This is a genomic window from Affinundibacterium nitidum (assembly GCF_014284155.1).
Taxonomy (GTDB): Bacteria; Pseudomonadota; Gammaproteobacteria; order Burkholderiales; family Burkholderiaceae_D; genus Undibacterium; species Undibacterium nitidum.
In genome coordinates this window covers 57672-114688 of record NZ_JACOFZ010000010.1, presented here as the reverse complement: position 1 = coordinate 114688, position 57017 = coordinate 57672, and the positions used below count along the sequence as shown (strand labels likewise).

The 57017-nt window shown below is 47.4% G+C and carries 54 protein-coding genes (1 of these 54 only partly in view); 24 read left to right on the top strand and 30 right to left on the bottom strand.

What is annotated here, in order from left to right; translation table 11 throughout:
• Nucleotides 1–182 precede the first annotated feature (182 nt).
• The gene (locus H8K36_RS17460; RefSeq protein WP_186917807.1) at nucleotides 183–428 is read right to left on the bottom strand and encodes a DUF3297 family protein; all 246 of its coding nucleotides are present in this window, start codon (nucleotides 426–428) and stop codon (nucleotides 183–185) included.
• A gap of 170 nt (nucleotides 429–598) precedes the next feature.
• Here H8K36_RS17460 and H8K36_RS17455 point away from each other — a divergent pair, with 170 nt between their 5' ends.
• Nucleotides 599–1582, top strand: coding sequence for an AEC family transporter (locus tag H8K36_RS17455; RefSeq protein WP_186917806.1), 984 nt, complete (start codon nucleotides 599–601; stop codon nucleotides 1580–1582).
• A 21-nt stretch (nucleotides 1583–1603) separates the two neighbouring features.
• Here H8K36_RS17455 and H8K36_RS17450 read toward each other — a convergent pair whose 3' ends face one another.
• Entirely contained in the window at nucleotides 1604–2848 is a 1245-nt protein-coding gene (locus tag H8K36_RS17450) for a tetratricopeptide repeat protein (protein WP_186917805.1), read from the bottom strand.
• A gap of 203 nt (nucleotides 2849–3051) precedes the next feature.
• On the opposite strand from H8K36_RS17450, the gene H8K36_RS17445 reads away from it, so the two are divergent.
• Nucleotides 3052–4491, top strand: coding sequence for an aminopeptidase P N-terminal domain-containing protein (locus H8K36_RS17445; RefSeq protein WP_186917804.1), 1440 nt, complete (start codon nucleotides 3052–3054; stop codon nucleotides 4489–4491).
• Between the two features lie 88 nt (nucleotides 4492–4579).
• Here the strand turns inward: H8K36_RS17445 and H8K36_RS17440 are convergent, their stop codons facing one another.
• The 4 genes from H8K36_RS17440 to H8K36_RS17425 all read right to left on the bottom strand — a co-directional run bounded on the left by H8K36_RS17440 (nucleotide 4580) and on the right by H8K36_RS17425 (nucleotide 7159).
• A complete protein-coding gene (locus H8K36_RS17440; RefSeq protein ID WP_186917803.1) occupies nucleotides 4580–5338 on the bottom strand; it encodes a tRNA-uridine aminocarboxypropyltransferase in 759 nt (252 codons plus the stop codon).
• Between the two features lie 98 nt (nucleotides 5339–5436).
• The gene (locus tag H8K36_RS17435) at nucleotides 5437–5712 is read right to left on the bottom strand and encodes a hypothetical protein (protein ID WP_186920462.1); all 276 of its coding nucleotides are present in this window, start codon (nucleotides 5710–5712) and stop codon (nucleotides 5437–5439) included.
• Between the two features lie 59 nt (nucleotides 5713–5771).
• A complete protein-coding gene (locus H8K36_RS17430) occupies nucleotides 5772–6491 on the bottom strand; it encodes a VanW family protein (protein WP_186917801.1) in 720 nt (239 codons plus the stop codon).
• Nucleotides 6488–7159, bottom strand: coding sequence for a class I SAM-dependent DNA methyltransferase (locus tag H8K36_RS17425; RefSeq protein ID WP_186917800.1), 672 nt, complete (start codon nucleotides 7157–7159; stop codon nucleotides 6488–6490). The genes H8K36_RS17430 and H8K36_RS17425 overlap by 4 nt, the downstream gene beginning before the upstream one ends.
• Nucleotides 7160–7380: 221 nt before the next feature.
• Here H8K36_RS17425 and H8K36_RS17420 point away from each other — a divergent pair, with 221 nt between their 5' ends.
• From H8K36_RS17420 to H8K36_RS17400, 5 genes are all read left to right on the top strand, one after another.
• Nucleotides 7381–8403 (top strand): glucokinase, encoded by a 1023-nt coding sequence (locus H8K36_RS17420; protein ID WP_186917799.1) that lies wholly within the window; start codon nucleotides 7381–7383, stop codon nucleotides 8401–8403.
• A 13-nt stretch (nucleotides 8404–8416) separates the two neighbouring features.
• Complete coding sequence (locus tag H8K36_RS17415) at nucleotides 8417–9415, top strand: N(4)-(beta-N-acetylglucosaminyl)-L-asparaginase (protein ID WP_186917798.1); 999 nt, start codon at nucleotides 8417–8419, stop codon at nucleotides 9413–9415.
• Between the two features lie 2 nt (nucleotides 9416–9417).
• Nucleotides 9418–10185, top strand: a complete 768-nt coding sequence (locus H8K36_RS17410) for a copper homeostasis protein CutC (protein ID WP_186917797.1) — start codon at nucleotides 9418–9420, stop codon at nucleotides 10183–10185.
• A 121-nt stretch (nucleotides 10186–10306) separates the two neighbouring features.
• Entirely contained in the window at nucleotides 10307–10897 is a 591-nt protein-coding gene (locus tag H8K36_RS17405; RefSeq protein ID WP_186917796.1) for a TetR/AcrR family transcriptional regulator, read from the top strand.
• A gap of 75 nt (nucleotides 10898–10972) precedes the next feature.
• Nucleotides 10973–12028: an alkene reductase gene (locus H8K36_RS17400; protein ID WP_186917795.1), complete on the top strand. Its 1056-nt coding sequence runs from the start codon at nucleotides 10973–10975 to the stop codon at nucleotides 12026–12028.
• Nucleotides 12029–12174: 146 nt separating this feature from the next.
• Here the strand turns inward: H8K36_RS17400 and H8K36_RS17395 are convergent, their stop codons facing one another.
• From H8K36_RS17395 to H8K36_RS17380, 4 genes are all read right to left on the bottom strand, one after another.
• The gene (locus H8K36_RS17395; RefSeq protein WP_186917794.1) at nucleotides 12175–12795 is read right to left on the bottom strand and encodes a glutathione S-transferase; all 621 of its coding nucleotides are present in this window, start codon (nucleotides 12793–12795) and stop codon (nucleotides 12175–12177) included.
• 213 nt (nucleotides 12796–13008) lie between these two features.
• Nucleotides 13009–13443, bottom strand: coding sequence for an ExbD/TolR family protein (locus H8K36_RS17390; protein ID WP_186917793.1), 435 nt, complete (start codon nucleotides 13441–13443; stop codon nucleotides 13009–13011).
• 356 nt (nucleotides 13444–13799) lie between these two features.
• Nucleotides 13800–14840, bottom strand: a complete 1041-nt coding sequence (locus tag H8K36_RS17385) for an IS481 family transposase (protein WP_186917792.1) — start codon at nucleotides 14838–14840, stop codon at nucleotides 13800–13802.
• Nucleotides 14841–14991: 151 nt separating this feature from the next.
• Nucleotides 14992–15279: a KTSC domain-containing protein gene (locus tag H8K36_RS17380; RefSeq protein ID WP_186917791.1), complete on the bottom strand. Its 288-nt coding sequence runs from the start codon at nucleotides 15277–15279 to the stop codon at nucleotides 14992–14994.
• A 233-nt stretch (nucleotides 15280–15512) separates the two neighbouring features.
• On the opposite strand from H8K36_RS17380, the gene H8K36_RS17375 reads away from it, so the two are divergent.
• Nucleotides 15513–16715 carry a serine hydrolase domain-containing protein gene (locus tag H8K36_RS17375; RefSeq protein ID WP_186917790.1) on the top strand — a complete coding sequence of 401 codons (1203 nt, stop codon included), beginning with the start codon at nucleotides 15513–15515 and terminating at the stop codon, nucleotides 16713–16715.
• Between the two features lie 20 nt (nucleotides 16716–16735).
• On the opposite strand, the gene H8K36_RS17370 is transcribed toward H8K36_RS17375, so the two are convergent.
• The gene (locus H8K36_RS17370; RefSeq protein ID WP_186917789.1) at nucleotides 16736–17431 is read right to left on the bottom strand and encodes a DUF3334 family protein; all 696 of its coding nucleotides are present in this window, start codon (nucleotides 17429–17431) and stop codon (nucleotides 16736–16738) included.
• 461 nt (nucleotides 17432–17892) lie between these two features.
• Between H8K36_RS17370 and H8K36_RS17365 the strand changes: the two genes are divergently transcribed.
• A complete protein-coding gene (locus tag H8K36_RS17365; RefSeq protein ID WP_186917788.1) occupies nucleotides 17893–18747 on the top strand; it encodes an alpha/beta hydrolase in 855 nt (284 codons plus the stop codon).
• Nucleotides 18748–18783: 36 nt separating this feature from the next.
• Here the strand turns inward: H8K36_RS17365 and H8K36_RS17360 are convergent, their stop codons facing one another.
• On the bottom strand, nucleotides 18784–19182 hold the full coding sequence (locus H8K36_RS17360; RefSeq protein ID WP_186917787.1) for a VOC family protein: 399 nt from the start codon (nucleotides 19180–19182) through the stop codon (nucleotides 18784–18786).
• Nucleotides 19183–19394: 212 nt separating this feature from the next.
• Here H8K36_RS17360 and H8K36_RS17355 point away from each other — a divergent pair, with 212 nt between their 5' ends.
• A complete protein-coding gene (locus H8K36_RS17355; RefSeq protein ID WP_186917786.1) occupies nucleotides 19395–19610 on the top strand; it encodes a helix-turn-helix domain-containing protein in 216 nt (71 codons plus the stop codon).
• 5 nt (nucleotides 19611–19615) lie between these two features.
• Nucleotides 19616–21586 carry a DUF2075 domain-containing protein gene (locus tag H8K36_RS17350; RefSeq protein WP_186917785.1) on the top strand — a complete coding sequence of 657 codons (1971 nt, stop codon included), beginning with the start codon at nucleotides 19616–19618 and terminating at the stop codon, nucleotides 21584–21586.
• Nucleotides 21587–21668: 82 nt separating this feature from the next.
• Here H8K36_RS17350 and H8K36_RS17345 read toward each other — a convergent pair whose 3' ends face one another.
• The 6 genes from H8K36_RS17345 to dnaA form a co-directional block, all read right to left on the bottom strand.
• The gene (locus H8K36_RS17345) at nucleotides 21669–22652 is read right to left on the bottom strand and encodes a hypothetical protein (protein WP_186920461.1); all 984 of its coding nucleotides are present in this window, start codon (nucleotides 22650–22652) and stop codon (nucleotides 21669–21671) included.
• 74 nt (nucleotides 22653–22726) lie between these two features.
• Entirely contained in the window at nucleotides 22727–25231 is a 2505-nt protein-coding gene (locus tag H8K36_RS17340; RefSeq protein WP_186917783.1) for an ORC-CDC6 family AAA ATPase, read from the bottom strand.
• Nucleotides 25232–25233: 2 nt separating this feature from the next.
• Nucleotides 25234–26331 carry a hypothetical protein gene (locus H8K36_RS17335; protein WP_186917782.1) on the bottom strand — a complete coding sequence of 366 codons (1098 nt, stop codon included), beginning with the start codon at nucleotides 26329–26331 and terminating at the stop codon, nucleotides 25234–25236.
• Between the two features lie 272 nt (nucleotides 26332–26603).
• Nucleotides 26604–29123 (bottom strand): DNA topoisomerase (ATP-hydrolyzing) subunit B, encoded by a 2520-nt coding sequence (gyrB, locus tag H8K36_RS17330; protein WP_186917781.1) that lies wholly within the window; start codon nucleotides 29121–29123, stop codon nucleotides 26604–26606.
• A gap of 88 nt (nucleotides 29124–29211) precedes the next feature.
• Nucleotides 29212–30318, bottom strand: a complete 1107-nt coding sequence (gene dnaN, locus H8K36_RS17325) for a DNA polymerase III subunit beta (RefSeq protein ID WP_186917780.1) — start codon at nucleotides 30316–30318, stop codon at nucleotides 29212–29214.
• Nucleotides 30319–30671: 353 nt separating this feature from the next.
• On the bottom strand, nucleotides 30672–32078 hold the full coding sequence (dnaA, locus tag H8K36_RS17320; protein ID WP_186917779.1) for a chromosomal replication initiator protein DnaA: 1407 nt from the start codon (nucleotides 32076–32078) through the stop codon (nucleotides 30672–30674).
• Nucleotides 32079–32769: 691 nt separating this feature from the next.
• Here dnaA and rpmH point away from each other — a divergent pair.
• The 5 genes from rpmH (at nucleotide 32770) to mnmE (ending at nucleotide 37211) form a co-directional block, all read left to right on the top strand.
• Nucleotides 32770–32904: a 50S ribosomal protein L34 gene (gene rpmH, locus H8K36_RS17315; RefSeq protein ID WP_061535510.1), complete on the top strand. Its 135-nt coding sequence runs from the start codon at nucleotides 32770–32772 to the stop codon at nucleotides 32902–32904.
• Nucleotides 32905–33109: 205 nt separating this feature from the next.
• Complete coding sequence (rnpA, locus tag H8K36_RS17310; protein ID WP_329604239.1) at nucleotides 33110–33568, top strand: ribonuclease P protein component; 459 nt, start codon at nucleotides 33110–33112, stop codon at nucleotides 33566–33568.
• The gene (gene yidD / locus H8K36_RS17305; protein WP_186917778.1) at nucleotides 33565–33846 is read left to right on the top strand and encodes a membrane protein insertion efficiency factor YidD; all 282 of its coding nucleotides are present in this window, start codon (nucleotides 33565–33567) and stop codon (nucleotides 33844–33846) included. The genes rnpA and yidD overlap by 4 nt, the downstream gene beginning before the upstream one ends.
• A gap of 96 nt (nucleotides 33847–33942) precedes the next feature.
• Nucleotides 33943–35619 (top strand): membrane protein insertase YidC, encoded by a 1677-nt coding sequence (gene yidC, locus H8K36_RS17300; RefSeq protein WP_186917777.1) that lies wholly within the window; start codon nucleotides 33943–33945, stop codon nucleotides 35617–35619.
• Between the two features lie 176 nt (nucleotides 35620–35795).
• The gene (mnmE, locus tag H8K36_RS17295) at nucleotides 35796–37211 is read left to right on the top strand and encodes a tRNA uridine-5-carboxymethylaminomethyl(34) synthesis GTPase MnmE (protein ID WP_186917776.1); all 1416 of its coding nucleotides are present in this window, start codon (nucleotides 35796–35798) and stop codon (nucleotides 37209–37211) included.
• A gap of 92 nt (nucleotides 37212–37303) precedes the next feature.
• On the opposite strand, the gene H8K36_RS17290 is transcribed toward mnmE, so the two are convergent.
• From H8K36_RS17290 to H8K36_RS17275, 4 genes are all read right to left on the bottom strand, one after another.
• Nucleotides 37304–37630, bottom strand: coding sequence for a DUF4286 family protein (locus H8K36_RS17290; RefSeq protein WP_186917775.1), 327 nt, complete (start codon nucleotides 37628–37630; stop codon nucleotides 37304–37306).
• A gap of 95 nt (nucleotides 37631–37725) precedes the next feature.
• Nucleotides 37726–38703 carry an FHA domain-containing protein gene (locus tag H8K36_RS17285; RefSeq protein ID WP_186917774.1) on the bottom strand — a complete coding sequence of 326 codons (978 nt, stop codon included), beginning with the start codon at nucleotides 38701–38703 and terminating at the stop codon, nucleotides 37726–37728.
• On the bottom strand, nucleotides 38700–40124 hold the full coding sequence (locus tag H8K36_RS17280) for a S1 family peptidase (RefSeq protein WP_186917773.1): 1425 nt from the start codon (nucleotides 40122–40124) through the stop codon (nucleotides 38700–38702). Before H8K36_RS17280 ends, H8K36_RS17285 begins: the two co-directional genes overlap by 4 nt.
• A gap of 154 nt (nucleotides 40125–40278) precedes the next feature.
• Entirely contained in the window at nucleotides 40279–41151 is an 873-nt protein-coding gene (locus H8K36_RS17275; protein ID WP_186917772.1) for a LysR family transcriptional regulator, read from the bottom strand.
• A gap of 161 nt (nucleotides 41152–41312) precedes the next feature.
• Here H8K36_RS17275 and hppD point away from each other — a divergent pair, with 161 nt between their 5' ends.
• Nucleotides 41313–42347, top strand: a complete 1035-nt coding sequence (gene hppD, locus H8K36_RS17270; protein WP_186917771.1) for a 4-hydroxyphenylpyruvate dioxygenase — start codon at nucleotides 41313–41315, stop codon at nucleotides 42345–42347.
• 30 nt (nucleotides 42348–42377) lie between these two features.
• Nucleotides 42378–42917 (top strand): VOC family protein, encoded by a 540-nt coding sequence (locus H8K36_RS17265; protein ID WP_186917770.1) that lies wholly within the window; start codon nucleotides 42378–42380, stop codon nucleotides 42915–42917.
• A 125-nt stretch (nucleotides 42918–43042) separates the two neighbouring features.
• On the opposite strand, the gene H8K36_RS17260 is transcribed toward H8K36_RS17265, so the two are convergent.
• The 5 genes from H8K36_RS17260 to H8K36_RS17240 form a co-directional block, all read right to left on the bottom strand.
• The gene (locus H8K36_RS17260) at nucleotides 43043–43486 is read right to left on the bottom strand and encodes a hypothetical protein (RefSeq protein ID WP_186917769.1); all 444 of its coding nucleotides are present in this window, start codon (nucleotides 43484–43486) and stop codon (nucleotides 43043–43045) included.
• A gap of 67 nt (nucleotides 43487–43553) precedes the next feature.
• The gene (locus tag H8K36_RS17255; protein ID WP_186920460.1) at nucleotides 43554–43979 is read right to left on the bottom strand and encodes a DUF4279 domain-containing protein; all 426 of its coding nucleotides are present in this window, start codon (nucleotides 43977–43979) and stop codon (nucleotides 43554–43556) included.
• Between the two features lie 63 nt (nucleotides 43980–44042).
• Nucleotides 44043–44672 (bottom strand): esterase/lipase family protein, encoded by a 630-nt coding sequence (locus H8K36_RS17250; RefSeq protein ID WP_186917767.1) that lies wholly within the window; start codon nucleotides 44670–44672, stop codon nucleotides 44043–44045.
• 218 nt (nucleotides 44673–44890) lie between these two features.
• Nucleotides 44891–45313 carry a zinc-ribbon domain containing protein gene (locus H8K36_RS17245; RefSeq protein WP_230404780.1) on the bottom strand — a complete coding sequence of 141 codons (423 nt, stop codon included), beginning with the start codon at nucleotides 45311–45313 and terminating at the stop codon, nucleotides 44891–44893.
• 62 nt (nucleotides 45314–45375) lie between these two features.
• Nucleotides 45376–45840: a hypothetical protein gene (locus H8K36_RS17240; protein WP_186917765.1), complete on the bottom strand. Its 465-nt coding sequence runs from the start codon at nucleotides 45838–45840 to the stop codon at nucleotides 45376–45378.
• Nucleotides 45841–46102: 262 nt separating this feature from the next.
• On the opposite strand from H8K36_RS17240, the gene H8K36_RS17235 reads away from it, so the two are divergent.
• Nucleotides 46103–46921: a class II glutamine amidotransferase gene (locus H8K36_RS17235; protein WP_186917764.1), complete on the top strand. Its 819-nt coding sequence runs from the start codon at nucleotides 46103–46105 to the stop codon at nucleotides 46919–46921.
• A gap of 16 nt (nucleotides 46922–46937) precedes the next feature.
• Here H8K36_RS17235 and H8K36_RS17230 read toward each other — a convergent pair whose 3' ends face one another.
• From H8K36_RS17230 to H8K36_RS17220, 3 genes are all read right to left on the bottom strand, one after another.
• Entirely contained in the window at nucleotides 46938–47681 is a 744-nt protein-coding gene (locus tag H8K36_RS17230; RefSeq protein ID WP_186917763.1) for an oxygen-binding di-iron domain-containing protein, read from the bottom strand.
• Nucleotides 47678–48274 carry a methyl-accepting chemotaxis protein gene (locus H8K36_RS17225; RefSeq protein WP_186917762.1) on the bottom strand — a complete coding sequence of 199 codons (597 nt, stop codon included), beginning with the start codon at nucleotides 48272–48274 and terminating at the stop codon, nucleotides 47678–47680. The genes H8K36_RS17230 and H8K36_RS17225 overlap by 4 nt, the downstream gene beginning before the upstream one ends.
• A 127-nt stretch (nucleotides 48275–48401) precedes the next feature.
• Entirely contained in the window at nucleotides 48402–49715 is a 1314-nt protein-coding gene (locus tag H8K36_RS17220) for a glycerate kinase type-2 family protein (protein WP_186917761.1), read from the bottom strand.
• Between the two features lie 75 nt (nucleotides 49716–49790).
• On the opposite strand from H8K36_RS17220, the gene H8K36_RS17215 reads away from it, so the two are divergent.
• The 5 genes from H8K36_RS17215 to H8K36_RS17195 all read left to right on the top strand — a co-directional run.
• Nucleotides 49791–50981, top strand: a complete 1191-nt coding sequence (locus H8K36_RS17215) for a serine hydrolase domain-containing protein (protein WP_222611260.1) — start codon at nucleotides 49791–49793, stop codon at nucleotides 50979–50981.
• Nucleotides 50982–51057: 76 nt separating this feature from the next.
• Complete coding sequence (creB, locus tag H8K36_RS17210; protein ID WP_186917760.1) at nucleotides 51058–51744, top strand: two-component system response regulator CreB; 687 nt, start codon at nucleotides 51058–51060, stop codon at nucleotides 51742–51744.
• Nucleotides 51745–51755: 11 nt separating this feature from the next.
• Nucleotides 51756–53225: a two-component system sensor histidine kinase CreC gene (gene creC / locus H8K36_RS17205; RefSeq protein ID WP_186917759.1), complete on the top strand. Its 1470-nt coding sequence runs from the start codon at nucleotides 51756–51758 to the stop codon at nucleotides 53223–53225.
• A 176-nt stretch (nucleotides 53226–53401) separates the two neighbouring features.
• Nucleotides 53402–54841 (top strand): cell envelope integrity protein CreD, encoded by a 1440-nt coding sequence (gene creD, locus H8K36_RS17200; protein WP_186917758.1) that lies wholly within the window; start codon nucleotides 53402–53404, stop codon nucleotides 54839–54841.
• Between the two features lie 253 nt (nucleotides 54842–55094).
• Nucleotides 55095–57017 carry the 5' portion of a sensor histidine kinase gene (locus tag H8K36_RS17195; protein ID WP_186917757.1) on the top strand. It continues 2031 nt past the right edge of the window, so the window shows 1923 of its 3954 coding nt (coding positions 1–1923); its start codon is at nucleotides 55095–55097; its stop codon lies off the right edge, out of view.

Here is a 57017-nt window from a genome sequence, read left to right as displayed (position 1 = left end):
TCCACCTGACTAACAACCGACAATTTAAAGGCTAAGGTGTAATCTCTTTGACTCCTACGCTCTGTTGATTTCATTGACGTTCCTTTCGATCACAAAGAAAACTGTCAATCTATTTCAGGACGGGTCATAAAGTTAAAAAAAGGCGCGAACAAAGTCGCGCCTTTTTTTTGAGCATCATTCGATCAACGATAGAAAGGTTCAACCACACCTTTTACTTTGATCATCATCGGCATGCCTTTACGATCAAGCGTTTTACCCGCTGGCACGGTAATCCAACCTTCGCTGATGCAATACTCTTCAACGCCTTGACGCTCTTTACCATTGAGCAAAATACCAACGTCGTGTTGAAAAATTTCAGCCACGTAAAATTTACTACGTGGGTCGACCGAAAGGCGATCTGGGAATGCTGGTTTAGCGTTATCAGTCATGCTAGTACTCGATTCTTAGATAATGAAATAACTTGGAAAGCTGGCATTTTACGTTTGAATGGCGAGGGAATCAAACAATGGTGAATTTACTATGTTGATCAAGGTGCCAATAAGCAAGGTCCTTATGGCATCATAGTGGCTTACTTCCGCCGCAATTGCTTTCTTAATCTATGTCACTGGCCATCTTCCTCAAGCTATTTGTTCTCATTCTGATCGTTGCGATTGGCTGGTGGGCAGGCCGCACCTCGATGCTGCGCGGTCCCGAGCCAGTGCGAGTGATTTCGGCTGTTGCATTCTACTTATTGGCGCCTGCCTTACTGTTTCGCGCCACCGCCCGTATTGATGCCCAGCACATGCCATGGCAAACCTTGACCGCTTTCTTCATCCCCGTCATGATTTGGTTGCTGTTGAATTATGTCCTGCAGCGCTTCCTGCAAAAGAAAACAAAAGGCGTCGAGATTAGTTCAGAAGAGGTGGCAAAGCCAGCGGTACGCGCCTTGAGCCTAAGTTTTGGCAATAACGTACAAGTTGGCTTGCCGCTCATCGCTTCTTTATACGGTGATATGGGCCTGTCGATTCATGTTGCGATTATTAGTATGCATGCGCTACTGTTGATGGGCACGGGCACTCTCTTAGTCGAACTCGACATCGCGCGCCAGCATCTCAATAACGGTCAACAAAGTTTGGCGAAAACCTTACAACAAACTGCGCGCAATATCATCATCCATCCCATCATTTTGCCCGTACTGTTAGGATTTGCCTTCAATTTAACGGGGCTAACTCTACCGCAACCGCTCGACGAAACTTTACAACTGATGGGCTCCGGCACGGTGCCTTTGTGCCTGTTACTGATTGGGCTCTCACTAGCACATCATGGCATCAAAGGCTCGGTCAAACCCGCAATGCTCATCAGCATCGGCAAAATGTGTTTAATGCCGCTCGCCGTGTTTCTGACCGCCCGCTTTGGCCTACATTTGAGTGGCGTACAACTGGCCGTGGTCACTCTAGGCGCAGCACTGCCGTGCGGCAGCAATACCTTACTCTTCGCCCAGCGCTATCAAACTCTGGAAGCCGAAACCAGCGCTGCGATTGTGATGTCGACCGTTGGTTTTGCTTTGATGGCCCCCTTGTGGTTAATGGTGTTAGGTAACTAAATTCCCAGCCATGCCTCAGAATTATTTCTTAGCAATACTTGGTCGTACACCATACTTCTCGATAAATTTTTGCAGGCCTGTGGGGTTCTCTTTTTTCCACGCTTCGAAATCTGGACGATAAGCTTCCTCAAAAAAGAGAATAAAGATGGCCGCATCGAGCTCCTGATTTTGAGCGGCTTGCTGTAACAAACCCAAAGTAGGTTGATTGATTTTTTTTACGAACTCTTTGGAACTAAAAACTTGAGTCCAAGCTGCTTTTTCCAGACGAAATGGACTGAGCAGCGCTTTTTCTTCGCCATTTAGATTAGCCCCGGCAGTTGCTTCCTGTGTTGCCATCAATGGGACTTTCGCCAATGCGTACAAGAACCAAGCGGCACCTCCATTCTCTTCTGTTGCATCCTTAATACTCGCGTCGATTTCAACACCAAACGACTTCTTGCCATCCTTCTCAACAGGTTTTAAATCGGCGTAACGTTTTACACTGATCGGCTTGAGAACTTGACCACTATTAGCGGAGACTTGGGCATACCAATCCCAAGCAGGCATGTAATTCGGTTGGATTTCAATCGACTTTATCAAGGAAAGTTTAATCACTTCCGGCGGACGACCGAGCTTATCCTGTGCATGGGCGAGAAAACGCCAGCCTTGAAAGTTTCGAGGATCAATATCTAAAGACTTACGATATAACTTTTCCGCTTGATCAAAATTCTGCAGCTGAAAATAAGCGTCACCCGCATACAAAACAGCACGAGCAAACTTGGGGTCTTGTGCAGCTGCAGCTTCATACTTTACCACTGCCGCTTTGAAGTCGTGACGTTGAAACAAATCCTCGGCTTCAGAAAACAGGCGCGCTGCCTCTTGATTAGAGGTCAGCTGCTCCTGTGGCGATGGCGCAACCAAGCCACGCAATACCTCAAGTGCCACTGGATCTTCAGCATTCAGTTGTAGCGCCTTTTGAGCCAATGCTTTGGAGCGTGCACGGTACTCTTCCACAAATTCAGGTTTAGTAAGCTTTGCAGCGGTGAAGAAAATCGCTGCCTGACTAGACCAAGGCGCGGATGCCTTGGGATCCGCTACACTCGCTTGTCGGTATTTCTCTAATGCCTCATCGGCCTTTTGATAAGACCACAATACATTTCCTTCTTTAACTAAGGCCTCAGCCTTAGCATTGCCAAACATACTCTCTTTAGTACCTTGAGCATGTACGCTGCAGAAAAAGGCGCTGTAGCCAAGAAAAATGATGACCGTGAAGAGCTTTTTTATCATAGTGAGACGGATTTCATGTATTTATAGAAAGAATAGTATGCCATTAAGATGGGGTAGGTATCAAAGCTTCTGGCATCACGGAAAGCCTAAAACAAACCGTATTCCCACATTCTTTTGTAATTAGCTTGTCTGCAATTGAAACTCTGGTTCACAATCGTGGTCAGACCTCTCATCTACAACAACAATCATCTTTGGAGACACCCATGTCAGCATTTCGACTTGTCTGCTTGCCTGCCTTGGTTTTGGCACTTTCCGCGCCTATCTGCACCGCCGCCCTAGCAGCGCCAGCAGTCACCACAACTCAAAGCTTTCATGCCGCTCGCTTACCAGCCAGCTTTTTTGCAGGCAACCGAGCACGCCTACTGGCGGAATTGAAAAAAATGGGGCCAGGGACGATTGCGATCATCAAATCGATGCCAGAGCAAAACCGGAATGGCGATAGTCATCACATGTATCGACAAGATTCCGACTTTTACTACCTGACAGGCATAGAAGAAGCAGAATCCGTCGCGATCTTGAACGCCGATAGTGACAAACCCTACACTCTGTTGGTCAGAACACGTGATGCGCGACGCGAACGTTACGACGGTGCTCGCTTGGGTGTTGAAGGTGCGGTGAAGCAGGGCGCCGATCAGGCGGAGTCATTTCCTGCGGCAGAAAAAACCCTGAAAGAGGCCATTAGCAAAGCACAACGCGTGGTATTGATCTCCAACTTCGACGAAGACTTCCGTAAGAAAGCGCTCGATCTCGTTTATCCCTTTGGTAGCGATAACAATCACGCCAGTTACAAAAAGATTCTGGTCGATGGACGTAACTTAGTGGCAGAGATGCGCTTGATTAAACAAGCCGCTGAAATCGAGATGCTGCAAAACGCGGTCGATGTCACAGCGGCCGGTCATCTCGCTGCAATGAAGGCGTCTTTAACTGCCAGCAATGAGGGAGAGGTCGCAGCTGCCTTTCAAGGTACGACACGTCGCTTAGGTGCTCGTTTCACTGGCTATGACACGATCGCCGGTGCGGGTGGTAATAGTTGCACCCTGCACTACGTGACGAATGACCATGCAATTGAAAAGAATGGTGTGATGTTACTCGACGCTGGTGCAGAGGTCGGTTATTACACCGCCGACGTCACTCGTACCTGGCCAGTGTCCGGCAAATTTTCAAAAGAACAGAAAGCCATTTACGAGCTGGTGTTGAAAGCGCAAAACACCGCCATCGATCTGGTCAAAGCAGGTCGTTTACATCACGAAGGTTTTGATGCGGCGATGCGTGTCATGAGCGATGGCTTGATCGATCTTGGCATTCTGAAAGGCGATAAAGAGGCGCTCTACAAGAGCGGCGCCTATAGCCGCTTCACCATGCACGGCATTAGCCATTGGATAGGGCTTGATGTGCATGACGCGGGTGGGTATCAAATGGAGCCGGGCAAACGTGGCGGGCAACGTGTTTTGCAAGCTGGCATGGCCTTGACTGTCGAGCCTGGCATTTATATTCCTAGCGATGCCAATGATGTCGACGCCAAATGGCGTGGCATAGGCGTGCGGATTGAAGATGTGGTTTTAATCACGCCCGAAGGCAATCGCAATATGAGTGGTAAATTGCCGCGCAGCGTTGAGGCGATTGAGGCGGCGTTGGCAAAGTGATTTGCGGCTCGGAATCCATGGGATTCCAGATCTGAACCACCCTCGTCCCTAACCCTTCTCCCGCTTACGAGAGAAGGGAGACTCTGCATTAAATCTTTTCGCGTAAGCTACGCAAAGTTTGGTGGATCTCATCATCCCAATTCAATTTCTGCTGCATTTTCGCCCGCAGATAATGCTCCGTGTACAAATCTAAATACGCATCCATGGTTTGCGCGGCATGGGTTTCTCCTGCGAGTTCCAAACACAGTGCTGCCACTTCCGCCGTGCAGAAGTGATCGTCACGACGTGAGCGGCGCAAGCGATAATTGGAAATCTGCTCTGGCTGCAAACTCAAAACAGGAAAGTTCAAAAGGTAAGGGCTCTTCTTGAAAATCTTGCGCGCTTCCGACCACGTTGCATCGAGCAAAATGAATAAGGGTCTCTTTGTTTTTACGTGATCTGAATAACTCTGTACGGGCGCCAAGTCGTTGACGACGCGTGCTGGGTCAACAAACTCGCCAGGAAAAACCACGTACGGCTGCCATTGCGGATCAGCCAGCAAGGCCAACAAAGCAGGATCAACCTCTGTACGCGCCCAAGCAAAGGCAAAAGTGTCGGGTACCACGTCCGCAATCAACCATCCGGTATTACTCGGTTTTAAAGGCTCCGTGTCTGACATCAACAAACACACCGCGGCGTTGGTCGGCACAATGGTACGCCATTCACAGATGCAGTAGGAGGGCAAGAGACGGCATCCCGCACAACGCTCGCCATGGGGGCCACCACGCGCTAGAAAAGGCCGAGTGCTACGTTGCAAGCGCAGCGTGCGTAGCTGGGAGACGGCGTGAGGGACAACACTGGAAGACATAAAGCAAACCCTAGCGAAGGCGATCGGGTTGGTAAAGAGAGATGAGTGATTGTACGAGATTTGTTCGTTCGTTGGTGTATGAGAAGTAAACAACGAACTCAATCGTCATCAAATGATTCAGTTGACATCAATACCTCTGCGTCAATCGCGGCATCAACACGGTCGGGGTCTTGAAGCTTACTGCCCGCAAGCAGGCAGACCATGACACAGATGAATCCGATCAAGAAAAGAAGGGCTTGGTGCATCCCCACCGGATGAAATGCAACTAGGTCGATTAGGACACAAACCAATACTGCACCAAAAAAAGAAAAGATCCGACGCCATTTGGAAATAAAAGCCAAAAGCTCAACTGAATTCATTTTCTCTATTTCCATCTTCACTTACCTCGTCGTTCTAAATTTATGCAGTTCTGAACCAGATATACTCAATTTTTTCAAACTTTCTTCTTCACATAAACATCTGAAGCGACCATCACACCATTAACCATGGCTTCTACCAAATTTGTCTTCTCATCGATTGCTTGCCGCTTGAATTCCAAGGCGTAGCTTGGTAATGGCTGCGCGGAATGAATTTCACCGACGAGGCATGCATCTTCTCTACGCAAAACAAACACTAACTCAAACGAATGAGGATTAAAGAAGCGCAGATCTTTAGTCCCCCACACCACCGTCGCATCCGCTCCGAGCGGCGTGTAACGTTGATGGTCGTCGTAGATATCGAGGCTATGTGGATGGCGCTCATCGACATGCAGGCCGGAAGACAAAGCTAAATGGTAAAGCATCGAACTCATTTGGCACAAACCGCCACCCACTTGTGCACTCATTTCTCCGTTGACGAGATTGCGGCCAGGATAAAACCCATTGCCACGTGTCGGGCGCCCTAATCTATGCCAGAACGACCAAGTTTGTTGCGGCGCGATCGAGGTAGAGGATAAGAGTACACAAGCACGTTCAATATTCTTAAGCTTATTTTCGTAAAAACTACTGTGCAAAATGGGCTGTGTAATACGTAAAGGCTGTGCACAACGCAAGGTGGAATGACTATCACCGAAATCTTGTTGACCTTGATGATCACGCCATTGTCGCTGCCAATGTTTAAGTTCTTGACGCCACGATAAAGGCACCCAATTTCTCAAACGTGTACTCAAGCTCATGCGCGACGCTCCAGTCGCACCACATAATAAGACGCGTAGGGTGCCAAGAAAGAACCGCACAAGAATCGGTCGATACGTGCGAGTAATGGTCGAATAAAGGCAGGGAATCGGTGTATCGGCAGCATCAATATGCCACGCCATTGTGTAAGCTGCCAATCGCTCGCAGCCAATCTTGAAATATGATCGAGAGTGAGCGCGGTATTAGCATGCCATCCCGTTTTCTTTTTACGCAAAAGCCGTCGCCTTGGTTCAGACATAAAATCGACGACCAGTATGCCACCAGGTTTCACCACTCGGGCTGCGCGTTGCAGAAAGCTTTCAATCTGTTCCGGCTGCAAATGCATCATCACGTGAAAACAAGTTGCCGCTGAAAACCCGTGCAATTGGTCGGGAATTTGCGTAAGGTCAGCGTGAATCAAGCGTCGATCGGGATACTTCTGCGTCGCTACCGATAACATCTCTTGCGAACCATCGAGCCCCGTCATTGCGTAAGTTAAGAGACGTCCGGTGCCACATCCGAAGTCAATCACGTCCTTGGTTGAACAGTCAGCCAACCAAGCACTCAAAATAGTTCGTTCGCAGCGATCAATGTATTGTCCGTAGCTATTGGCGAAACGTGATTCGTCATAGCTTGATGCGATCTGGTTGTAATAATCGATGACGGACATATTTTTGCGATCAAGAAAGAGTCGACTCTTGCCGAAACTAGGATTCGGCAATGTGCCACAGCTAAGGCCTGCTTGGCAATGTTTCTCATTTGAACTATCGGCTTGTTTAGTGCGCTTGAGGCTAAACTACATCGTCGGTATGAAGTCGATCCTTTTTTTGCCTTAGACGGTATTAAAATGCGCTACACTCATTCCCATTTTAGCGAGATAGGAGCGCCGTTGTGAGCAATCGTTTGCAAGTGCTGAGCACCAACACTGGAACGAGCACCGTCGTCGCCGACATCGGAGGGACACATGCGCGCTTGGCAATGGCGACTTGGGGCGGAGCACAAGACACCATCTCATTGGCCCATCTAGAAAAATTTGCTTGCCGCGATTTCACTACCCTAGAGTCTTTACTACAGCACTATCAATCGCGCCACACAGGCGCTCAAGCCCTCGATATGGTACTCGCGGTCGCTGCGCCGATTATTCATGGCGATGTGGCGGCGCAAGCGAATATGCCTTGGCCTGTGCGCATTCAGCAATTGCGACAAACATTCCCGCAGCAATCGATTACATTGCTCAATGATTTCGTTGCGCTTGCTCACGCAGTGCCGACCCTGCAAGAGGCCGATCTGCAATTACTGTGTGGCACACCATCGACGGAATACGCAGGCCCAGTATTGGTGATGGGGCCCGGTACTGGATTGGGAGCGGCGTATTGGTTACCCGGTCATGGTGGGCAAGCGTCGCAAGTACTGGCGAGTGAAGCAGGTCATATTAGCTTAGCTGCCTCGACCGCACTTGAAACGGCGATCGTACAAGAATTGAGAAAGCAGTGGTCCTATGTGAATGTCGAACGCGTTTTGTCAGGCCCGGGCTTGATCAATATTTACCAAGCCCTGTGCACATTGGAAGCGAGAGAGCCGCATTTATCGTCGCCCGCGGCCATCACAGAAGCGGCGATGGCAAATACCGATCCGCTAGCAGTCACTACGCTCAATGTGTTTTGCGAATGGCTTGGCAGTGTCGCAGCGGATTTGTGCATTAGTTCCAGCGCCCAACGTGTCATCTTGGCGGGCGGCATCCCTTCATTAATTTGGCCTTTCCTCCAGCACAGTGGATTTGCAAGTCGCTTTACTAATAAAGGGGTGATGACTGCGGTCATGCGCCAAAGCTTTGTCCAAGTGATTGATCACGGTCAGTTGGCCTTAGTCGGTGCGGCGCAATTTGCCAGAGAGCATCGATCCACCATTTCATAGAAACAGAGACAGTATGATTTCACGTCGTCAATGGATTACCGGTATTAGCGCGAGTGGTGCGTCGCTCATCGTCCCGCAGGCTTTTTGTCGAGAACAGCAACAAGCACGTGTGGTATCGACTTGGGACTTCGGCGTCGGCGCCAATCAAGCCGCGTGGAAAACCTTACGCGCTGGCGGTAGTGCCTTGGACGCAGTGGAGCAAGGCGCACGTTGGGCCGAAAGTGACCTGTGTAATGCCACCGTTGGCCGTTGTGGCAACCCAGATCGTGATGGTCATGTGAGCTTAGACGCTAGCATCATGGATGGTGACGGTCGTTGCGGCTCGGTTGCTGCATTAGAAGATATCTTGCATCCGATTTCCGTGGCGCGCCGCGTGATGGAAAAGACGCCGCACGTGATGTTAGTCGGCGCTGGTGCCCAACAGTTTGCGGTCGAACAGGGATTCAGAAAAAAGAATCTATTGAGCCCAACGGCTAAAGAGGCATGGCAAGAATGGAAGAAGGAAAGTAAGTATCGGCCCCAAATGAATGTCGAACGTTTATCCAAAGCTATGCCGGGCGACAAAACGAATCACGATACTTTAGGTATGCTCGCGATTGATAGCAATGGCCGCCTCGCTGGCGCATGCACCACCAGTGGCATGGCGTGGAAGTTACGTGGCCGTGTGGGCGACAGCCCTATCATCGGTGCTGGCTTATATGTCGACAACGAAGTAGGTGCAGCGACAGCCTCTGGCGTCGGCGAAGAAATGATACGCAATGCCGCGAGTTTCCTCGTGGTCGAGATGATGCGACAAGGGAAGTCACCTAGCGAGGCCTGTCTCGCTGCATTAGAGCGCATCGTTAAGAAACGTGAGGAAGCAAGTAAGAATTTACAAGTCTGTTTGCTGGCAATGAATAAGCATGGCGAAGTTGGTGCTTATGCTCTGCATCATGGCTTTGTGTATGCGGTCTGCGATCATGATAAAGATGAACGCTTGTTGGATTCTGCCTCTGTCTACGCTAAGAGCTGAGCATGATCCCCCGTCGCACCATCATAGAAATTGCTGCGAATTCTGTGCGCTCCGCCATTGCGGCCGAGGCTGGTGGCGCAGACCGCGTTGAGTTGTGCGAATTCTTAGAGGGAGGCGGTGTAACGCCTTCTTTTGGCACGATCGCTTACACGCGCGATAAGCTCAATATTCCCTTACATGTTTTGATACGGCCTCGCGTTGGCGATTTTTGTTATGGTGATGAGGAGTTGGAGATCATGTTGCGTGATGTCAGCATGTGTCGCCAACTGGCATGCGATGGCGTAGTGATTGGTGCCCTCGATCGTGATAGCAATATTGATCGTGATTTCTGTATTCGGCTGATAGATGCAGCAGGTGATATGCGCGTGGTGTTTCATCGTGCGTTTGATTGCGTGCTCGATATTGACCGCAACTGGCCCGCGCTGACGAGTCTCGGCGTACACGGCTTACTCACATCGGGCGCTAGCGACGATGCGAATACCGGTGCCGCTCAGATCGCCAATTACGTACAAAGAAACGCTGCCTTGGAAATCATCGCAGGTGCTGGCGTCAATGCGGCTCAGGTACAGGATCTGATTCTCATGACCGGCGCACACGCAGTTCATGCATCCGCTCGACAACTACAGCAGTCCACGGCAGCGATGCGGGTCATTGCAGGGCTAGACGGGCAATTCTGGCAAACTGACCAGGAATTAGTCGAGCAATTAGTGCAGGCCGTTCGGCATGCAGATACAGGGGCCCAAAGCCGATTTATCAATAAAATCGCGTAAATGCGGCGAAATATCAGCTAAGTTCACTTAAAATACAGACATATCATTGCAACTTGGCAAAGTCGATCAGGCTCAAAAAGTTTACTAGACGACTGGTCTAATATGTTCTATGATGCGAAGTATGAATACCACCCGCGACAATACCCGCCAACATATTTTGGACACAGCCAAACCCATTATTCTGGGCAAAGGCTTTGCCGCGGTTGGTCTAAATGAAGTGTTAACAGCAGCTGCAGTTCCTAAAGGCTCGTTCTATCACTACTTCAAATCGAAAGAGTTGTTTGGTGAAGCCTTGCTGGCGGATTACTTCGAACATTACCTCGCACAGATAGAAAGCGTTCTTCAAACTAGCGACACTCCCGCAGCACAACGTTTACTGAATTATTGGAGTGGCTGGCTGTCTAGCTTTGCTGAAAGCGAAATGCAATGCCAATGTTTAGCGGCCAAGCTCGCAGGTGAAGTCTCAGATCTTTCTGAAGCGATGCGACTAGCACTACAAGAAGGCACACGCCGCATCATCGCTCGTATTGCGATTTGCATCGAAGAAGGCAAGCAAGATGGTTCGCTCGCCGCTGATATTCAAGCGCAGCAATGTGCCGAAAGCCTGTACCAAATGTGGCTTGGCGCAAGCTTACTGACCAAGATGCGTCACGATCGCAGTGCACTCGACTGCGCGATGGCCACGACCAAGAAAACCCTGCAACTCGATTAACACTATTTGTAGTTCACGTGTGCCGCAATCCGCGATATCACGTCTCCTGAACCATGTCTCAATAAAGGAAAGACCATGTTATTTTCTCCGATCAAAGTAGGTGCTTTAACTCTCGACAACCGTATGGTGATGGCACCATTAACACGCACTCGCGCTGGCTATGAACATTTGCCGAACGCACTGATGGCTGAGTACTATGCACAACGTGCCAGCGCTGGTTTGATCATCACCGAATGCACCATGATTACGCCAAACACCTCTGCCTTTGCAGCAGAGCCTGGTGTGTATAGCGCAGAACAAATCGAAGCGTGGAAATTGACGACTAATGCTGTGCATGCAAAAGGCGGCAAAATCTTTATGCAAATCTGGCATGCCGGCCGCGCTGCGCATCCAGACTTAAATGGTGGTGCGCCAACTTTCTCTGCGAGCGCGATCGCCATCAATGGTGATATACACACGCAAAACGGCATGGTGCCGCATGTCGCCCCACAAGAACTCAGTGTCGAACAAATTCAAGTGATCGTGCAAGAGTTTGCACAAGCAGCGAAAAACGCGATTGCGGCTGGTTTTGACGGCGTTGAAGTGCATGCGGCAAATGGCTATTTGATCGACCAATTCTTACGTGATGGCTCCAACAAACGTAGCGATGCATACGGTGGCTCTTTCGAAAATCGTGCGCGCTTCTTGAGCGAGATTTTGACCGCAGTCAGCGCCGCGATCGGTGCGGATCGTGTCGGCGTGCGCTTGTCACCATTGAACAGCTATAACGGCATGATCGATAGCGACCCTATCGCTTTGATCGACTATTTAAGCAAACACCTCAATAGCTTCAACCTCGCTTATTTGCATTTAATGCGCGCAGACTTCTTCCAAGCGCAAAAAGGTGACGTGATGACCGTGGCTCGTGCCAACTACAAAGGCGTATTGATCGGCAATATGGGTTATAGCGGTGATGAAGCACAACAAGCGATCAAAGATGGCTTACTCGACGTGGTGGCTTTCGGTACTGGCTTCTTGGCCAACCCAGATTTGCCAGCGCGCTTGAAAGCGGGCGCAGCATTGAACGCACCAGATGCCAGCACCTTCTACACACCAGGTGAAAAAGGCTACACTGATTATCCAACGATGTAATTTGGATGCAGGACTTGGTACTTGATCGCATTCAAGTAACAAAGGTAGCAAAGCAAAAGAGGCAGTGCCGCGAAAATATTTATTTCGCAGCGTTGCCTCTTTTTTACTTATTTTTTATCTGCTTATTTCTTATTTGCCGATTGCGATTACGCGGCAAACTTCGCGTAGTAAGCCACCACCGCGGGATGTTCCGCCACGCGTTTCATATGCGCGTTCAATGCTGGAGCCACTTGTTCAACCAAATCCGTCGGCACGTGATCTAAACGACCAGAATTCAAGGTACGAATGTCGATGAAAACTTTGAGATCGGCCACAGTCAAACGACCATCGGCAAAATACTCACCACCATGCGCTCTCAATTGTTGCTCTAACCAACGCAGATAAACAGGAATTGAGCCATTAACCAAAGCCAAACGCGCTTCTTTTTGCTCTTCGCCTGTCATACGATAAGTGGGGCCCATACGCATGCTCGCTTCTTCAACGACGAACATTACTTCATCACACAACAAGGCTTGGTAAGCGTCTGTTGGATACAAACCTGCTAACTTACCTGCATAGCGAATGATCGCATCGCATTGAGTGACTTGAACGTCGTCAACCGTCAAGGTCGGCACTTGGCCGAACGGTGTCGTTTTGCGTACCTCTGCAAACTCTGGAAACGTGAAACGGTGGTCTTCGAAACTCACGCCACCGATTGCCAAAGCTAATCGAGCTGGTTCGGCACGGCCACCGTGCACATCGAAGTAAGTAATTTTAAGTTGCGGCATGTTATCCCCTGATTTAACGGATTCGATAGAGCGCGATGGAAAGTAAAACGAAGCGCATCGCGGTTGACGATAGTCGACAAAAGATCATAGCACGCCACGCCAAAATGTTCAGGCACCCAAAAACAATGCCGCGTTTGAACGCATCAAACGCGGCATTTTGCTGTCAATCTGAACGAGCTAAAGCCAGCTTATCAAGCTCATTCAGCGACGAGCTTACAGATATTGTTCACTGCCGATCAAACCCATCGATTTCACGCCCCGGCTTTGTGCCGCCACCATCACCGCCGCCACATTCTTATACAAAGTTAAGCGGTTCGCTAAGAGATGCACATCTGGCTGCTTATCAAGTTTACCGATTTCCTGAAACCGATATTCCAAGGTATTGCGATCGATCACTTGGCCGTTCCAAGACACGGTGCCATCAAAATCGATATCGACCTTCACCGGCTTTTTCAAATCACAAGAAACGATGGCGCAATCTGCTCCCGCCACATTGAGATTGACCGCATTTTGCGCAACCGGCAAAGTCATGATGAACATAATGATCAAGACCAGCATGACATCAATCATCGGTGTCATATTCATTTCCAACATGGGTTCGGCAGGTGCGCTGGCTTTGCCAGTATTTGCGGTAGAGATGTTTTCCATAGCGAGCTCCTTTAACAATCAATACAACTATTGGTGAGAAGAACAACTACATCATGCGGTGAAAGAAGAAGTGCCACCGCCTACTTTAAAGAAGCAAAAGGACGAAGGATAAAAACGCTGAGAATGTGATACTTGTGCGTTAGGAGTTAATTCAAATTGGGCCGAGGTTGGAAAATACTCATTCGCTACATTGGGTAAGGGCGTAGCAAATGTCAACACGAAAGCACACATCGATAACGCGCGCCTTCGTTTTTACTATGGACGATGAAAAAGCAAAAATCAAGAAGAAGATGAGGTAGATGTATTAGCTCATACCCGATCTGACAGTTACCAGTTTTTCGAGGGTGTCTGTCAGATTAGATTTGAGTCAAATTCTTTTCAACCCAAATCAATTTCCCTTCAAGCAAAGTATCCATTGGCGTTCTGCCGCAGCACATTTTGCCTTGATGAGTTCGTTCATTGTTATAGTAAATGAGCCAAGCGTCCAGATCTTTTTGTAATTCATCGAGCGTCGTATAGATCTTTTTACGGAACGTCACTTGATAGAATTCCTGCAAAATAGTTCTATGGAATCGTTCGCAAATACCATTGGTTTGTGGCGACATCGCTTTCGTTTTGGTGTGATCAATATCGTTGATAGCCAAATAAAGTTGGTAGTCATGTTGTTCAACTTTACCGCAGAATTCCGTACCTCGATCCGTCAAGACACGCAGTACAGAAAGCTCATTGGCTTCATAGAACGGCAACACTTTATCGTTGATTAAATCAGCCGCCGTGATCGGGGTTTTTGTGGTGTAGAGCTTGCAATGAGCGACTTTACTATAGGTATCAACATAGGTCTGTTGGTAGATACGGCCCACGCCTTTAAGGTTACCCACATAGAAAGTATCTTGCGAGCCAAGATAGCCCGGATGCGCCGTTTCGATTTCACCACAGGCTTCATCGTCTTCCTTCTTCTTTTCCAATGCTGCAACTTGTGCATCGTTTAAGAGGATGCCTTCACTTGCCACTTTCGCTTCCAGCGCCTTGAGTCGCTTCTTGAAATTTTCCAGATCGTGACGCAGCCATATGGATCGTACACCACTACCAGAAACGAAGATGCCAAGCTTTCTTAACTCGTTGCTCGTCCTGTGCTGCCCGTGCGCTGGGTAGTCAATCGCATAGGTTTTAACGGCGTCTTCAATGGTGGGGTCAACACGATTCTTGAGGTTCGGAGAACGCCGACTTTTATCAATCAGCGCTTCAACACCACCTTCGTTCGCCAGCTCTTGATAGCGATAAAAAGTGTCGCGTGAAACGCCCATGACTTTGCACGCTCGGGACACATTGCTCAGTTCCTCAGCTAAATTGAGCAAACCGGCTTTATGTTTGATGATAGGGTTGTTAGTATGTAGCATGAGAGTTACCTTTCTTTGGTTTAGTAGGATTCGACACCCATATCTAAACCGGTAACTCTCATCTTTTCAAGTCGATGTGTCAGATCAAGTCTGAACTAATACAGGTAGATGCTTAGTATATTTAGTTGCACTTCTTCGTATTTTTCAGGAATCAAGTCTCTGCGTCTGGCGCTTTAAATAAATCTTCAAGAGCTGCTCGGCTGCTCGCCGAGCTCGTTCCAGCACGTCCACGTTTGCCGTGAAATTCCTCTTCGATGTTGTCGCGATAAAAGCTCCACATCGCACTTGATGATGCCGTTGAAAAGCGACGCCAAGTTTCATTGCCCACACCTGCATAATCAATCGCATTGCCGTCATCGAACTCAACGCGCAGCGTGCGTTCCTTAGCGTCATAGCCAATCGCCCTCAATTTGCCTGCATTAATACGCCTCATTTCCATGGTGCTCTCCTTCTTGTGTGTGCGATGTTCGAGGACTCCATTTTAAAAAGCTGAAGCCAATATGCCTATCCAGGTTGCACTTCTAACGAGCCTCGGAGCATGCCCTATTGTACTCAGATTGAGGGTGATTCAACATTCAATTGATAGTCATAAGAAAATACATTTTTCAAAGCTGCAGGAGTACAATCTTCGTTAATTTGTTCACAGTATTCTGGTGAAGATGAAAGGCGAACATGTCTCTTTCCCAACGCAGACAATTTTTGAAAACAGGTATTCTCAGTGCCGGTGCAGCTATGTATGGCGGCTCGCACCTTGCAACTTCGGCAGCGCCCATTAACCCTGTAGTTCCTGCGCCGTTTGAATCGAATACATTGACCAATGCTCTAGACAAAGCCATTTCTAGCCGCGCCGCGCCGGGTATTGCACTGAGCGTATGGCACAAAGGCGCAGAAGTCTATTCGCAGCAAGTGGGGTATGCTAATCTCGAGACTGGAACACCAGTCAACAAAGACAGCATTTTTAGAATTGGCTCGCTCAGTAAGCAATTTACGGCGGCAATGTTATTGAAACTTGCAGAGTCTGAAGCCTTGCAGCTTGATGACCCCGTCAAAAAATACCTGCCCTATTTCGCAACAAAAGAGAGCTTTAGCATACGCGAACTCTTGCAGCACACGGCTGGCATTCACGATGCAGATGTCGACCCGCGCACAATCAAGGCAACGAATCAAATCGAACTCGCGCAACTGATCGCGAAACAAAAAAAGGTTTTTGATTTTGCACCAGGTACCGCATGGCTCTACAGTAACTCCAATTATTTCCTGGCCGGTGCCATCATTGAGCATGTCACCTCGAAATCGCTCACCGATGCTGGCAAAGCACTCTTGTTTGATCCACTGAAGTTGAGCAAAACTAGCTTTGATGTGGCGCAACGTATCGTTCCATATCGCGCGGCGGGATACGCCCTGAGCGAAGAGGCGAATCTGCCGTTCACCAACGCGGGCTATGAAGATATGGTGCTCAATGGCGCTGCCGGCGGCATGATTTCGAATGCATCCGATCTCTGCCGTTGGCATCATTTACTCTTAAGCGGTGCAGTATTCTCGCCTGAGAGCTTAGCGCAGTTGATGGCGCCTGGTCTGCTGCGCAACAAGCGCAAAGCGAGTACGAATCGGTTTTCACCGAATGACAAAATGATGGGGAGTGTTGATTATGGTCTGGGTTTATTAATCGACCACGAGAGCACCAGCGACCAATCTGCCATCATTCACCATCACGGCGGCGTGATGGGCTTTGCCAGCATGCTAGTGAGCCACCCAGCAAGCGGCCTTACCTATGCTTGTTTGTGTAATGCCGATACCAACCCTAAATTGCCGTTTAGAGAATTGCGTCGCGCTATTTTGACTTCCGTCTTAAAACCCGTACCGGTCAAATCTTAAAGACTTGGGCCGTTGAAAACTTACATCCCCAAAGATTTCAACAACTCATCACTCTCATCATCACCACCTTTTGCGGGTGCGGATGGAGCTGGGGACGCTTGGTTGGCCTGTTGGAATTCGAGCAGATCATCTGGGTCTGGCACTTCGCTGACATCGAAGTCATGCAATTTGATGAACTCTGTGCGATCGATCGCGAGTTCGAGATAGAAGATGTTGTTGTTCTCGGTGAAGAAAGATACGCGACGAATTTCGGGGCGGTCGAGCGGGGTATCCACACTCAGCATCACCTGCTTGGTCAAGACCAACATCTTCGGTTGATTTTGGGTGATATTGGTTTGTAATTCGCGGCGAACTTTGCCTGTGAAGTCACCAACGATTTGATTCATCAATTCGCCCAAGATATTCGACACCTCATCTGAAGTAAAGGACCCGGCCAGTTCAGATTCTGGCATGCCCATGCTCAGCATGTATTTGGCATAAATCTCCATCGCTGCGGCGGAAGAAAAATTCAATACCACCAAGCCAGAGAAACCACCATCAAACAAGACGAAGCAACCGATATCCGGTTTCAAACCAATTTTGGTAATACGCTGCACCATTGCCGAGTAGTGAATTTTGGTCTGCGTCGCCACATTCAAGACACGCGTCACCGAATGACATAAGCTGGTTAAGAGGTCTTCCGTGCCGTAAACAATGGTTTTATCGTCCGCGCTCATTACCTACTCCTTCGCTACATTCTTGATGGTCGATCGACGTTGTATCTAAAGACACTTCGCCGCGCTGCTCAATGGTTGCCGTGATGATTCACGTAATTTAGATAGTTTGCCCACGCTGTTGCCAATTCGTTCATTTTCTAATGCAAATCAGAATTTGTTAGAGAAAAGGAAAGCATGCGCAAATGCAAAAATTTGCCATAATGAAAGAATATTCAATGGCATGCATGCCGTCCAGCAATTTCACGCGGAGTGTGCGGTTTGTGGTTTTAGTGGCGTGAAAGTATAGCTTTGTGTTGTAGAAATGCTGAGTGTGAGCATCGCTTACAAGCGATGTGGCTTGCCAAAAAGTTCATTGTCTACTCGAAATTCAGGGTAAATAAACTTATCACGCGTTTTATGGTCTTACCCTGCATGAATTCTGCACCAGCCGACCCAACCTGATTGAAACAAAGGCAAACAAGATGAAAACCATTGCGATTTTTCTGCTGAGCTTGTGCGCGATGACCAGCGCCTGTGAGGCTAAGAGGGACAACTCAACACTGCAATCCACCGCGCAAGCCAATGTCAGTATCTTGGCCGATAAACTCGCTATGCCGGGGCTCAATCGTTCACGCCAAATTCGCATCTACTTGCCGCCCGACTACGCCAAGTCTGACAAAACTTACCCTGTGCTCTACATGCACGACGCGCAAAACCTATTCGATGTACGAACTTCGTATGCAGGCGAATGGGGAGTTGATGAAACCATGAACGCCTTGGCGGCATCGGGCAAACTTGAATTGATCGTGGTTGGCATCGACAATGGCGAAAGCAAGCGCATGAACGAGCTGAACCCTTGGGATAACCCAGAGTTCAGCCCCGCCGAGGGCAAGCAATACGTGGAATTTATCGTCAAGGTACTCAAACCTTACATCGACCAACACTACCGCAGCAAACCCGACCGCGCCAACACCGGCATCATGGGAAGCTCCATGGGCGGTTTGATTTCGCACTATGCCATCAACCAATTTCCCGAAGTGTTTAGCAAAGCAGGCATCTATTCGCCTTCCTATTGGATATCGAAGCAATCGCTAGACTTTATCGCTCGCCAACCAGCCGCCAGAGACGCGCGCCTTTACATCGCCTCAGGAGAAAAAGAGGGCGGCTCACAAGTGGCCGACGCCAAGAAATCGTATGAGGAATTGATCAAAGTCGGCCACCCAGGCGAAAACCTCAGTCTCAAAATTGTCGCGGGTGCTGAACATAATGAAAAATTTTGGCGCGAAGATTTTGAACAGGCGGTGTTGTGGTTGTTCAAAGAACCTGCAAAAAATTAAGTACAAGCAGCATGAAATGCATGGCGTATTTAAAACCTAAATGCCTTCGCTCTCATGGCAGCAAATACAAATCTTGTTGCCATCCAAATCGCGAAAGTAGGCACCGTAATAGTTAGGATGGTAGTGCGGCCGCAGACCAGGCGGCCCTTCACAACTAGCACCGAGTTCAATCGCTTTCGCGTAAGTGGCATCGACGATCTTACGACTCTTCGCCAGCAAGGCCAGCATCTGCCCATTACCAACGCTCATGGGCTCGCCATTAAACGGCTGACCAATACAAACGATAGGCCGCGCCACCCCTTGCTCCACCCAACCAGACCATGATCGCTCTGGATAAGAAAATTTCAGAACATAACCCAGCTCATCCATGATCGCTGAATAGAAAGCATGAGCACGCGTGTGGTCGGTGATGCCGATGAAGACGTGAGAAATCAATTGTTGCCTCGCTGTTTAATCGTTCTGCGCGATTAGGGAAGTGTCCCACACTCGCTTGATGTGGAGATTTCAATCTGCTGGTAGTTTCTTTGTCGTCAAAGACTAAGTCAAGAATTCATTTGTGTTCTTAAATATGTGACTCATAGTCCGTAGACCTATAAGTCACACTCCACCATGATTGGCGATTCTTCAATCGCTTTCACGAGGCACGCATGGCGGACAAAGATCTTCTCGCGTTTGGACAGCATCTCAAGGAATTGAGGTTGGCTCAAGGACTCAGCCAAGAACAACTGGGCCTAATCGCGGAACTCGACCGCACTTACATCAGCGGCATTGAGCGTGGTGTACGTAATGTCAGCCTTTCGAATATCTTCCGCTTAGCGCGTGCACTTGATGTACCAGCTTCTGCGCTTTTCGAGAGCGAGTGAGAAGTATGTCGAGCAGATCATTCTACAATGCTGAAGTGCCAGATTTCTTGCGCGAGTCGCCGGACGCCATCATCGGCAAAATCACGCAACGTCATTCACAAGAAATCAATCATGAACAGACCGGTGCATGGCTGAGTCAAATCAATTTACTTCAAAAATGTTTGGCAGGTCTCACAGAAGGTTTTCTACTATTTGAAGTTCTGATACCACGCATGGGTAAGCGTGCCGACGTAGTCTTGATCTACAAAGACATTTTATTTGTGCTCGAGTTTAAGGTTGGCGCCAAAGACTACCACGCTAGTGACCTCCGCCAAGCGCACGGATACGCACTCGACCTTCATCATTTTCATGAGGGAAGCCACGACAAATGCATAGTACCGATGCTGATCGCAACAAATGCCAAGTCAAAACATGATCCGATCACATGCGGCGCAGACTTGGTCTTTGAGCCGCTACGCGCCAATCAAGAAAACGTTTTAGCCATGATTGAGCAATGTGTTCGCCAAATCGAGAATCCGCCGACGATCAATGTAGGCGAATGGCTGTATGCGTCCTATAAGCCAACACCCACCATCATCGAAGCTGCACAAGCGCTCTATGCCAATCACGATGTGAACGACATTGCGCGAAACGACGCAGGCGCACAGAACTTGCATCTAACTTCAAAGACCTTGGAAGACATCATTCACAACGCCCGATTACATCAGCGAAAAACGATATGCTTCGTGACCGGAGTACCAGGGGCAGGCAAGACCTTGGTAGGCCTCAATATTGCAACTGACGCAGGAATCGAAAAAGAAGAACAAGCGGTTTTCTTATCCGGTAATGGCCCATTGGTCGAAGTTTTAACGGAAGCACTGGCGCGCGATTCAGTCAAAAGGAACGCGCACAAGAACAAAGCAAGCGCATTGCGAGCCGCCTCTGCGTCGATACAAAATATCCACAAATTCAGAGACGAATACATTAAGGATAAGTCCGCGCCTGTTGAACATGTCGTGATCTTTGACGAGGCACAACGCGCTTGGGATCAAGAAAACACATCTAAATTCATGACGACCAAGCGCGGTCAAAAAGACTTCGCACAATCAGAACCTGAATTCCTGATCAGTGTCATGGATAGGCATCAAGACTGGTGCGTGATCATTGCGTTGATTGGTGGCGGACAAGAAATCAACACGGGTGAAGCAGGCTTACAAGGTTGGGCAGACGCACTCGCTCAACACTTTAAGCATTGGGATGTTTTTTACTCGGATAAGCTGACGCAGATTGAATACGCAGGTCGTGATGTGAAATTTGATGCTGTCGCCAATGCAAAAGCAGAACCAAGTTTGCACCTAGCCACATCGATGCGCTCATTCCGCGCAGAGAAACTGTCGCACATGGTGCATCACATCATCCACAACAATCCACAGGCCGCGGCGGAGATTTATCAGACTTTTAAAGACAAATTCCCCATCGTCGTCACTCGCGATTTACAAGCCGCAAAAGCGTGGATCAAAGAGCGTGCACGAGCCAATGAAACAAAAGGAGTAATTGCATCCTCTGGCGCAGTACGTCTCAAACCAGAGGGTATCTTTGTAAAAAATCGACTGTCTGCAGCAGATTGGTTTTTGAATGAGCAGGACGATGTGCGTTCATGCCATTACCTCGAAGATGTTGCGACTGAATTCGATATCCAAGGTCTTGAACTCGATTGGTGTTTGGTGGCCTGGGATGCAGACTATCGTTACGTCAATGGTCAATTCGAGCATTGGCGGTTCACTGGAACGACGTGGAAACGGCGGCAGCAAGAGGAACAACAGCGGTATCTTGAAAATGCTTATCGGGTTTTGTTAACTCGAGCCCGGCAGGGGATGGTGATTTTTGTGCCGCTTGGTGATGCAGAAGATAACACGAGATTACCAAATTTCTTGGGCGAGAACTTTACGTACTTGCTGAATTGCGGTGTATGGTCTTTATCTACAGTTTTGGAGTAAATTAGGCCAAAATAATCACCTCATTTGAGGTAGATCCATTGCAACCAATTTTTTCCAGTTCTATTCTAATTGAGCAGAGTCTCTAAGCTTCCATTTTTTGAAGATCAATCACGGTGTTTGCATCGATCAGCAACTGCCACTGTTTTCCTATTCCTTTTGAGTATTCATTAAAAAAATAACTATCAGGTGTCGGATATTCAATATGGACATCATCAAAAGCAGCTTTTAACAATGACAACGCAACGGTTTGCATTTTTGAGCCGGTTGCGAAATATATCAGACGCTCATAAATATTAAATTTGCTGCGAATCTCAATGAGTGTTTTCAAAGTGTCTTGATAGTCTAATGTCGACGTCGATCGGACCAATAATTGACTCTCGGGATTTATTGGATTGTCTTCTGAAAACTCCTCAATTAGTTTCTTGTGAATTCGTTGTGTTGCCAACGCTCGCCAGTGTGATTCTGTTGAAGGAGGAACTCCATTGATCAAAACTAAGCGATGCGGATTTAGTGTACCGATGCTATGGCGAATTAATTCTTCGTTGAAAGATGTGAAGGCAACGGCGCAAACAGGTTGTCCCTGCATTCGTGAGCTACTTAAACACGTTGAACGCAAAATCGTTGAAATTCCTAAAGTTGGTTGCCCTGCAAAAGTTGCTAAAAGCGACCCTGATCTTTGAAAAACCTTATTGAACTCTACATTTGTTGGCGCATACGTTTCTGCTTCCGAAAAAACAATTCTAATATTTTTCCTCTCTTTTAAAAGTACAACGATAAGTACTAAGATTAACATTTTCGACATCGCAGAAATGTCGACAATTATTTCGGAAAAATTCGCCAAAGATTTTCTACAGATTCCCTTAATCTTATATTCAAATTCATGAGCGGATTTAGATGAATACGGTAAAACCGAAAGGTCCTTGTGATGCGAATCGAACATTTGCTTTACTTCGGATTCCCTATTCTTCCCCTTCGCTTGTGAATATCGAATCGCAATTAGTTGGGTGATGTCCGCGGAAGCGCAAATCTCTTTTGGAATAGCTAGGGCTCTATCTTCAAAACCCATCGCGAAAATGAAGGCACTGTTTTGGCAATTTAAGAGGGTTGACGAGATAGGTTCCAAGTTTCGTAGAGTCATTATTATTCCATTTTATCGAATCCAAGGTCCGCTTGACCAGATTCAGGGGGCACTTTCACTTTTGTTAGATTTCGCCTTTTTTCTTTCCAGTATCGCTCAAATTTCTTTGGTTCATTCAATAGCTGTTGAAATTCTTTATTGCTCAAGGAAATACTGTCTTTCTTACTAAACGAAATCCTCGCAAACGGTATCAATCTTTGATTTAAGAAAATACGAGGGGTCATAACGCCACGCACACTCCTGCCTCGCCAATCGGGGAGGAATACATGCCATCGCAATAGTCCGTTGTAATAAAGCTGCGTTTTTTCTGTTAATTCTAACGCATCAATTATCTCAATCCGAAAAGCTTGTTTTGGATTTTCTCTGTCTTGATTTTGAATCAACGGTTGCTCAATTAATTCCCACCGACAAATTGCAATAAATGCCTGAACGATGTCCTTTAACTTTGTACCAAAATTCTTTGAGGTTGTTCCGCGATTAACGTCTTCATCCCAGAAACCGGTATCCTTAATTGTTTCCGTTAAGTTTAAGAATTCTCCACCAGAATCAGAATATCTGCTTTGTTGATCTATTGGAGATATTGGCAGTAAACTAACGTCTTTAACCTTTAGCGATCGAACAAGCTCATTGAACAATTGAACCATACTACGAACATCACTCGACCACATACTAATGAAAGCCTTTGATCCATAGTAAATTGCTTTGGAACTAGACCCTTTTGAACTACGCAACCTTCGTGCTTGCTCATTGAAGGACCAATCACTTATTCCCAATATTTCGTCAAGCCCTAAGCTTAACTCTCGGAATTCTTCAATTCGCTTTATTCGACGTCTAAAGATGGAGTTTAATAAATCTGCTCGCTCCTCGTATTCAATATGCAATGTCTCGTTCGCGAGATCGATCAAATCAAAATCGTGTGTAACTTCAAGCGCCTTTTTTCCATTCATTCGCAAGAAACTATTTGAGGCCTCCGTTGAAATTTTGAAAAAAAGATTTGCTCTCCGCTTAAAGATGATTGGATTTAATGTGCCTTGTAACGCAACATTCAACAGGGGAATGGTATAGTCATCCAGAAAGAAGAAAAATGGCTTGCCTTGAATCCAGTGAATATTTTCAGACGCAACAGCATAAAGCTCATCTAAAAGATCGATTTGGTCTAAGTTCCAATGATCTAGTTTCTTACTTTGACTTAAGCGACATTTTTCTTTTTGGTTTCCAAGAAAATTGGAGAGAAATGTCAGAGGTTCTACCCCTGTAAGCAATGGTCGCTCAAACTCATTTCCAAATTTCTTTTCCAGCCAGTTATAAACCCATTCGTAACTCAGCGACTCACGTATATTTCTTTGTCCAAAGGCACGGAAAATTTCATGTAGCCAACATAAATGAAAGTAATGAATCAGTTGGCGGCGTTGCCCGTCATGTAATTTCGAAGGAATGTATGGGAAAGCCTCAACTATATCGCGACAATTCAAATAAAATCCGAGAACACCATCGGCACCTTGTACACCCGAGGATTCGCCAATTAACTCATCGAGGAAGAGTGTCATCCTTCGGAACGCCATCGTTTTACCGCATCCTCGAGCACCAGTGATTACGGTGACGTTCCTACTTGTAAAAGCACTCGCGCCGAGTATTTCTGGCACAAATAGGTTCTGCCATTCATCCTGTCGATATCCTAATGCCTCTGCATTTAAATAGTCATCAACGTTAATTTCACTCCTACCTCGGCCGGCATTTGCGGCATCTACTTGGGCTTCACTTATTCTTTTTTTATATAGAGACCATAAATTTAGGTTTGTAGATTCGATATTATTTGAAACATTCATTCGATAAGAATCCGTGAATTCCTTACCAAAAAAAATAATAAGTTTCTCTCTAATTGATCGCTCGGTTGCCTCAAGCTGATCGATTCTAACGCTTTTAAGCAACCGACACATGATCGAACTAACTTGCTGCGAGTCTGGTTTTGGATCGAGCTGATTGCGTGAACCACCACAACCAAAATCTGTGACATAGATTCGAATTGGATTATCTGGAAGCCTCGGGTCTGGTTTTGAAATTAAGATGTTACCTTCATGTAAATCACCATGCTTCAAATCCATTGCATCACATGCGTGTTTTGCATAAATGAGTGCCTCACCTAACGCCTGCAAAAAAGTGATTGAAAGGTTTTTCTCTCGACTAAGGTATTGAGTTAAGTTTTCGCCATCAATGTATTGGTAGTTAATATAAGTGAAGGAATCACCTTTTTCATCGAGAATTTCACCCCAAGATTGAATGTCAACGATTTGCGGAACACTTGATAACGCTTTCACTTTTTGTATTTCAAGTTCCCACCCTGTTTTGAGTTGATCACTCCGAATAATTTTGCATGCCCTCTTGGCTTCCGCGAGCACTTTATGTTCCGCCAGAAAGACGTATCCAATTTTTCCGTTCCCAAGTATCGATTTCAACTCATATTCTTCGATAACTTTTCCCACCCATTGTGTTGGATTTTCAATCAGCATTATTAGACTTTCTTAAATATCAAAGTGGTCTCTTTAAGAGTTCCCGCATTTCCTTTAATTAAGCGCTTTTCATCTGGCAAAACTTGGTCTTCGCAAGCGATGAGCCTTAATCTCGGTGCACTTGAAGTTACAGCTTCTAACACGATCTTTGCGACATCTATCCTCTTCTTGTCTCGATGTATATCTCCCAAAACAATTGCCAGATGCCCATGCTGTTTAAGATTCTCCTGCCACCGTTTTGAACATTTACACATTAAATCCGAAAATGGTTTGCGAGATGGCGACAAATCCTGTTCAAGCAGAGTCCAATCGCTAACACCACAAAACCAAAGACGAAGTCTGTTGTCTCTCGCATAATCAAGTCCTGACATGTAAGGAGGGCTTGTAAAGATCATGTCAATTGCTTCAAATCCATTTTTCCGTGTTGCTGCATTGACCGATTTGACGTTTCTATGAATATCAAAATTCAACGGAATGGGGCTGCTAAGTGTTCTATTTACTTTCTTAATCAAACGGCTCCGAACGTCTCGATACTCATATAATTCTGGAAAGTCATTCTTAGGGAACTTTCCACTCCTTAAATATGGTGTAGCGTGACTCGCCGGAAAAGATAAGAATCCAGGTCGTTGGTGGTGAAGCAAATTAAGAAAACAACCGAAGAGAAACCAAGATTTTTGTTGCCTAAGAACGCATGCCCACGCAATTGCATCTCGTAATGTTTCAGGATGATAAAAATCTCTTACCCACATCGGCACCGTGCGCAAATCGACTAATTTGCGTTCGCGCTCAGCCAGCGCGGTGAATTTATCGATTCGTTTCAACGCTAATTCAACTGATTGATACGGAAATAATTTTGCTCTCGTAAGCGCTATCGCGTATGGACTGAGATCGCTAGCGAAAACATTTAACCCATATTTCCAAGCTTCTAAAGGGATTGTGCCAGAGCCACAAAACGGATCTAAAAGTGTATTACCCGCGGTTGTGTATTGAGAAATAAGAATTTTTGCGCGATGAACTGCCAATCGACCGACATATGGACTTAATCCATGCAGCCGATCAACAAAATCTTTCTTTAAATTTGAATTGTCATTTTCCGTCATTAGAAATTCATAAAAATTTGAGTTACCGCTAAACCAAAAGAAGGGGTTGAAAGGAGCAGCTTCAGTTCAACGCCAATCGTAGCGAAATCTTTTCTTAGTAAATTAGAATTTGTCAAGATTCAATAACCACTTTATCGCTTTTTGACAATTCCACGAAATGGCACAACTTTAAAGCTGAGATTTCGTTCAAACAATTCTAATTCAACTCTGAAATTCACAGTCCAACAAAAAAGCCCAACTCGGAGTTGGGCTCTCTCAGATTCAAACAAAAATCAAACGTCAATATTCCCAGCCCGTAAAGCATTCGACTCAATAAACGCACGACGTGGTTCCACATCATCGCCCATTAATGTCGTAAAGATCTGGTCCGCAGCAATTGCGTCTTCGATTTGTACTTTGAGTAAGCGGCGTACTGTTGGGTCCATCGTTGTTTCCCACAATTGTTCTGGATTCATTTCGCCCAGACCTTTGTAGCGTTGTTTGGAAACACCGCGTTCTGCTTCTTCGCGTAGCCATAACATCGCGTGGTGGAAATCTTGTACTGCGGTTTCTTTGGCTTTTTCGCCTTCGCCGCGGCGGATGAATGCGCCTTCGCCTAACAAACCTTTGAAAGTTTGCGCGGCGTTTTCCAAGACTTTGTAATCACTACTGTCAACGAAGTCGGCATCGATGCTACTGACTTTGACGTTGCCATGGAACATGCGTTCGATGCGCAAGCTGAGCATGCCTGAGAGTTCGTCGCTGCGTACCACGGCTTTGACCGCTGGGTCGTTCATCGCTTTGGTCAACTCTTGAGCAGTTTGTTCTGCGTGTTCTTGGGTGTCCATCTTCAAGGCTACGCCGGTCATGATCGCGGTTAAAGCAGCGCGGTCGATCACGCGCGTTAAGCGAGTCATAATGGCGTTGGCCAAGTTGAATTGACGTACCAATTCGCCCAATGCTTCGCCGACGATAGGTTCTGCACCTGTGCTTGGAATCAAAGCGGCGCCGTTCAATGCTACCGTAGTCATGTAGCTCGCTTCTTCGGCATCATCTTTGAGATAACGTTCGTCGCGGCCTGCTTTGACTTTGTACAACGGTGGTTGTGCGATGTAGATGTGACCGCGTTCTACCAGTTGTGGCATTTGGCGGTAGAACAACGTCAACAACAGCGTACGAATATGGGCACCGTCGACGTCCGCATCGGTCATGATAATGATGCGGTGGTAACGCAACTTTTCGACGTTGAATTCGTCAGGCCCGATACTGGTGCCGAGTGTAGCGATCAGCGTGGTGATCTGCTCAGACGACAACATTTTTTCGAAACGTGCTTTTTCTACGTTCAATACTTTACCGCGCAATGGCAAGATCGCTTGGAACTTACGATCACGACCTTGTTTAGCTGAACCGCCCGCAGAGTCACCCTCGACGATGTAGAGTTCGCACAGCGCTGGATCTTTCTCTTGGCAGTCGGCCAATTTGGAAGACAAGCCCAAACCATCCATCACGCCTTTACGACGGGTGAGTTCACGCGCTTTACGTGCCGCTTCACGTGCTCGTGCCGCTTCAACGATTTTGCCGCAAATGATTTTGGCGTCGTTTGGTTTTTCCATTAAGTAGTCGGTCAGTGTTTTGGTGACGATTTCTTCCACTGGGCCGCGTACTTCAGATGACACCAACTTGTCTTTGGTTTGTGAACTGAATTTTGGTTCGGGTACTTTGACAGACAATACGCAAGTTAAACCTTCGCGCATATCGTCGCCAGAAACTTCGACTTTCGCTTTTTTCGCGAATTCGTGTTCTTCGATGTATTTGTTGATGACACGTGTCATCGCTGCACGCAAACCGGTGAGGTGAGTACCACCGTCGCGTTGCGGAATATTATTGGTAAAGCACAGCACTTGTTCATTGTAAGCGTCGTTCCATTGCATAGAAACGTCGACAGTAATGTTAGTGCCTTGGTCCGACATTTTCTCGCCAGTAGCTTGGAAAATGGTAGGGTGCAAAACAGATTTGTTTTTGTTGATGTATTCAACGAAACCGCGTGTACCACCTTCAAACGCAAACAATTCTTCTTTGCCTGTGCGATGGTCGTTCAACTTGATGCGTACGCCGTTATTCAAGAACGAGAGTTCACGAATACGTTTCGCCAAGATTTCGTAGTGGAATTCGACGTGGCTGAAAATCTCTTCATCAGCCCAGAAATGCACTTCAGTACCGCGCTTGTCTGTATCGCCTACGACTTTGATTGGTGAGCACAATACGCCGTCGATGGTTTCCAATTCGCGATTTTGTACCACGCCTTTGGCGAATTCCATCGTATGCAATTTACCGTCGCGACGAATGGTCAGCTTCAATAATTTCGAGAGTGCATTCACGCAAGACACACCCACACCGTGCAAACCACCAGACACTTTGTAAGAGTTTTGATCGAACTTACCACCGGCGTGGAGTTCAGTCATCACGATCTCGGCCGCGCTACGTTTTGGTTCGTGCTTATCGTCCCACTTGATGCCAGTTGGAATACCACGGCCATTATCGGTAATCGAAATCGAATTATCGGTATGAATCGTGACGTTGATCTCAGTACAGTGGCCTGCTAGAGATTCGTCGATGGAGTTATCCAACACTTCGAACACTAAGTGATGCAAACCCGTGCCATCAGAAGTATCGCCAATGTACATGCCGGGACGCTTACGTACGGCTTCGAGACCTTCGAGAATTTGAATCGAGGACGCGCCGTAGCTTGCAGATGCGGCTGCACCCGTTGGTTCTGGAGCGGCTGGTGTGTTGTCTTGGGTATTCTCGGACATGGCTACCTTCTGAAATAACAAATTTACTAGTTCAAATGAACGCAGGGACAAGCAAGCTTGCCCCTGTTACTACTTAACTTTAATGGAATTAAATCCGCATCGGCATGACAACGTATTTGAAATCACCGTTGTCAGGAATCGTGATCAATGCAGATGAATTCGAATCGCCCAAAGCGATGTTGATTTGATCAACTTTGAGGTTATTCAATACATCTAACAAATACGTCACGTTGAAACCGATATCGACGCTATCGCCACCGTAATCGATTTCGATTTCTTCGACCGCTTCTTCTTGATCAGCATTGGTCGACAAAATGCGCATCAAACCTGGTTCGATCACACAACGGACGCCTTTGAATTTATCCGACGTCATAATTGCAACGCGTTGCAAAGAGCGCAGCAATTTTTCACGGCTTAAGGTGAAATTGTTTTTGTAACCCTTAGGGATCACGCGATTGAAGTCGGGGAATTTACCTTCGACCAATTTCGAAATCAATTCGATGTCGGCAAACGTCAATTTAACTTGGTTGTTGGCGATATCGAGTTGCACGTTGTCGTCTTTGTCTTCTAACAGACGTTGCAATTCCAAAATCGTTTTACGTGGAATGATGACTTCTTGACGCGCGAATTCTTGCTCAACTTGTACTTGCGCATAAGCCAAACGGTGACCGTCAGTCGCCACCGCAATCACGTTTTTACCATCAACGACTAATAACAAGCCATTTAAGTAGTAACGAATATCTTGTTGTGCCATGGAGAAGTGCACCATGTTGAACAAGTGTTTCAAGGCTTTTTGCGGCAAGCTCACGCTAGCATTGAAATGCTCGGCTTGTGCCACGGTTGGGAATTCTTCCGCCGCCAAGGTCTGCAAAGAGAAGCGTGACTTACCTGATTGCACACTCATCTTTTTATTGTCGAGCTTCAAGGTGACGTCATTGTCATCTGGCAGGGCGCGCAAGATGTCGAGCAACTTACGTGCCGCCACTGTCGTTGCCGTGACATCGCCACCGGAACCGATTTCAGCGTGCGTCGTAATTTGCACTTCGATATCTGTCGACAAGAACGATACTTTTTCGCCGTCTTTGCGGATGAGGATATTGGCCAGAATCGGCAATGTGTGCCGACGCTCGACAATACCACTCACAATTTGCAGGGGCCGCAGTAGGGTATCCCTGTGGGTTTTGACCAATTGCATTTTGTATCCTCTCTCAATCAATGTTAAGGGATTAGGACTTCGGCACAATCAACGCTGGCTTTGTTGTGTTCACCGTGTTTTCGGTTCCACGCCTAGCCAACGCAGTTGCCTCACTCCTAAGGATGCTGCATTTACTTCACATTGGGAGGACTTGCGAAAAACTGCCCAAACCTGGTGGCCAATTTTGCGTAAATCCTACGCCGCTTTACTGCTTAAAATCTTTTACTGTCGTCCCAGCGGAGGCAGGGACCCAGCGCCTTTCGTATTTACTGCTACAGCCGATTCATTGCTTTCAGTGCTTTTTACGCCACTGGATTCCCGCCTTCGCGGGAATGACAAAATACTTCTTACCACTATCCCTTCAAGGTCTGCTCCAAGACATGCAATTCGTGATTGCATTCTGGGCTCTTGGCGCGGTCGGCGGCGATTTTACGTACAGCATGCAATACCGTCGTGTGATCACGTCCACCAAACAACTCGCCAATTTCTGGCAAACTTTTCTGCGTTAATTCTTTCGCCAAATACATGGCGATCTGACGTGGTCTAGCGATATTCGCCGGACGACGTTTGGAATACATATCGGCGACTTTGATATTGAAGAAGTCAGCCACTGTCTTCTGAATATTTTCAACAGAGATCTGGCGGTTTTGTACCGACAACAAATCTTTGAGCGCTTCTTTGACGACATCAATCGTGATGTCTTTGCCGTGGAAACGCGAGTACGCCAAGATCTTACGCAAAGCGCCTTCAAGTTCACGCACGTTAGAACGCAAGTGCTTGGCCACAAAGAAAGCGACGTCGTCAGAGAAATTGACGCCCTCTGTATATGCTTTCTTGAGCAAGATCGCCACGCGCATTTCTAGCTCTGGCGGTTCAATCGCGACCGTCAGACCGGAATCAAAACGCGAAATCAAGCGATCATCCATGCCCGAAATTTCTTTTGGGTAGGTATCACTGGTAATAATGATTTGTTTCTTAGCCGCGATCAGCGCTTCAAATGCATAGAAGAATTCTTCTTGCGTACGGCTTTTGCCGCCAAAGAATTGAATATCATCGATCAAGAGCAAATCGAGCGAATGGTAGTAACGTTTGAAATCGTCAAAACCTTTTTTCTGATACGCCGTCACCACGTCACGTACATATTGTTCGGCGTGGATATAACGAATACGTGCGTTCGGTTTGTCGTGCAAGATCTGATTGCCGATGGCGTGAATCAAATGCGTCTTACCCAAGCCCACGCCGCCATATAAGAATAGTGGGTTATAGGAAACGCCAGGATTATTCGCCACTTGAATTGCTGCCGCCCGCGCCAATTGATTGGCCTTACCGGTAACGAAGCTATCAAAAGTTAGATCAAAATTGATGCGTGAGTTATCACGACGCGGTGCTGTTTCTGGCACGGGGTCGTGATGAACGAGGTCGCTGGTACCTGCTTGTGATGTACGTTGACTGTGATCAGCACCACTGCCTTCACCTAAATTGGCGGGCGCGGTGGTAGTCGATACGGGTTTCTTGCCTGCACGTGGGTCGATGATAAATTCGACATCAACAGTGTCATCCCAAAACTGAGAGGCGAATTCGGTGATACGTCCTGCAAATTGGGCTTTGACCCAATCTAATTTAAAGCGATTAGGTGCGCCAATACGCAGACGACCTTCTTCAAAGTCGACTACTGTTAAAGGCTTGATCCAAGCACTAAATTGCTGAGGCGTGAGTTCCTGTTCTAATTGTGACGAGCAGGCTTGCCAGAAATTTTCCATGAATCGCTTTACTATTTACTTAAGATTTATTCTTCTCAAAACCATCGATCTCTTGAATCTCTGATTCCACTTTTTTCTTGGTGATGCTGCTTTGCCCATCTTTATTTACGCCAGAGCCCTTTGCTTGCTTACTATTTATTGTTTACCCATTTTTTGGGTGCCACAGCGAGCAAACAACTAAAATCGACAATGATTATAATGGAGCTGTGTGACCGCAAAGTGTTAACTAAGCATTAAAATTATGATGTCTGACGGCAATACTTCCAAGCCCACTATTCTACCCTCCACGGCAATAGTTATCCACAGGCGCGATCAAATTTCTTTTCATTAACTCTTTTGGTAAACGCATAAAACGGGCGAAATGGATTGACAGCGGGCTTGAAAATGGTGTCTAATTACGGGTTCCCTACCCTGTTTTGTTAAATGTGACCTTGTCTTGTATAGACGTCATCTGATTTCTTAATTTATTGAAAATGAGAAAACGATTGGCTTCTACTAGCAAAGCCAAAGTCGGCATGGACAAAGTCGCAAGATGAAACCATGAGCAGCGGTTTTGGGGGCAGTAGTGGTGTAAATAGCGTGTTGCTATTGTTTAGTTGTGCTCTTCCATAACAGGGCCGCATCGAAGCAACTGGCGCAATGCACTCACCCGTAATTCCGATTTATTTTTTGCTCAAATAGTGAGATCAACATGAAACGTACTTATCAACCTTCCGTAGTTCGTCGTAAGCGCACTCACGGTTTCCGCGCTCGTATGGCAACACGTGGTGGCCGTGCAGTTTTGAACGCACGCCGTGCTAAAGGCCGTAAGCGCCTGGCAGCTTAATCTGCATCCTATAAATCCAATTTTAGGGCGCACTGTTTCGTTGCTTGTCCTCGCAATGCACTAGTATTGCTGCGAAAAGCGCCTCACTTTGCATCCCTAACATTGAATTTCTTGAATACAGATGGCTTTGGTTGGTGTGTTTAGTATCTCTTGATACTCAGTCAATTAGTTTGTTCAATAGGTTTAAATTTATATTGTGACTAATTTGACTTCATCTACCAACCTTGCCCAAAACCAGTTGTCCGGCGGAGATTTTGCGCGGGTACGACGAATCGTTAAAACGGATGAGTTCTCATCCGTTTTTCGTTTGCGGCCTGTACAACGAACGGCGCATTTCGTACTTTATGCCCGTAGCAATGAATTGACGCATGCGCGGCTCGGTGTAGTTGCAGCAAAACGCTTTGCCCCTCGGGCGGCGACACGCAATATGATCAAGCGCGTAACCCGAGAAATATTTCGACAGTCTAACCTGGTGAATGTGGATTGCATTGTGCGCTTATCAAAGCCAGTCAATAGCAAAGCCGGTCCTGCCACTAACGCACAATTGAAACGTGCGTTGCGGGACGAAGTTCTACGTCTATTCCATTCGCAACGCACCACTTCTGCTTCTCATTCTATCGGTGACCCCATTGCTGATCTCGGCCACGGCAGGGCATCACCATGAAATCGCTGCTGCTTCTTCTGTTACGCGCTTATAAATTAGCGATTAGTCCAATGTTAGGGCAAAATTGCCGTTTTTATCCGAGTTGTTCAGAATATGCGGCCGAAGCGATTCGCGAATATGGTGCTTTACACGGCTCGTTCATGGCAGGTAAACGTTTGTGCAAATGCCATCCCTGGCATCCGGGCGGTGTTGATCCCGTCCCTTGCAAACATGCTCCTGATGAAAAAAAGCAAACAGCCCCCACATCTGAGCCTAGTTCTAGCGCTCCGCTGTCTTAAAGAATTGGGCTAAAGACATATTGCTTATTGACTTAATTCATTAAAATTTTATTTAACATTCAACTATTCACCTAACCACATACTCACATGGAAAAAATGGATATCAAGCGTACCTTCCTTTGGGTCATCTTCACGATGTCGCTCGTCCTGCTTTGGGACAAATGGATGCAGCATTCGGGCAAGAGCTCGATGTTTTTCCCAACGCCAGTTTCGCAACAAGCAAAAGCGCCAAATGCTTCGGCCTCTGCCAGTGCAAGTGCTGCTGCGGTTAGCGCCCCAGCTAGCGCAACTGCAACGGCTACAGACGGCACAGTGACTGCGGTGAAAAGCGAGACAATCACGATCACAACTGACGTAGTGAAGGTCGACATCGACACTATAGGCGGCGAAATCAAGCGTTTGGAATTGTTGAAGTATGTTGATAGCGACGATGCGAAGAAAAATGTCGTGTTGTTCCACGAATCTGCAGACCGCACTTATGCCGCTCAAACAGGTTTGATCGGCGGCAATTTCCCTAACCATAAATCTGGTTTTACAGCAGTTCCAGGCGCACGCGTTTTAGGTGATGCAAACGAATTGAACTTGGTGTTGGAATCTGAGCAAGCTGGCGTGAAATTGACCAAAACCTTCACCTTCAAAAAAGGTGATTACGTGATTGGTGTGAAACACACTGTAGCTAACAAGACAGCGGCACCAATTACACCATCTTTGTATCTGCAATTGATTCATGATGGCACGAAACCAAAATCTGGCGGCATGTTCTCTGGCACTACCGAATTCTATGCGCCAGCTGTGTATACAGAAGAGAAGTTCTTCCAAAAACTGTCATTTGAAGACATTGAAAAACGTCTCGCTAAGACGAATGTTCCGCCAGATCATCCAACTTCTGCCAACAATGGTTGGGTTGCCGTAATCCAGCATTTCTTCGTTTCAGCTTTTATCCCTGACGGCAAAGTACAACGTGAAATTCGTACTGACAAAGTGCGTGACAATATCTATTCCATTTCTTCCGTAATCAACTTGGGAACGGTAGCGCCAGGTGCTGAAGTGTCTTCCACTTCACGCTTGTATTCCGGTCCACAAGAATCAGCGATCTTGGAAAAAGTCGCACCAGGTTTAGATTTGGTCAAAGATTATTGGAAACTATCGATGATCGCCAAGCCAATGTTCTGGATCATGGAATTGATCCACAAATTCCTCGGTAACTGGGGTTGGACTATCGTGGTGTTTACGATCGGTATCAAACTCGCTTTATTCCCATTGTCTGCAGCAGGCTTCCGCAGCATGGCGAAGATGAAGGTTGTCACGCCAAAAATGACAGCACTCAAAGAGAAGTACAAAAACGAGCCACAAAAACTGAACCAAGCGATGATGGAACTCTACAAAACAGAGAAAATCAATCCGCTCGGTGGTTGCTTGCCGATGTTGATACAAATGCCTATCTTCTTGGCTTTGTACTGGGTATTGCAAGCCTCAGTCGAAATGCGCGGCGCACCGTGGGTGGGTTGGATTACCGACTTGAGTAAGCCAGATCCATGGTTCATCTTGCCAGTGTTGTACGCGATTTCCATGTTCATCACGACCAAATTGAACCCTGCACCAGCAGACCCGATTCAAGCGAAGATGATGTTGTTCATGCCATTGATGTTCTCGGTGATGTTCATCTTCTTCCCATCTGGTTTGGTCTTGTACTGGGTGGTCAACAATATCTTGTCGATTGCTCAGCAGTGGGTTATCAACAATAAGATCGTGCCACCTGAGCATCGCACATAAAACAACGCAAATTAGTTTGGCGAAGTTAGCAAAAAAGCCCATTGCGAAATGGGCTTTTTTTTCATCATCATCGTTATAAAATCCCTATCGTTTTGCTGCATAACCTGTAGTATTTTGACGACAGCCTTGAATGGCTTTATCTACTGATTTCCCTAAAGCAAGTATAGAATTTCCTCATGACACATCACTACGACAGCACACCCATCGTTGCAATTGCCACCGCACCAGGCCGAGGCGGGATTGGCGTCGTGCGCATTTCGGGTAAAGACCTTAGCGGCATCACACAAGCTTTGTTCGGCAGCACCGCGCTCAAGCCGCGCCACGCCACCTATCTCGACTTCAAACAAGCCGATGGCACCGTGATTGACCAAGGCTTAGCGATCGCTTTTAAAGCACCGCATTCCTATACGGGTGAAGATGTGTTGGAGCTACAAGGCCATGGCGGCCCGGTCGTCATGCAGATGTTACTCGGTCGCTGTCTTGAGGCCGGCAAAGAACAAGGTTTGCGTTTGGCCGAGCCTGGCGAATTTACGCAACGTGCCTTCATGAACGACAAACTCGACTTGGCGCAGGCCGAGGCGGTTTCTGATTTGATCGAAGCTTCGACCGAAGCGGCCGCGAAATCAGCATCGCAATCAATGTCAGGTGCTTTCTCGAAAGTGATTCATACCTTAGTCGAGAAGGTTGTGCATTTACGGATGCTGGTCGAAGCGACGCTCGATTTTCCGGAAGAAGAAATCGACTTCTTAGAGAAATCGGATGCGCGCGGTCAACTCGCCGACATTCAAAAGTCCTTACGCGCAGTGTTCGAACAAGCAGCGCAGGGCGCTTTACTGCGTGAAGGTTTAAACGTGGTTTTAGCTGGGCAGCCGAACGTGGGTAAATCTTCTTTGCTCAATGCCTTGGCGGGTGATGATATCGCTATCGTGACACCGATTGCTGGCACCACGCGCGACAAAGTGACAGAGACCATTCATATCGAAGGTATCCCACTTAATATCATCGATACCGCTGGTATTCGTCACGACCATGATGACATTGCGCACGACGACCAACCTGTCAATAAGATCGATGCGGTTGAACGTATTGGTATCGAACGCACATGGGCAGAGGTACAAAAAGCCGACGTCATCTTGCATTTGCTCGATGCAAGCCGCGGCCCCACACGTGCTGATGAAGAAATCGCTGAGCGTTTCCCTGCGGAAGTACCTGTGATTTGTGTGTGGACCAAAATCGATATCTCTGGTCATCACGCTAGCGTCGACACCGTCAACGATTTAACTCAGGTGTATTTGTCGGCACAAGAACATTTGGGTATGGATTTGTTACGCCAAGAATTACTACGCATTGCAGGCTGGCAGCAAACAGGAGAGTCGCTGTACTTGGCACGAGAGCGTCATCTGATTGCGCTCAAACACGCGCATGAACATCTGGAACAAGCCGCAGAATACGCTGCTCAAAATGATCAATCGCTTGATCTATTCGCTGAAGAGCTACGCCTGACGCAAGATAGACTCAATAGCATTACCGGTGAATTTACCTCAGACGACTTGCTTGGCGTGATCTTCTCGCGTTTTTGTATAGGTAAGTGATATCAGTCAAATACAAGTGATGAAATGTGATTGATGTAAGTGAGGTGCGCTTGCATCAATCGAGTCACTAAGAGTCACTAAGATTCGTTCGCTCAAAAAAACTTTTCGTCTGTTTTTTCTACCCGCTTCAGGGTGAACAATTCATTAAAGACCAAACGACTTGGCGTGCAGCCTTCAGGGAAGTGTTGCATGAAATCGAAACGCATATCAGCAGCGTGTTCGCTCAGGTAGCGATCGTAATCTTCTAGAGTTTCAGCTTGGTAGCAAGTGCGGTATAAGGTCTCGGTGGCTTGATCAAAGCGAATAGCAACGAAACACCCTGTCGCCATAATTTCTGGCAAATGTTTGTCGCGCATATATTGCTCAAAGGCGGTCGCCAAATCGGCACGCACTTCTACACTGACTTCGTAAAAAACCATACAACACTCTATCTCAAATTGAATGCGGCTTAGTATCGATTGACAGCATCAGTCTGTCAATTGAGTTCACGATAGTTGACGTTCACTGCAACTTTTTAATCTTCCTCAATTTGCATTTCGCCAGGGGGCAAGATCTTTGTGCGATCTTTATCCACTTGGCTCTTTAACTTATCAGCAGCCTGCGCAAAGTGATCGACATCTTCGTCATGCGCAATATGTAAGCCTGGAGCAAAGATATCGCCCATATACAATTCATCGGCGAAGGTTCCTGTATTTTTTTGATGCGTCATCAAGATCAAGCCCGAGCCCAAAGCTGAGCAGAACAAGCTGGTCATCAGTAGTCCACGCGTATAGCGGCGCTTGATGGTACTTAAGTGCATATAAATCGCGATGGCCAACACCAAAATGTCGATATGGCTACCATACCGTGTGAACCATTCCCAAGAGAACATAAAGCCCAAAAAGCTCGCAAGGGCGTTCCATGCTTGAAGAAAGAGCATGGCACTCGCAACGATAAAGAGATGTCGACCAAAGCGCGGATTGCGCCCAAACAAACGATTTGCAGCTGCCCAGATGCCACTCCACAACAGCGCCGCTAGTAGAACAGAAATGACCGCTTGCAAATACACCAGCAGATTAAATCCATCAGTTTGCGACAACCAAGTGCTCACCCAAGTAAGGGTGGAGATGATGGCGACACCTGCCAACGCCGGACGCCAGCCTTCCCATTGATAATTGCTAGTATCAACAGTCTCTGGCTCCACCTCAAAATTCGAGCGCCGCACGCGCAAATGACTTTGTCCGAGTCGCACTACGGTATACCCTGTCAGCTCTAACTGGCTTTGTCGTCTACCTTGCGACGACATGCCATTGCGGCTATCGAGATCTCGGATTTGCAAATTGCCGTCGGCGTTTTCTTCAACAATAGCGTGACGCGCCGCAACGTGCTCGTCATCGAGAATGACTTCGTTTTCGTAGGAGCGTCCAATGCGTATCGGCAGCTGCTCGACTCGAACACGCTGCTCGACTTCGCCATTGCGGTTCAATAATTCGACGAAGAAAGGTGCACTCATTTGGCCTCCACTTTCTTATCAGCCCCGGCGTTATTCGAGTTCAAAGCGATACTCTTTAAGAACAATCGGGCAACCCGCATACCGTTTTGATATGACACACCACGCGTGTCCAAACGGCTCTGCAGTACTTCTTTGGCCTGATCTAATGTAGTGCTGATCATGATGAAGTCGTACAGCTCAGGGAATTTTCGGTAAGCACGCACACATAGCACAGTCCTCATCGACACGCCCTCGTTCTTCACAAAGTCTTCATGACAAGCAGGTGCAGTGACACTAGGGTAACGTGTGCTCGCAAAAATTTGATTCTTGAAACGCTCACTAATCAAACGTGAAAAACGTAGCGCATCGAGACTCTTCGACTGCAATAATGTGTGGGTAATCGCGATGTGACCGGTTTGCAGTTTTCCAGAAATGAAAAGCGAGGACTCCATCGCGCAATTCATTTTATCGTCCGCATAACTACTTTCTTCTTTGGTATTCGAGCTTCCCCAACACCGCATCTGGTCTGATTCACGCACTGGCACTTGGTATTTACCAAGCACACGAGAACTCAAATTATTCTCTAATAGACGATCCACCATGAAATTTTGATGTGCGATCAACTGCCGTCCTACTTCCTCACTGAATACTAAGGGCACTTGTTTCTGTGCTTTGACGCGATTAACCAACTCCACCACAAATCGAGCAGGCACTAAAAAACTAACGAGTTCACCGTCGGTGCGCTTGGCGACATTCACACCGGCAATCGCGCCGACGCCGTTGACATTTGGACCGCCACTCATGCCCGCATTGATAGGGCCGGTGAATAAAAATTGATCGTAAAACGCACGCGCAATGACGCCATTGTAGGCCCCTTCAGAAATCGCAAAACCGAGATCAAGTGGATTGCCTAAGGAATACAGATATTGACCTTGAACCAATGGGCTCAGCTGATTTGCAGTGCTTGGTATTTTGAAAAAACCTTTGCCTTTGCGGCTGACCTTCACGACCGCTAAATCATGCAAGACGTCCACGGCCAACAACTCCAAAGTTCCGCGTTGGTCGTTAGTGTCGACAAATTCACCGACATACGTTTCGGGTTCAAGGGCGATTTGTGAAATCACATGGTAGTTCGTCACCACCAAATCGGTATCTTCTACAAAAAAACCCGAACCGACGGAAGATTGTGTACGCCCATTACGCACCAGAACACGGATTTGCAGCAGGTCATTCTTGGCAGCAGCATAGAGTTTTTGCGCTGCAGACGAAGGCTGGGGTAAAACGGTCTCGCCAACGCCAGCCTTGCTCGCTTCACTACTATCGGGCTTGGTAGTCTTCTGCGCGTAAGTTGAAACGGAAAACGCTAGCAAACCCATACAAACGCCAAGACGATAGTATCGCCTCCAAACAGACAATGATTTCATCTTGATCATTTCATGCATAGTATTTTCTCGACTACCGAATCAGCAATAGAAGCTACGATATCCGTAGCATAAACGTTTTTACTGCAATCAATTGTAGCTGGAGCAAAAATTTGCGTTTCGTACGACATGCGAGCTGCTTTTGTCACTTCCAGGAGGATTCATAACTCTGGATCTAGGCCTCTGCGCGCAACAACTCGACAAGGCGACGCCCAGCCCGCCCTAAGGCTTGATCTCGGTGGCGCACCATACGCGGTACAAAGCGATAGCGTGAACCTTCATCAAATCTCACTTCAACTAATTTACGCTTCTTGAGCTCATCTTTGACTAAGAAACTCGGCATCCAACCGTAGCCCAAGCCCATCAACAAAGCCTCTTTCTTGGCAAAGAAGCCATCAAGATAAAAAACGCGTTCACTACCGAAGACATGCTCGTCATTACCGCTCTGACTGGAGTCTTGCACCGATAACTCGGTATGTTCTTGCAATTGCGTCAAACTCACTTTCTTCATTTGCGCCAATGCATGCTCGGGTGCTACACATAAGACGCATTCGATTTCCGATAAATTTTCGGCATGAAGGTGCGGATGTGGCGTGTAGTCTTTAACGATCATTAAATCGGCTTTTTTGCTTTCAAAGCGATGTTGAACGCCGCGTAAAAATTCAACTTTGACTTGCACGCGCGTTGGCGCACCTTCGTCGGCCAGGTCTTTCAGCGCCTTTAGCACCGTTTGCAGCGACAAGATGCCATCGACAATCACGAATAACTTAGCTTCCCACTCTTGATTGAGTTCGCGCGATAAGGCTTCTAACTGGTTCGCTTGAATTAGTAATCGTCGTCCTTCATTCAAAACCACTTCGCCGGCTGAAGTGAGCTTTACCCGGTAACCATCACGATCGAGCAAATCAAGGCCCAATTGCTGTTCCAGCTGTTTGATTTGATAACTGACCGCCGATTGCGCCTTATGCAAACGCAGTGCGGCTTTAGCGACGCTGCCTTCGCGCACCACGGTATCGAGGGCCAACATGAAATTGAGATCGAGGCTCAAAGTTTGCTCCAAATTCTGAAAAAAGCGTTTGCAACATCATCGAAATTCTTGATGAAGTTTAGCGAAATATTGTGCTTTTTTTGTTGATCTATCTTAATTACATTAGCGAAAACAGTCGCTAACAGGGTGTTAGCGCCACAGAAATCTATTGGAGACCTACAATGACACAAGCGAATCCACTCAAACTGCACGGTATTGAATTCACCGAATTCTGCGGCCCATCGGCTGAACACCTAGAAAAATTATTTTGGGCATTTGGCTTTTCCAAATTGCGCCAACATCCAAGCAAAGCGATTAGCTACTTCCGCCAAAACGATATTCACTTCCTCATCAACAATGAACGTCAAGGTTTCTCCGCTGAGTTCGCTAAAAAGCATGGCCCATCCATTTGCTCTATGGGCTGGCGCGTCGAGAACGCTGCTTTCGCTTTGGAAGAAGCGGTCAAACGCGGGGCACGTGCGGTTGCCGATGCGGATAAAGATCATGCTTACCCAGCGGTATATGGTATTGGCGACAGTGTGATTTACTTTATCGAGCCAACAGGCAGCGGCGCATCAATCTACGAGCGCGATTTCGTCGCTTTGGCCTCACCTTTGATCCAAGCCGAAAAAGGTTTCTTAACGGTCGATCACTTGACCAATAATGTGCCTTTCGGCGAGCAAGAAAAATGGGCAAATTTCTATAAGGGCATTTTCGGCTTTACGGAGGTACGTTACTTCGATATTCAAGGCGCGAAAACGGGTTTGACCAGCTATGCCTTACGTTCACCTGATGGCAGCTTCTGCATTCCTATCAATCAACCGAAGAACGAACAAGATCAAATCGCGGAATACCTGCGCGACTATAACGGCCCTGGCGTACAGCATTTGGCATTCTTAACCGAAGACATCCTGCATTCACTCGACCAACTCGATGGTAGCGGCATTGAAACCTTGGATATTGATGATGACTACTATGCCGAGGTTTTCCAACGCGTGCCTCACGTCCGTCAAGATCATGCGCACATCGCAAAACATCAGGTCTTAGTCGATGGTGATGATGATGGATACTTGCTGCAAATTTTTACGAAAAACATCATCGGCCCTATCTTCATCGAGATCATCCAACGCGAAAACAATCTGAGTTTTGGTGAGGGCAATTTCGGTGCTTTGTTCCGTTCGATTGAAAAAGACCAAGAACGTCGTGGTGTAATTTAAACAGTCCAAGAATAAAGACAGGGGAATAACATGGCATTACAAGGCGTACACCACGTGGCATATCGTTGCCGCGACACCAAAGAAACGGTCGAATTTTATCAACAGGCTTTAGGCATGGACTTCATGTTGGCGATTTCCGAAGACCGCGTACCGTCGACCAAAGAAGAAGACCCTTATATGCATGTCTTCCTCGATGCAGGCAATGGCAATGTGCTGGCGTTCTTCGAAATTCCGAATTCACCACCTATGGATAGAGATCGTAATACGCCATCATGGGTGCAACACTTAGCATTCCAAGTCGATAGCCTCGATAGCTTGTTGGCGGCGAAATCTCATCTCGAAAGCATGGGACTGAGCGTAGTCGGCCCCACCAATCACGAGTTATTCCAATCGATTTATTTCAATGACCCGAACGGCCATCGCATAGAATTGGCAGCGAATACCTCGACACCAGAAATGCTGAAGAAACTCAAAGAAATCGCGCCGCAGATGTTGGAAGATTGGACTGCCAGCAAGCGCACGGTGCACCATGCATCGTGGTTGCACGAGAAAGAGTTCGCTACCCACTAGCGATATGAAAACAAGGTTTGCTAGGCGGCAGACCTATTTACATATCCGGATAGTCTCCCTCCTGTACCTTTGTACAGATGATTTGCACCAGTTGTTCTGGTGCTTTTTTTATGGCTAATTGACAATCAGGGCGTCGACGGTTCGCGCAAGGCGTGATAGAGAATGAGGCGAATCGATAGTAAGACACTCAGTGCAAACGCCACAGTCACCACGATGCCTGCCCATTTGATCTCGGTCCAGAACAGGAAGAGGTAAGCGAGATAAGCTAAAGATGCAATTCCACACAGTAGTTCCGTGAGGCTAATCAACACCGCACTACGCTTTGATCGCGTTTTTCGGTTTAAGGCCCAAAAACCAAGCGGCCAGACAAAGATCGAAATCACTAGAATTTCATCAATGCTCTCGAAATGAATGGCCTTATAGGGAACGTATTGTTCCGTCTTACTGACCATTTTCGCATCAGGTTTTCCATTTTCTTGCACCACCGTCGTACATTGGGATAAGGGCAAGAAGAAACATGCCAATATCACGATGGCTAATGCGCGTTTGATTCCTTCTAGATATTTCATACTTCCTCCAGCACTTCACCGAATTTGAACAAACTTTCAGCTATTCTCATGAGCCTATCTTATAAGGCTATTTGTCTTTGGCGAAATAAAGATCAGCGTCAAGTGCCAATCCCAAAGCGGCTATTCTTGACACCATTGAGCGCGACAATGAAAGCCCAGGGCTTGCAGTTTCATCGTAGTAACCAACACTAACCAAGTATGTGTCAAAATTTTCGCTAAAGCGCTTTACTGCTTCAATACGTGTTTCTAATATAGGTAGAAACGCTTCAATATGGTCTCTCAAAACTGTGTTTGACTCATCCAATGGGCCGCGCAATGACCACCCACTTTTATGGCGTTCGTTTACGTATTTACCGCGATCTCCTTTGCTCCACTGTTCTGTGGGTTCCATGCCCATTTCGCGGGTAATTTGATCAAGAGGCAAATACTCACCAGAAATATGGAAGTAGACGTACGCACGCGGCATCGACCTCACTTTTGATTCATCATTCATTCAGACACCGATTTGTTTTTCGAGTTTATCTAGTCTTAGATAGATATGGAGCTCATGAGCACATCAATCATCATCAAACCACTTTTGCATCAGACGCAATGCTTCTTGATTAGATGGAATAAAACCATGACTAGCCGAGACAGGAAAACGAGTTACCATTTCTGAAGCACAGGCTTCGTCTGCAGTTACCATGCCGTCATGATCAAAACCAAAACCGGCAAAGACGCCGAGCGCACCTAGCCAAGGCCATAATCCATACACACTTGCAGTAGGAATAGGCGGCACAGAAATCGCGGCCATGCGTTTTTCATCGGCAACCAATTGTCCGCATTCTCCGGCCATCCAATGATAAGTGTGCCAATCACGGATACGTTGACTCAGACGCATGGCCTTTAAAGGCGATGCGAGCAAAACTAGTCGACGCGGCTGTATGTCTCGATCCGATAATTCCTGCAAAACCATACGTAATATCACGCCGCCAAATGAATAAGCGATTGCATCATACTCACCAAGTGCGGCGAGTTTTTCTACTGCAGCAGTGAGGTCTTGCTTAATTTGAGTAATCGATTGTTTCGATGGCAGATAGTCAAAACAATGCACGGTATAGCCGCAACGCTCGAAGTGACGTATCAGCGCACCGCGCATGTATTTCTTGCCGCCGACACCGTCGACGAAGAGGAGTTGTTTGCTCATGTACCCTTAATCAAATGATGCTTGTGTTTTGCTGCTTAGGCAAAGTCTGCTTCTTTAGTAGTACGAATCTTACCATCTTCGATTTATTGCGACGCTCTAAACAAATACGCAAAGCTACTACTCAGCGTCAAATTTTTCCGCACAATCTCTAAGGCAAACTAATTGGCGCTCGCTGTCTATTCTTTCAGCAGCCGTAATCGCATGGAGTATTATCTCTGTCACTCTTTGGTATTAAGTTGCTTCCTTTCCAGCCCCTCAAAGTGCTCCTGACGTGCGGTGATTTTGCGCTCACGTTCTTTTACACGACATGGTCTACACAATACCGCTGCCGTCCAAACCCCACCTTTGGCGGACTCGTACCACCATTTTTGCTGGGTCGCAGTCCAGACCTCATGTACGCCACAAGCCTTGCATGTAAAGGGAAGGTCGACATAGTATCCGCGATGAACGAATTCCGGCCAGCCGCAACTGACGTTGGGGCCTAAATTCGCAGCATTCACAAGAATTTTTTTACTGACCGACGCCAGTGAACGTATTTTCTCACCTCTAGCGATGGCCGCTTTCCTGATGCGCTCCTCAAGTCTCGCCTTTTGGGCAAGGGCAGCATCTGCCGCACGGCGCGCCGCTCGATCCAAGTTCATTTCCTGCCGCCGTTGTTTTCCGCTTTTCATCTATGTGTGGGACTCAATACGTTTTACCTTTATTAGGCATGCTCATACTTTTCTTGCCAAAACGAGATTTGATACTGAGAAAGGTCATCGATATCGTCTGGCTGATAGAACTCGACCTTACAAGGCTTTTCTGGAAACTGCCACTTTAACTTTGCTTCCCACATCTCTTTCAAAGTGTTGCCTAGCGCGATCAGCCTATCTCTCGAGGCATCTTCACACCCTACATATTGAATGTCTAAGATATGTAAATGGTTGTTCATCCACTCAACCGAGTGTGGATTGTAATCTGCCCGATTAATCAGCTTCCGTATCGCATCTTCCGAAAAGCCTTGGCTCAAAATAAGGCCTTCAAATTCGACCAATTCCGGCCAAAATACTGCTGCATATCCCACTGCCAATGAAAAACGGCCCATGCAGCCAACCCAGGTTTCAAGGTTAACGCCTTCACCAGAGTTCCATTCTGCGAGTTCCGCTTTCATGCTGTCGGGTGTAATCATATTTCTTCGCGCAAACTTTCAATTAGTACAAATAAATCATAGCCAGAATGTTGCATTCTACTTAAGCTGGGACACTGGTCAAGCAGTGAGCCATCTCCAAACTAAAGAACTATTCGTCAAGAAAGATGAAGGCCTAACACTCATTCGCTCTGCCTTATACGCAAAACCAGCATAAGCAAATCCGAATATATTATTTAAACATATAAAACTTCGATGTTAAGTTATAGCCTCTGTCATCTTTCTGCGTTTTCTTGATCTGACTATGTGCCAACTTCTCTCGATGAACTGCAATACACCAACCGATATCGTGTTTAGCTTTACTGGCTTTTCCGAACGCGGTGGGCGTACTGACGAGCATAAAGATGGTTGGGGTATCGCGTTTTTTGAAGAGAAGGGTGTTCGTCATTTTATCGACGACAAACCAGCAGTCGAGTCTGCTTTGGCAGAGATGATTAAGACGCATCCGATTAAATCGAAAAATGTGATTGCCCATATTCGCAAGGCGACGCAAGGCGAAACTTCTTTGCAGAACTGCCACCCTTTCATTCGCGAAGCGTGGGGCCAAGAATGGGTGTTTGCGCACAATGGCGATTTGAAGAGCTTCGCCCCCGTATTGAACGGTAGCTACCAGCCAGCAGGTAATACCGATAGCGAATTGGCGTTTTGCTTTTTGATGCAAGGGCTAACACAAGAATTTGGCGATGTTGCACCCAGCATCGAACAAGTGCGTCAGTTCCTCAAACAGTTCAGCGCTGAAGTGGCCAGCCATGGCACGTTCAACTTTACTTTGTCGAATGGCGCTGCCCTTTACGTGCATTGCTCAACAAAGTTGCATTATGTCGAACGCCAATTTCCCTTCACCACCGCGGCATTAAGTGATGAGAATTTAGCGATTGATTTTTCCGCAGTGACCACGCCGCAAGATCGCGTGGCTGTGATCGTGACCGAGCCATTGACGACCAACGAACAATGGACAGCGTTTCAAACGGGTGAATTGAAAGTATTTGTTGACGGTCGCGTGCTGCCAGAATTCAGCGAGCATCAAACAAGCTACCAAGAGCCTTTACGTTTGGTAGCTTAAGCTGGCAGCAGTTTTTCTAGCGGCGTATGCCGGAACCAATCTGCAATTCAGAGAACCAATTAATAAAGCGCTTCACATCGGCCCCTTGGTAAATGGCGCCATGCTGCGGACACAGCATATCGATATCCAAATCATTGACGCGTCGACACCAATCAAGTTTGGCTTCGTTCGAGCCCATCCAACGACGATGAAATCCTTCCGCATGACGGATGTGTTTATCGAAGTCTTTAACGAACAAATCATCTTCACCCGGCGGCAACAAAGCAGCGCCGACATCCCCAGAAAAGAAAACTTTAGCGGTTGGATCATACAAATTGAAGTTCCCCGACGAATGCAAGTAGTGGGCGGGCACTGCGCGTAAGCGTATGCGACCTAAACTAATATCGAGGCCATCATCGGGAAGTGGAATAAAAGTTTCGCCATTGCCGCCGAAGTGCGGGATAAACGAGCTCCACAACCAACTCAAATAACATTTCAAGTCAGGGTTAAATTCTAACCACAAGGACAAAGATGAAATCACATCAGGGTCTTGATGCGAGGAAAAGAGGGCGACGATATTGCGCGCATCCATCTCTGAAGTAATGGCGGAGAACACCTCGGGGAAAATTTCCATACCACCGGGGTCGGTCAAAATCGCTTTGTCACCTTGTATCACCAGATACTCATTGGTGTCGATCAAGTAGTCTGGTTTTTCTGGATCACGCGTAATAACAGCCCAGCTATGATCGCCTTGTTCAAATATGGTTTGGTATTTTTTCATGCGTTTTTCATGGTGGTGGTGAGTTGTTTGAGATAAGAGATCGTTAAATTCATAATCTCTTCAATGCGTCCTGCGACTTGTTGCATGTCGGCCAGCATCGTGCCGCCGTAGGCCGCTTCAATGCGCGCATTGTGGGACAACATGGCGCCCGAGCTGCATAGATTGAGTGAGCGTTTGACCTCGGCTTCTAAGCTTTGCCATTCATGATCAACGCCCTCTTGTAACTGTTGGAATTGCTCTGACTTCAGTGCGTGACTCGCATGTAGTTGCTCAGCCGCACGCTGAGTCTTTTTCATGGCACTGGCGAGAAGACTTAAGTTTTTTTGTAGCTTACGTAAATCGGCAATACGTTTCACCAGTCGGAAAATCATCTCGCCCAGACGTGCCATCATTTCTTCCATCTTTTGGCTAAACACCCGTAACTCCATCGCCACCACTTTGAAACCGGATGATTGTTGCCCTGCACGCTTCGCCACCAAGATCGCATTCATGGCGACCAAGTTGATTTGATGCGAGATTTCGATGACTTGCTTTAGGCCATGATTAATCGATACCGACAATGCTAGATCTGAGGCTGGTTTGCTGACATGCATAAGAAGTCCCTGGGTAGTACGTCGCTGCAAAAAACCGGGAAAAAACCAAAGAACACGATAAATACGATTATTAGCTGGAAAAGACCTTGTCTTAAGTCAATTTTTGCTCAAGTGTTGCATTCCGACATCATTTCTGCAGTATCAAAATCGCACGGAAGTCATTCACATTGCTTAAGGTTGGGCCCGTCACCAGCAAGGCTTTGAGCGTTTCAAAGAAGGAATAGGCGTCGTTAGCTGCCAAAGAGACGGACGCGTGCAAACCCGCATGATGCGCTAACAGCAAACTATTCGGTGTCAGCCATGCACCCGCATTGTCTTCGCTACCGTCGATGCCATCGGTATCCGCAGCCAATGCGTATATCTGGGGATGCGCTTGTAAGCCTATGCATAAACTCAATAAATATTCGGTATTACGACCACCGCGCCCTTGGCCCTTGACCTGCACCGTCGTCTCACCTCCAGATAAGAGTAACTGCGGTCTTTGCAGATCACGTGCGGCAAACGAACGCGCTAACTGCGCATGCTGTCTTCCGAGTTCTTTCGCTTCGCCTTGCAAACGATCAGACAAAATATGGACATCGATATTCTGCGCTCTCGCCCAAGTGGCCGCCGCGTCCAGCGCTGTTTGCGCACAGGCGAGTAGTACGTAATCTGAACGCAGATCAGAAGGAAATTGCTTAGGCGTTTCTGATTGAGGCGACTGCAAATACGCTTCCACAACCGATGGCACGGCAATATGATGCGTACGCAAAATGGCGAGTGCATCGGCACTCGTACTCTCATCGATCAAGGTAGGGCCACTCGCAATGATCGCGGCGTCATCACCTGCGACATCGGAAATAATTAAACTAATCACTCGTGCAGGAGCACAGGCTAACGCTAAGCGACCGCCTTTAATCGCTGACAAATGTTTGCGTACGCAATTCATTTCATGGATGGTGGCACCACTACGCAGCAGAGCGCGATTGATCTCTCGCTTTTGTTCCAAGCTCAAACAGGGTGCGGGCAAACTCATCAACGCGGAGCCACCGCCCGATAACAAACAGATCACCAAATCATCTGCACTTAAGCCTTGCACCGATGCTAACAAGCGCTGGGCTGCTAAGTAACTCGCCTGATCCGGCACCGGGTGGGCCGCTTCAACGACCTCAATGTGTTGGCAGGGAACGGCATGGCCGTAGCGCGTAATCACTATACCTTGCAGCGGGGTCGGCCAATATTGTTCCAGCGTCTGCGCCATCGCGGCCGCCGCTTTTCCGGCACCGATAACGAAAGTACGTTGCGGTAATTGATCGTCAAAATCGCGCAGTATCCGAGCAATCACTGGCGGCATGCATTGTGCAGGCGTCACCGCAGCGACGCCTGTCTCGAACAGTTCTCGCAAGCGACTGATGGCTTGCTGTTCTTGAGAAGCGTTGGAGTTAGTCGGCAGACTTGGCATGGTATTGAAGATGTTGAAGAACGCTTGGCGGTGGCAAGAAAGGATAAAATACCAGTTTTGGCCACAAATAGCTTCATGAAAATCATCAGCAATCCATACAACTTTAGCGCTATCGCCCCTGCGATGCAGTCTTATATCGACCGCAAGATTCTCTCGGGCGTGTCTTCTGCCGTGCTACATGGACAAGATTTGGTGCATTTTCATGCAGCTGGCTGGGCCGATATCGAAAACCAAATTCCACTCGATCATCAGCACTTGTTCCGCGTTTTCTCGAATAGCAAATTAGTGACTTCGATCGCCATTTTGCAATTGATCGAAGAAGGGCTCTTAGGTTTAGATGACCCAGTCGAGCGTTATTTGCCGCAACTCGGCAAGCGCCAAGTTCTGTTACCCGGTGCGACCAGTATCGAGCAGACCGAACCCGCGCGCTCCTCGATCACCATCCGCCAACTGCTGACCCACACGTCCGGCCTCAGCTATGGTTTGCTTGACCATGGCAGTACGATTTATAAAGCCTATGTCGAACGCAAGGTGCTCAATGCGTTTGAGCCTTTGTCCGAATTGATCAATGTGCTCGAAGACCTACCGCTGACTTTTCACCCCGGTACCGCTTGGGAGTATTCGATTGCGACCGATGTTTTATCCCGCGTGGTGGAAGTGGTGAGTGGCGATAATTTTGATATTTACCTGCACGCCAAGATCTTTTCACCGCTGGGCATGAATGACACTGCCTTCTGGTTGCCACCGCATAAGCATCATCGTTTGACCGCCTATTATGCGGGCACCGACCCCATGAATGTGCTCAATCGGGATTTGAAGCGACTCGAAAAATCGCCGTATCCAGAAGCTTTCCTGAAACCTATTCCTCGCTTTTCAGGCGGCGGTGGTTTAGTCTCTAGCATGCAAGATATGCTGGCCTTGATGCGTAGTTTTATGCCTGGCGGTCATGCAGTATTAAAGCCAGAAAGTATTGCTTTGATGATGCAGAACCATTTGCCTGCTGGCTGGGGCATTGCTTTTCCGGGCGTTGGCGACGTCCCTGGTAAAGGCTTTGGTTTCGGTGGCGCTGTGACCATGCAGCCAGGTGAAAATGATCCGCCACAAGCGCATGGCGAATTCGAATGGGGTGGTATCGCGGGTACCCATTGGTGGATTTCACCCCGCCATAATTTGGCGGGCCTATTGATGACGCAAAGACAGATGGCGTTTTGGCATCCGTATTCATTTGAATTTAAACGTTTGGTATATCAGGCTGTAGTCGGGTAATACCTCCTTACGAAGTGCTGCCTTTTGTACTATCCTTTTGCACCAACCATTTTCTGATCGAGACTGTATTCAGCTTATGTCGCAACACATCCTACTGGTCGAAGACGAAGTCGCTATCGCTGATAACCTCGCTTATGCCTTGGCGACTGATGGTTTTACACCTAAACACCTGAGTTTAGGACAAGCTGCGCTCGACCTACTTCAAACACCCGATCACCAGATTAGTCTGGTGGTGCTCGATGTCGGTCTTCCCGATATCAATGGCTTTGAAGTTTGCCGTCGCTTGCGTCAAACCAGCAATCTTCCAGTGATTTTTCTCACCGCACGTAGTGATGAAGTCGATCGCATCGTTGGTTTAGAGATTGGGGCCGATGATTATGTCACCAAGCCTTTCTCTCCACGCGAATTAGTGGCACGCGTACGAGCAGTACTACGTCGTCAGCTCGCTCCTGTCAGTAACAGCAAAGAGGTGCCAGAGCGTTTTGAATTGCGCGAAGAAGAGGCGCGTATTTTGTATTACGGCCATTTATTGATCTTAACGCGTTACGAGTACTTATTGTTGAAGACCTTAATTGAAAGACCAGGGCAACTATTCTCACGCGCACAATTGATGGATAAAGTCTGGACCCACGCTGCCAATACCATGGACCGCACGGTCGACACTCATGTCAAATCGCTGCGCGCCAAACTCAAGGCGATTAACGACAAAGATGATCCTATCGAAACCCATCGCGGCATGGGTTATAGCATCGCGGTCGCTTAATAAGAACGAAGATGAAAATCGGCCTGCGCATCCTACTCGGTTACTTCTTAATCTTAGGATTAGCGGCTTGGTTTGTCTTAAATGTGTTTGTGATGGAAGTACGACCAGGTGTACGTGCCACGCTAGAAGACACATTGATCGACACCGCACAACTATTAGCGCGCCTAGTCGCCGAAGATGTTAAACACGGTGATCTCGCCCATACTGAGCTACTCAAACGATTAGAAAACTACGCCCAACGCAGTATCGACGTCAAACTCAGTGGAGTACAAAAAACCAAATCGCAACTCGACTATCGCATCTACATCACCGATGACAAAGGCATCGTGATTTTCGATTCGGATCAGAAAGATGTGGGCAAAGATTATTCACGCTGGAACGATGTGTATTTGACTCTGCGCGGTCAATACGGCGCTCGTAGTACACGGGTTGACCCGAATGATGATGAGTCGACTGTGATGCATGTGGCAGCGCCCATCATGGACAATAACAACGACGGCAAACCACGACGCTTGCTCGGCGTGCTGACTGTCGCTAAGCCCATCTCTACCATCAAGCCTTTTGTCGAACGTAGCCAAAAGAAAATCCTGCAACGCAGCTTCTGGATCTTGATGGCATCACTGTTAATCGGCATTGGCTTTTCTTGGTGGTTAAGTCGCTCGCTCAAACGCTTGCAAGACTATGCCAAGGCCGTCAGTGTCGATGCGAAAACGACTTTACCCAAGCTCGGCAATAATGAAATCGGTGAATTGGGTTTAGCCTTAGAGAGCATGCGCGCTAAGCTTGAAGGCAAAGAGTATGTGGAAACTTTGATGCATACCTTAACGCACGAACTCAAAAGCCCCATCGCCGCCATTCAAGGCTCTGCCGAATTGCTCAAGGAAGACATGCCAGCCGCCGATAGGCAACGGTTTCTGAGCAATATCATTGAACAAAACCAACGGCAAAAACAATTAATCGACCGCCTCTTGCAGTTAGTGCGCTTAGAGAAGCAGCAACGTTTGGAGCAGGTGGAAAACATCGCATTACCGCAATTGGTCACCACCGTCATCGATGACTTCCAAACGTCGATCAAGCGGAAGGACATTCGCGTAGAAATCAATTTGCCCGACATTCATTTACGCGGCGACTATCTCCTACTGCGTCAAGCGCTTGGCAACTTGCTTGAAAACGCAATTGCCTTCACCTCACAGCATGGCTTGATTCGCTTACATGCGAGTGTTGAAGAAGGGTATGTCAGGCTATATCTCGACGATAGCGGCAGTGGCATTCCCGACTACGCAGAAGAGAAGATCTTCGAGCGTTTTTATTCTTTGCCTCGCCCAGATGCAGCCAAGAGTACCGGTCTAGGCTTGCCATTCGTCAAAGAAGTAGCGAGCTTACATAGCGGTAGCGTGCAATTAGTCAATCTTAAAAAAGTCGTTGATGGAAATGATGTCGTGGTCGGCGCGAGTGCGCAATTACGTTTGCCATGTATATGATGATATCGTAGACGTAGGCAGCAGCGCAGCATCTTTCCTTCTTCATTCCAAGCCACTTCACATTCAGCACACAATTCTCTGGCTCGGCCCCATATTCCCTTCACTTGACTTTCTTATGCTGTGGACTCTTGAGAACCATATCGGTTTCTCATCATGTCGTTTTCACAGGAGTCCCTATGCAAAGAAGTCTATTCCTCAAAGCGCTGAGTATTCTCGTTCTCATGCTCTTGATTGCCATTCCCTTGATGATGATTGAAGGCACTATACGTTCACGCATGATATATCGCGATGAAGCGGTGCGCAGTATTGCCGAAGATTCGGTTTCCAGTCAGACCTTACTTGGACCTTTACTCATTATTCCTTACACAGAGAATTATCAAGAAGAGGAAATTGAGGAGGCAAGCAAACAAAAAGTCATGCGCTCTCGCAAGACGAAACGCCAAATCTTCGTGTTCCCCGATCAATTGACGCTCAATGCAAGCGTCGATACCGATCAACGTTATCGCGGTATGCATAAAGTCTTGGTCTATAGCGGTCAACATTCAATGACCGGTGACTACGAAATTCCTAAGCTCGACGCCATTGCTCATGAAAAAAATAACTCCACGATTACGCTAGGCGAGCCTTATATCAGCTTGGGTTTAAGCGATACACGAGGCCTCAAAAATGTTCCCAAAATTAGTTTTGCCAAAACCGATTACGAGTTTAAGCAAAATAGTAAGCTCGATCGTTTTAGTCATGGCTTACATGCACCTGTACCGCTGGCGAATTTGCAGCAAGGCGGCAAGATGGCTTTCGAATTGAATCTCACAATCGATGGTATTGAGCAAATGGCCTTTGTACCCATCGCTAAAAACAATCAATTCACAGTTTCTTCTAAGTGGCAGCATCCGCAATTTTTCGGTCGCTTCCTACCTTCGGCTAAACCGACCGAACGTAAAATTGATGCCAATGGCTTCAGTGTCGTATGGAATATCTCGTCTTTGTCTAGCAATGCACAACAGCAGATTTTCGAAGCCGAATGCTGCACGACTGCGAACGCCAACGCCAATCGAAATAGCTATCCAAATGGCCCAGAGGTCGTCGCCGCAGCGCAAGCAGTAGGGCAAATTGACAGCTTCGGCGTTGCTTTTATCGAACCGGTCAATGCCTATTCCCAGTCCGACCGTGCGACGAAGTACGGCTTACTCTTTGTGGCATTGAGCTTCGCCGCTTTCTTCTTATTTGAGATTCTCAAACAGTTGCCCATACACCCCGTGCAATACACCTTGGTGGGTTTGGCGTTGGTGTTGTTCTTCTTGCTGTTATTGAGTTTGTCCGAACATATCGCCTTTTGGAAAGCGTACTTAGTCGCCAGCGGTGCATGTATAAGCTTGATCGCGGTCTACCTCAGCAATGCTCTACATAGCTGGAAACGCGGGTTAGGATTTGGTATTGCCTTGACTGTGTTGTATGGGGTCTTATTTGGATTGCTGCAATCGGAAAACAATGCCCTGATTATGGGAAGCGCATTATTGTTCGCGGTATTGGCCGCCATCATGTTAGTCACGCGTAAAGTCGATTGGTACCAGATCGGAAAAAGCGTCACACCGGAGAAGCCGACGCATATCGTTTAAACCCATACATTGAAAATTGATCAGGCCTGAATCAAGACACACTTTGATTCAGGCCTAATTTGTTATCAAAATTTTTACAGTGTCTCTTTTCTACCGCTGTCCGTGATCAAAAAACACCGAAAAATGATTGCAAGAACAAGCTCTCTAAAATTGCCCGTGCGCATCATCCCAAGCTAGATTACTATGGGAATAGGGTCTCCCTACCGCTCCGCAGACCACTCATCTACCCTAACCAGGCCTGGCAAATCTTTCTATGAAATTTTCAGCCATCAAACGCATCCCTCATTGGCGAACAGCACTTATCGCAATGGGCTTAGTATGTGCCGCCACGGCCAGTCTAGCCTCACAGCCTGGAACACTACGCTTTGATCAGATCGGCTCAGCACAAGGTTTCAGCGCCCAATCGATTACGACTGTCATACAAGATCGCCAAGGCTTCATGTGGTTTGGAACACAAGCGGGATTAGTCAAATATGACGGCTACCGCAATATCATCTACCGCAACGATCCGCGCGATCCCAATAGCTTGATGGATAACTACGTATCTGCGGCTTACGAAGATGGTGAAGGGAGTTTATGGATAGGGACACAATCTGGACTTTCTTACTTTGACAAAGCTAGCAACAAATTTACCAACTTTCGCCGGCAGGATTTACATAGCAAGGTGACTGCGAATTACAAAGTATTTTCGATCATCAATGATGGTGAGCGAGGACTCTGGTTAGCCACTGACTACGGCTTAATGCACTTTGATACCAAAACGCACGCATTTCAAGATTATCGACATGACTTTGGTGTGGACGAAGGCATTCGTACCGACCTACTTAACGCCATTGTCAAAGACAAAGAAAATAATATTTGGATCGCCACCCCGAATGGCCTCGATTTGCTCAGACCACCTGATGACAAGTTCATTCACATCAATATTGACATCGTAGGTCGTGCGCACGCGGCGCAAAATAATGTGGTCGACTTATCCTTAGGCCCTGACCAGATTCTTTGGATAGGTACTGATGCAGGCTTAGCGACGATCAATTTGAATCAGAAGCCTTATATCGTGCGTCCTGTAGGTGAAGCAGAAGGTTTTTCCATCGCCCGCATCCAAACGTTATATCAGGCCAATGATGGCAAACTATGGATTGGTACGATCAACGCGGGTTTACGTATGTATGACCCACAAACGGGCGAATTCACAGCCTATCGTCATCGCCCACTCGATCCCAATAGCTTGATGCACAACCATGTCAGTAAGATTTTTCAAGATCGCACTGGCGCCTTGTGGGTAGGTGCAAAGTCGTCCGGATTCAGCCGCGTTGATCTGCGCAGTGGCGGATTTAATCGCTATGTACAATTCAAAGACGATGCCAGTGGCGACAGCGATAATCGCGTACGCGCTTTAGCCCCAGCAGGCCCCAATCATTTATGGCTGGGAACTTATGCCGGTGGGCTACTCAAACTCAACACGAAAACGCGGCAAGTCGAGTCTTGGCGCAAAGAACCTGGTAAGCCAAATGGTCTTTTTGAAAATCAAATTGGAGCCTTACTCAACGCCAAAGATGGCAAATTATGGGTCGGCACTCGCTCTGGCTTAGCCCTATTCGACCCTCAGAAAAATAGCTTTACCCCCATCTCACTCGGTGATGAACCAAACGACAATTACATCGAAAAAATTATCTTCGATCGTGATAATACGATGTGGATTTCGAGCCGCGGCGGCATTCATCGCAAACGTGAACACGAAAAGCAGTTTAAGACCTTTCGACATAGCGCCAACAATCCAAGTAGCATCGGCAATAGTTGGTCGTTAACCTTGATGGAGAGCAGCAAAGGTACGATTTGGGTAGGCACCATGAATGGCCTCGACCGTTTTGACAGCGACACTGAAAGCTTCGTTCACTTTCGACATGACGATAAACAAACTGGGTCGATTAGCCATAACAGGATCCATGCTTTATTTGAAGACAGTAAAGGGCGCATCTGGGTTGGAACCGCCGGCGGTTTGAACTTGATGGAAGAAGACAGTGATGGACAAATTCGTTTTCGCTTTTATCCGACGCAATTGGATGGCTCCGCGGAATCTGTCGGCGGCATCTTAGAAGACAAACTCGGCAATATCTGGATCAGTAGTACGGCGGGTATATCACGCTTGGATATGAAAACCGGTGTATTCAAAAAT

Bases quoted from the DNA above. Each gene is read 5' to 3' on its own strand.
- mnmE (WP_186917776.1), top strand. From the start codon at position 35,796: ATGACACATCACTACGACAGCACACCCATCGTTGCAATTGCCACCGCA.
- creC (WP_186917759.1), top strand. From the start codon at position 51,756: ATGAAAATCGGCCTGCGCATCCTACTCGGTTACTTCTTAATCTTAGGA.
- dnaN (WP_186917780.1), bottom strand. From the start codon at position 30,318: ATGCAATTGGTCAAAACCCACAGGGATACCCTACTGCGGCCCCTGCAA.
- yidC (WP_186917777.1), top strand. From the start codon at position 33,943: ATGGATATCAAGCGTACCTTCCTTTGGGTCATCTTCACGATGTCGCTC.
- H8K36_RS17265 (WP_186917770.1), top strand. From the start codon at position 42,378: ATGGCATTACAAGGCGTACACCACGTGGCATATCGTTGCCGCGACACC.
- H8K36_RS17350 (WP_186917785.1), top strand. From the start codon at position 19,616: ATGTCGAGCAGATCATTCTACAATGCTGAAGTGCCAGATTTCTTGCGC.
- H8K36_RS17355 (WP_186917786.1), top strand. From the start codon at position 19,395: ATGGCGGACAAAGATCTTCTCGCGTTTGGACAGCATCTCAAGGAATTG.
- H8K36_RS17380 (WP_186917791.1), bottom strand. From the start codon at position 15,279: ATGGAAATGAGGCGTATTAATGCAGGCAAATTGAGGGCGATTGGCTAT.
- H8K36_RS17260 (WP_186917769.1), bottom strand. From the start codon at position 43,486: ATGAAATATCTAGAAGGAATCAAACGCGCATTAGCCATCGTGATATTG.
- H8K36_RS17385 (WP_186917792.1), bottom strand. From the start codon at position 14,840: ATGCTACATACTAACAACCCTATCATCAAACATAAAGCCGGTTTGCTC.
- creD (WP_186917758.1), top strand. From the start codon at position 53,402: ATGCAAAGAAGTCTATTCCTCAAAGCGCTGAGTATTCTCGTTCTCATG.
- yidD (WP_186917778.1), top strand. From the start codon at position 33,565: ATGAAATCGCTGCTGCTTCTTCTGTTACGCGCTTATAAATTAGCGATT.
- H8K36_RS17455 (WP_186917806.1), top strand. From the start codon at position 599: ATGTCACTGGCCATCTTCCTCAAGCTATTTGTTCTCATTCTGATCGTT.
- H8K36_RS17375 (WP_186917790.1), top strand. From the start codon at position 15,513: ATGTCTCTTTCCCAACGCAGACAATTTTTGAAAACAGGTATTCTCAGT.
- H8K36_RS17450 (WP_186917805.1), bottom strand. From the start codon at position 2,848: ATGATAAAAAAGCTCTTCACGGTCATCATTTTTCTTGGCTACAGCGCC.
- H8K36_RS17335 (WP_186917782.1), bottom strand. From the start codon at position 26,331: ATGACGGAAAATGACAATTCAAATTTAAAGAAAGATTTTGTTGATCGG.
- H8K36_RS17215 (WP_222611260.1), top strand. From the start codon at position 49,791: ATGAAAATCATCAGCAATCCATACAACTTTAGCGCTATCGCCCCTGCG.
- H8K36_RS17235 (WP_186917764.1), top strand. From the start codon at position 46,103: ATGTGCCAACTTCTCTCGATGAACTGCAATACACCAACCGATATCGTG.
- H8K36_RS17245 (WP_230404780.1), bottom strand. From the start codon at position 45,313: ATGAACTTGGATCGAGCGGCGCGCCGTGCGGCAGATGCTGCCCTTGCC.
- H8K36_RS17370 (WP_186917789.1), bottom strand. From the start codon at position 17,431: ATGAGCGCGGACGATAAAACCATTGTTTACGGCACGGAAGACCTCTTA.
- H8K36_RS17250 (WP_186917767.1), bottom strand. From the start codon at position 44,672: ATGAGCAAACAACTCCTCTTCGTCGACGGTGTCGGCGGCAAGAAATAC.
- H8K36_RS17405 (WP_186917796.1), top strand. From the start codon at position 10,307: ATGAATACCACCCGCGACAATACCCGCCAACATATTTTGGACACAGCC.
- H8K36_RS17425 (WP_186917800.1), bottom strand. From the start codon at position 7,159: ATGTCCGTCATCGATTATTACAACCAGATCGCATCAAGCTATGACGAA.
- H8K36_RS17225 (WP_186917762.1), bottom strand. From the start codon at position 48,274: ATGCATGTCAGCAAACCAGCCTCAGATCTAGCATTGTCGGTATCGATT.
- H8K36_RS17430 (WP_186917801.1), bottom strand. From the start codon at position 6,491: ATGAGCTTGAGTACACGTTTGAGAAATTGGGTGCCTTTATCGTGGCGT.
- hppD (WP_186917771.1), top strand. From the start codon at position 41,313: ATGACACAAGCGAATCCACTCAAACTGCACGGTATTGAATTCACCGAA.
- H8K36_RS17460 (WP_186917807.1), bottom strand. From the start codon at position 428: ATGACTGATAACGCTAAACCAGCATTCCCAGATCGCCTTTCGGTCGAC.
- H8K36_RS17255 (WP_186920460.1), bottom strand. From the start codon at position 43,979: ATGAATGATGAATCAAAAGTGAGGTCGATGCCGCGTGCGTACGTCTAC.
- H8K36_RS17400 (WP_186917795.1), top strand. From the start codon at position 10,973: ATGTTATTTTCTCCGATCAAAGTAGGTGCTTTAACTCTCGACAACCGT.
- H8K36_RS17285 (WP_186917774.1), bottom strand. From the start codon at position 38,703: ATGAGTGCACCTTTCTTCGTCGAATTATTGAACCGCAATGGCGAAGTC.
- H8K36_RS17445 (WP_186917804.1), top strand. From the start codon at position 3,052: ATGTCAGCATTTCGACTTGTCTGCTTGCCTGCCTTGGTTTTGGCACTT.
- dnaA (WP_186917779.1), bottom strand. From the start codon at position 32,078: ATGGAAAATTTCTGGCAAGCCTGCTCGTCACAATTAGAACAGGAACTC.
- H8K36_RS17395 (WP_186917794.1), bottom strand. From the start codon at position 12,795: ATGCCGCAACTTAAAATTACTTACTTCGATGTGCACGGTGGCCGTGCC.
- H8K36_RS17290 (WP_186917775.1), bottom strand. From the start codon at position 37,630: ATGGTTTTTTACGAAGTCAGTGTAGAAGTGCGTGCCGATTTGGCGACC.
- H8K36_RS17365 (WP_186917788.1), top strand. From the start codon at position 17,893: ATGAAAACCATTGCGATTTTTCTGCTGAGCTTGTGCGCGATGACCAGC.
- H8K36_RS17390 (WP_186917793.1), bottom strand. From the start codon at position 13,443: ATGGAAAACATCTCTACCGCAAATACTGGCAAAGCCAGCGCACCTGCC.
- H8K36_RS17220 (WP_186917761.1), bottom strand. From the start codon at position 49,715: ATGCCAAGTCTGCCGACTAACTCCAACGCTTCTCAAGAACAGCAAGCC.
- H8K36_RS17440 (WP_186917803.1), bottom strand. From the start codon at position 5,338: ATGTCTTCCAGTGTTGTCCCTCACGCCGTCTCCCAGCTACGCACGCTG.
- H8K36_RS17340 (WP_186917783.1), bottom strand. From the start codon at position 25,231: ATGCTGATTGAAAATCCAACACAATGGGTGGGAAAAGTTATCGAAGAA.
- creB (WP_186917760.1), top strand. From the start codon at position 51,058: ATGTCGCAACACATCCTACTGGTCGAAGACGAAGTCGCTATCGCTGAT.
- H8K36_RS17410 (WP_186917797.1), top strand. From the start codon at position 9,418: ATGATCCCCCGTCGCACCATCATAGAAATTGCTGCGAATTCTGTGCGC.
- H8K36_RS17230 (WP_186917763.1), bottom strand. From the start codon at position 47,681: ATGAAAAAATACCAAACCATATTTGAACAAGGCGATCATAGCTGGGCT.
- H8K36_RS17415 (WP_186917798.1), top strand. From the start codon at position 8,417: ATGATTTCACGTCGTCAATGGATTACCGGTATTAGCGCGAGTGGTGCG.
- H8K36_RS17280 (WP_186917773.1), bottom strand. From the start codon at position 40,124: ATGCATGAAATGATCAAGATGAAATCATTGTCTGTTTGGAGGCGATAC.
- rpmH (WP_061535510.1), top strand. From the start codon at position 32,770: ATGAAACGTACTTATCAACCTTCCGTAGTTCGTCGTAAGCGCACTCAC.
- H8K36_RS17435 (WP_186920462.1), bottom strand. From the start codon at position 5,712: ATGGAAATAGAGAAAATGAATTCAGTTGAGCTTTTGGCTTTTATTTCC.
- gyrB (WP_186917781.1), bottom strand. From the start codon at position 29,123: ATGTCCGAGAATACCCAAGACAACACACCAGCCGCTCCAGAACCAACG.
- H8K36_RS17240 (WP_186917765.1), bottom strand. From the start codon at position 45,840: ATGATTACACCCGACAGCATGAAAGCGGAACTCGCAGAATGGAACTCT.
- H8K36_RS17345 (WP_186920461.1), bottom strand. From the start codon at position 22,652: ATGGGTTTTGAAGATAGAGCCCTAGCTATTCCAAAAGAGATTTGCGCT.